Below are 57,671 nucleotides of genomic sequence, written 5' to 3' on the forward strand. Positions count from 1 at the left end.
CTCAGAAGCTGATGTACTTGCACTTGTGCTAGCTGACTCTGATGCACTCTGGCTTGCACTAACAGATGTAGATTCACTAGCTGAGTTGCTCATGCTTGTTGATGCACTTTCTGATGCTGATGTGCTTGCGCTTGTTGAGGCAGACTCAGAAGCTGATGTACTTGCACTTGTGCTGGCTGATTCAGATGCACTATTGCTCATTGAAGTACTTGCTGACTCACTTGCACTTACACTATTTGAAGCTGACTCTGAAGCTGAAGTACTTGCGCTTGTGCTGGCTGATTCAGATGCACTATTGCTCATTGAAGTACTTGCTGACTCTGATTCACTTACACTATTTGATGCAGACTCTGATGCTGATGTGCTTGCACTTGTGCTAGCTGATTCAGACTCACTAGCTGAGTTGCTCATGCTTGTTGATGCACTTTCTGATGCTGATGTGCTTGCACTTGTTGAGGCACTCTCTGATGCAGATGTACTTGCGCTTGTTGATGCACTTTCTGAAGCTGATGTACTTGCACTTGTGCTGGCTGATTCAGATGCACTATTGCTCATTGATGTACTTGCTGACCCTGATTCACTTACACTATTTGAAGCAGACTCTGAAGCTGATGTACTTGCTGACTCTGATTCACTTACACTATTTGATGCAGACTCTGATGCTGATGTACTTGCAGATTCTGACATGCTCTGGCTCATTGAGGCGCTTGCTGACTCTGATGCAGATGCACTTGAGGAAGCACTCTCACTTGCACTAATAGAAGCTGATTCACTTGCTGAGTTGCTCATGCTTGTTGAAGCACTTTCTGATGCCGATGTGCTTGCACTTGTTGATGCACTTTCTGATGCTGATGTACTTGCACTTACAGATGCCGATGTACTAGCTGACTCACTTGTAGCTGCAGAAGCACTCTCACTCATAGATGCGCTTGTGCTTGCTGATGCACTTGCAGAAAGGCTTGCTGACTCTGATCTTGATGAGGATGCAGACTCTGATGCAGCTGCACTTTCAGAAAGTGACATACTTCTAGACTGAGATGCACTCTCAGACATTCTTGAGCTCTCTGAAAGAGACTCACTTCTCTGAGCTGATGCACTCTGTGATGCAGCCTGGCTTGCACTTACTGACTCTGACCAAGCAACTGACTGAGATGTAATTGCACTAACTGACTCAGATAAAGAAGTAACCTCACTTCTAGCCTCGTGATAATCATCCTTACCCTTGTTAAATGCATCTTCTCCGAAGTATGTATAACCCTTTACTCCGAAGTTTCCATCTCTGGCCTCATTGTTGTAGTTAAAGTATGTATCAGTATCTTCATGCTCCTTAGCTACAAAGCTTATCTTGTAATTTACTGTAGTTGTAGAAGAAACAGTGGCAGCCTTTAATGTAATGTGCTGTGCCTCATATGTCTCTCCAACTCCATCTAAATATGCAACAAGATGGTATGTTCCATCTGGATTTTTAGAAATGTTAGAAGACTCGTAGTAATAAGTCTTTCCTCCAATAGAGATGGCTGTATACTTATCCATCTCCCAGCACCACTTGTTCTGGCCGTAAACAGCCTTTTCCTTAGATACAAGACTAACTACATTGCCCGCTGTATCTGTTAATTCACTGTATGTTCCAGTTCCGTTCCAGTTATTAACAACAACACCAAGATTGTCATTGTAAAGGTTTCTATAGATACCATCAAAGGTGTTGTTCCAATCATTATCCTTTGTTGAGAAGTATGCTAAATTCTTATATACATTGCCATCGCAGGTATAATAATCATTGTAGCAACCAACATTTACTGTAATAGATTTAGCCGTTTCATCAACCCATGAAAGTGAAAATGTGTTGTCATCATTTAATTGAACATTAACAACATCCTGAAGCTGATATCCGTTTACATAATACTTACAAACAGTCTGAGCTGTTCCATCTGCAGCATAATTTGTCTCATACTTCCATGTAAGAACATTTCCAGCACCATCTGTGTACTGTGCAGTCTTCTTAACAACCATGATTCCAGAAACAACATTAGCGTTGTCGTTCTGTCCCCAACCTGTTGTAAGCCCCGGAATCAAAGCATCACCATTCTGATCAACTGTTACATAATCAAAATAAGCGTACTTTGTCTCACCTGCCGCATCAATATAAGTAACCTTTACGCTGTTAGTATTGTAATTAGAACTATCCCAATCACTGTAAAGGATTTCTCCAACGTAACCTTCCTGATAAAATGAATACTGGATGAGAAGGTTTGCAAGCTTATCGCCGTATCCATAATAGTTATTAGATGCAGAAGTATGGTTAAGTCTCTCGCCATGAGCGATTGCATCAGCCTGTGCGGCCTTAAGCTCTGCCTGCGCCTCCTCGATTTCCTTTATAAGATTCTCAAGATACTCATCCTGAAGGCCTGCCTCAGAAAATGAAGTTGACGCTGAATCGAAATCTGCCTCAGCCTCAGACATAGCTGTAGAAAGACTTGTGCTCTCTGATACAAGTCTCTCTGAATCTGACACTGATGTACTAGCTAAACTTTCATTTTCCGATGTTAATGACTCTAATGCCGATGTTGAAGTTGATGAAATTGTTGAATCCTCTTCTGATAAAGAATTGCTTGCCACCTCTGACTGTGACTCAAGCTCAGATGACTCTGTTGCTGCTGAATCACTTGCTGACTGGCTTTCTGCAGTTATTGTTGAATCAATCTCCTCTGTCTGCTTCTCTGTTTCTTCCTTAGCCTGTTCGTTTGCAGATTCCTGTGCTGTTTCTTCCTGAACACTCTGAACTGTTGATTCAATAACCTGCTGCTGTTGCTGCTGAGTTACTTCTATAGTGATAACACCCTGGGCACTTGCAGCAGCCTGCTCTTCACCTAATTCAGCCGCATATGCTAAATTTGCATCGCCAAGTACAGAAGCTCCACCAACTGTCGCTCCCGTTATGGCCACACCTTTCAATAAACTTTCAACTTTCTTTCTCGACATTACTTTTACCTCATTATTTTCAAGAATATATATCTTTTATAACCCAAAATTCGCAATGTTATTGTACCATGATTTTTTTATTTGAAAAGTCCTTTTATAACATTTTATTGCCAAATTTAAGAATTTCTTGCCAAATAATGCGTAATTTCCTATAAAGTAAAAAAATCTCCAGAACAATAACGTTCTGGAGATATGATATCAAGAATATGTGATTAATATGCGATACCCTGAGCAATCATTGCATCTGCAACCTTCTCGAAGCCTGCGATGTTAGCGCCTGCAACATAATTGCCTTCCATACCATACTTCTTAGCAGCATCATCACATGCGTGGAAGATACCTTCCATGATGCCCTTAAGCTTAGAATCAACTTCCTCGAATGACCAGTGAAGTCTCTCAGAGTTCTGTGACATCTCGAGAGCTGATGTTGCAACACCACCTGCGTTTGCAGCCTTAGCTGGTCCAAAGAGAACACCAGCCTTCTGGAATGCAGCAACAGCCTCTGGAGTAGAAGGCATGTTAGCACCCTCAGATACAGCAAGAACGCCGTTATCGATAAGCATCTTAGCATCATTCTCGTCAAGCTCGTTCTGTGTAGCACATGGAAGAGCGATGTCTACCTTGTACTGCCATACACCGTGCTCACCATTCTTCTTCTCGTGGTACTCAGCTGATGGTCTAGCTGCAGCATACTCAGAAAGACGAGCTCTCTTAACTTCCTTAACTTCCTTAAGAAGATCAACATCGATTCCCTCTGGATCATAAATCCAACCTGTAGAATCAGAACATGTAACTGGCTTAGCGCCAAGCTGATATGCCTTCTGGATAGCATAGATAGCTACGTTACCAGCACCTGAAACAGCTACTGTCTTGCCCTCGAATGATGTGTTCTTTGCAGACTTAAGCATCTCCTGTGTGAAGTAGCATACGCCGTATCCTGTAGCCTCTGTACGAGCAAGTGATCCGCCGTAAGAAAGTCCCTTACCTGTAAGAACACCTGTGAACTCGTTGCGAAGTCTCTTGTACTGGCCATACATATAACCAATCTCACGTCCGCCTACACCGATATCACCAGCTGGAACGTCTGTATCAGCACCAATGTGCTTTGAAAGCTCTGTCATGAATGCCTGACAGAATCTCATGATTTCCATATCTGACTTACCCTTAGGATCGAAATCAGAACCACCCTTACCACCACCGATAGGAAGTGTTGTAAGTGAGTTCTTGAAGATCTGCTCGAAACCTAAGAACTTGATAACTGAAAGATTTACTGAAGGATGAAGTCTAAGACCTCCCTTGTATGGTCCAATTGCTGAATTGAACTGTACTCTGTATCCACGGTTTACCTGAACCTTGCCCTTATCGTCAACCCAAGATACTCTAAACTGGATAATACGCTCTGGCTCAACGATACGCTCGATAACACCAAGCTCCTCAAGCTTTGGATTAGCAGCAACAACTGGCTCTAAAGACTCAAGAACCTCTCCTACTGCCTGTAAGAATTCCTTCTGTTCTGCGTTTCTTGCCTCAAGTCCGTCGTAAACGCCCTGTAAATAACTACTCTTAAAATTCATTTGTTATTCTCTCCTTCCAAAATTAAGTTCAGGTGCGCCGGAGACCTCTACCGACACAATCTAGCTTTAAGCTATATTTTGATGAAGTCATCCTATGCTTCATCAAAACCTAGAAAAGATTGTACATCTTTTAGTACTTTAAAGCAATAAATTTTTAAGTGTAATATACATTTTTTTCCTCTAATAATATACAATTTTCTTGTTTGGTCAGCAAGATGTCATAGGTTATTGATTTTCTTCAGAAAATCAATAACCGGGACACTATTAAGTTAATTACAGGGTCAGGGCTACTGGTCCTTGCCCTTATTTAATATCGCGCTGGTAATCTCCTCTCTGAGGTTTGACATTGAAGATCTGTTACAAAGTCCAACAATATTTCCATCCACTGATACAACACATGAATCTCCATCATACTGGTACATAACTACATTTACTACTGTGGCATCATTATCATCCAATGTGATTGCAAATGCTAATTCCTCTGTTCCCTTCTTATAATCTTCTCCTACTTCTGAAAGAGTCAATCCGTCAATCTTACTTGTAGCTGTGACAAATTCTATCTTGTCATCTCCAACAGAATATTTATTTCCATCGCCACTATGGTCTACCTCAATAATATGGGTCTCACCATCTATCTTTGCAGATACCTGAGCCACCTTAGTCCAGTCTATAGAAACAATCTCATCAGGTCTTAAGTCTTCATAGTTGGCTTTTAGAACATTCTCATATTCCTCTGCTGTTATTGCATATACAATAGTAGAACCATCGAAGCAAAGATATGCTTTATCCTTGCCATCTTTATAACTAAAATACAAAGTCTGATTTACTGACTTAACGGAATCATCCTCATCTGAATCATCTGCAGGCACTTCTCCAGTAAGTGTTACTGTCAATGTTGGTTTATCCAGACCATACTTTGACATGTCCTCTTCAGTAGCCTTATAAGTTTCATAATTACTTAAATCAAGAGAACTTAAAGTACTTAAGTATCCTAAAACCTTACTCTCTGAAAGTGGCTGATGTTCATTATCGCTTACATTATAAAAATTGTAAGCATCTGTATATGTATATTTTCCATCTGGATCGTAAACAACATTTGCCTTGCTGGCTCCTGTAATTCTCATAGCTGTTAGCTGCGAGTAACCTTCCACCTTATCTCTATCCAGATAATCTTCGATATCTCCTGAAAGCTTCTCTAGTAAGTCTGTATCAATTAGATAGACACTGCCGCCATCCACGCAGATATATCGTTTTTTATCAATTGTGGAAAATGAGCCAAAGGTAATCTCATTAGTACCATCAGCAGTTGTGAATGTAATCTTCCCCTCAGGATTTGAAATTCCATACTGACTGTAATCCTCCACGTCATCTATTATGAAGCTGGCATGTACAGATTCAAATGCCTCAAATATTTTTGCTACATAATCCTGATCCACAGGAAAATCTGTGTCGGAAGTATTCTTCCAGGTGTCGTCCTGCTTTTCTATCACTGCTGTTTTTCCATCCTTAGTTACAGTCAATTGGGTAGCATCCTCGGCAGAGATATTAAATACCTCTTCATCAATTGTGTTTATTTTATCTACATGCTGAGCTACAGCCTTTTCTGCCACGATAGCACCCACGGCTACCACAAGCACGAGGCTTAATATCAGCAATGTCTTTCTTCGCTTCATTATGTCCCTCCTACTCAAGACTTACTTTTCTTCTGCGAACCACCTCGTCAATACCATAGAGCAGATATCCAAGAGGAATCAGTCCAATCATAATTACCTTAATCATTCTTGCAGCTGATGCGCTGATAGTAAGATAGTTATAATCTAAAGACTTTGCTCTGATTTGAAGTGATTCATTATCTGTCATCTTCCAGCTAATAGCATTCATAAAGAAGTCTGTGTTTGCTCCTGAAGAATAAGAATTGTACTGGTCATCCAAAAGATAGTCAGAAGCAATCCACACTAACGAGCCTTCACTTGCATTCTCCGCAGATATGGCAAGTGAGAATGGGCCATCTACATCACCGTCCTCTTTATCATATGTGTTAAGAGAATATCCTGCTGTTTTCGCATAGGATTCTGATGAGCTGTCAAGAAGTGATGTTACTGTATAAGCCCCAGCTGTATTGTTGATTTTAAGTCCAGCTGAAATTGGCATAATTACCTTGCTGTTTCCCTCAACCAAAGAGTTCGTAATATCAGATTCCCCTATAGTTGGTAGAAGGAAATATGGATATTCAAAGGCGTAATTATCTCTATTGGTATCTATTACTATTCCATTTGTCATAGATACGCCAACGTACTCAAGCAGGCTTTTGAAATTAGTCAGATCAACATCCTGTTCTGGTCCAGAAAGAACAACAATGTGACCGCCATTATCCATATAGGATTCCAGAATTGTAACCTCTTTATCAGATAAATCACTTACAGGTGAGTTTATCAGAATGATTGACGCATCCTCAGGTACGCTGTCCTCATTTAAAAGTGAAAACTCCTTTGTCTCCACATTGGACTTTTCAAGTGCAGATTTCATTGTTGTACCCATTTCACCTTCTCCATGACCTGTAAGGACGTATGCCTGTGGAAGCTCGTCTGATACCACATAATCTATAGCTGTTGTGATTAAACTCTCTCCATCAAAAGATTGAGATGCAGAGCCTGTTGTGTAGTATTTACTATTGTCCATCTTATACATTGACTCATAGCCTATGTAACGGCTCTTATCCCCTGAAACTACAATCAATGAATTGTTCGTAACAGTATCGTCTGTGTATTCCTTTGCAAAGGTTGGATAAGTATCTGGGTCTTTCTTTACAACCTTCAGATTGTCTGATAATGAATCATAAACATTTAACAGTTTCTCAATAACTGTAGATTCCTGTCCTGCCTGACATATCCAGTAAATAGTCACATCATCCTCTATATTGCTTACAACTGCCTTACTTGAAGATGTTAGTGAATATAGTCTGGCTGCTGATATATCAAACTGTGTAAACTTTTCAGGCAAAGATGCTACAAACACATTTATCGCTATTACGATACCAAGGACAAGGATAGTTAAGACCTTACTATAGCTGCCTATCTTAAATCTCTTTGTATTTAACGATTCCTTTGTTCTCTTCTGAAAATCTTTTATGTCAAAATTTGGTTTCTGAAGCTTCATTATCCGTTGTACCTCCTCTTCTCAAGTGACTGCACACATAAGAACAGGAAGAAGGCAATGATACTTATGTAATACACAATCGCTGTCAAATCGAAAATTCCATTGTAAAACAAGGAAAATCTCTGGAATAAAGATATCTTTGCAATAATATTTTGAATTGTTTCGTTTGGAATAGCATTGGCAATCTGAACACAAAAATAATTAAGTAGCATAACTACAACACAGATTCCTGCCGCCATTCCCTGGGACTCAGTAAGTGATGAAATGTACATTCCAATGCTTATGAGAGCTAGTCCCAAAAATACAAATGCGAATATTGAACCATAGCTTGTTGGAAGATAAACATCTCCATACATTGAGAAAATCAATGGGTAAAGGCATATAACAATCATTGGAATGATAAATACCACAAGTAATGCAAAAAACTTTCCAACAACAATCTCACTTGTTCTTATTGGTAATGAATAAAGTAGCTGATCTGTTCTCTGTCGCTTTTCATCTGCGATTATCCTCATTGTAAGAATTGGAACAATGATAATAAACACCATCTGAATAAAGCTCAGAACATATTCAAAATTAGCTACTGATGCGTTGATGTTATAAATCAGTGCGCCTATACCTGTAAAAGCCAAAAGAAAGGCTCCGAATACATAGCCTGACAAGCTATGATAATAAAGTGATAACTCATGTTTTAAAACCGCTAACATTATCTCGCCTCCTGTTCTGGAATTGCTTTTTCTTCAGCAGGCTCGATTGCTTCTGGGCCTCCATATAGCGCATCCTCATCTTCTTCTGATGTAAGCTCAATAAAGATATCCTCTAATGTGGTCTTAATAGGATTTAGTTTAACCAAAGGAATACCCTTACCTGCAAAAGCTACAAACAGCTCCTCACAAATCTCATAAGGATTACTATTGCTTGTGGTTAGCTTGAAGCTGTTATAACCATCTATCATTTCTTTTTGCTCAAAACAAGTTATAGCTGTGTTTCTTTCAAGTAATTCGATTGTCTCAAGAGGATCTCCTCCGGATAATATCTCTATCTGGTTACCTTCAGACATAGTTTTTCCAAGATTTTCGATATTATCAAAAGCTACCAGCTTTCCTTTATATATGATAAGAACCTTCTCACAAATAGCCTGAATCTCAGAAAGAATATGTGAACTCAAAATTACAGTATGCTTCTTTCCAAGCTCAGCTATTAAATCTCGTATTTCAATAATCTGCATAGGGTCTAAGCCAACAGTAGGCTCATCTAAGATAATTACAGAAGGATTTCCGATGAGAGCCTGAGATATTCCCACTCTCTGTCTGTACCCCTTTGACAGATGCTTAATCAATCTATTCTGCATCTCTGTGATATGAGTCTCATCTATTACCCTGTCTATTTCAGCTTCTATGTCGGCCTTCTTAACACCTTTGGCTTCTGCCACAAACTTTAAGTATTCCCTTGGTGTCTGATCAACATAAAGAGGTGGAATTTCAGGAAGGTATCCGATAAGCTTCTTAGCCTCCCTTTCCTCTTCATATATATCGTGACCATCGATTTTAATATCGCCGCTTGTCGCTGCAAGACAGCCTGTAATAATATTTAAAGTTGTAGATTTTCCTGCTCCGTTAGGACCAAGAAAACCATAAATATGACCATCTTCAATGGTAAAAGACAAATCATCCACTGCAAGAACATCGCCATATCTTTTAGATAAATGCTCTACGGTTATCATAGCCATTACTCTCCTTTGTGTTTTTGTCTTGCGAAAGTATAAAACACTAATATTATCGTTAGCTGACTTCTATGTGACGGCTATGTGAAAAAACAAAAAAACTCCCTCGCTTTTCAGCAAGGGAGTTAATTTTATTTAGCTGTCGCTAATCTTTTGTTCCTTCTAAATTTCCGAATCTTCCTTATGGCTATATAAACCACATCCAGCCCTACTAATCCCCAGAAAAGAATCGGCCACTGATGAGTAACAAAGAATTTTATAGGATTATTTCCTTTTTCATCAGCTTCATCATCACCAGCTTCTTCGGTGGCTAATTGCACCTCTGGCGTGCGTACCAAAAGGTAGTTAGAAAACTGGGTTGAGCATATAGTGACTGTATTAACATCTTCATCCAAGTCACTTAGTAAAGCTCCTTGTCCATCATGAACTCTTATCATGTAAAAGCTTTCTGATGTATTTTTAAGATCATCCGGTAATTCAAAAACAAACTCTATAGGCTCTAGCGTCTCCGTGACTTCCTTCCATTCATGGGTGTAGAACTTATAAGATATATTAATTTCCATATATCCTGCTTTTGTAAGATTAGGATAATCTCCACTGTATTCTGTAAAGCTATTCTCGAAAACAGCTTTTTCCTCTGCCGGGATTCGATCTTCGATAACAGAATCAGTTGCAATCTTTAGCTCAACAATACCACCTCTTGATATCAAATCAATCTGCTCTTCTGTAAGTATTCCTCTTGCCACTGCATAAGCATCTGGTAAGATTACACCTGAAGCTATTTTATCCAGTTCAATAACAATAACACCTTTTCCAATTACAAGAGCTATAGGCATATCATTTACAGCAATCTTACTCCCCGGTATGGCTGTTGGATCTAATAAATCATTTGCATCAACCAACTCACCCTTTGACTCTTCTAGTAATTCTCTTAGGCCATCTTTTATATCCTGAGAAAGAGTTTTCCACAATTCAGACTTGTCTATGAGATCAAAATCCAAATCCTCATCATCTTCCTCCTCTGTTTCTTTCTTGGTTGAAGATGATTTTTTACTGCTCTTCTTTGTGGTTGTCTTAGTCTTCAAGGTGGTGTCTGTTTTCTTTGTTTTAGATTCCACCTTTACAGTTACATACTTGCTGGCGAAATTTGAGCCTGTAGCTGCAACTCTTACGAAATAAGTACCAGCTTTAACAAGCGTAGTTCCAGGTGAAGCCTGAGTATAAGAAGAAGCTCCACTCATTTTATATTCCATTGCCTGACTGGTTCCAATAATCTTACCATCAACAGCGGTTTCACTTGATGCACTTTCTGTAGTTAGATTTCCTGGGCTGGCAGGTCTCTCTGGAATACTAACCTTTACCCATGAGCTTGCCTCCTGCCAATCAGAAGCTTTCTTTCTTCCATAAATATATTTAGCGCTGTTTCTATCCAAAACACTTGTCAACTTAAGACTTGAAGCGCCTGAAGAACCAGAACCTGTTGATATCTCGTAACCTGCACTGACCGCCACTACTTCCATAGGATAATTGTAACTAAGGCGACCTTTGATTTCTGATTCACTAATGGAATCTCCAGGAACCTTCTTTACAGGACCAACAAAATCTGAAGATGCTGTTATCGCACTGGCTGGATGGCCTTCTCCATCAACATTGGCAGCCTGTGTTACCCTTACAGAAATCCTCTTGTTGTATGTACTTGCTGGCAAATTATATCTTACGTCTGTTGCACCACTAATAGGTGAGCTGTTTAAATACCACTGATATGATAATCCAGGTCCAGCATTCACCTGCACCTCAAGGGTATCACCTATGACTGGCTGACTTCTTGAAGCTGTGATATTAACAATCACTGGCTTATTTTGAGACGTCAGCTCAATACATTGTCTTCTTACGGTAAACTCTGCTGTCTTTCCTGCAAAGGCTGTGGTGCTTGCAGCATATCTTACTATATACTTTCCAACCTTAACCCTGGTATATGAATCACTTGCTCTTGTAAAGCCTGGGTCTGATGTTAGCTTATACTCCATGGCAGCAGTTGTTCCAACTAATTTTCCATAGTCCCAATCAGACAAAACAGCATTTTCCACACTTACTGTCGGTGCAGCCGGTCTCTCTGAAAGAAATACAGGCAACCACTCACTTGCTGGAGCAATGTCTGTAGCTTTTCTCCTAACGTAAACAACTCTGTTTACCTCTCTATCCAATATTTCTGTAATCGCAAGAGATGCCTGTCCTTCTAATACCGAATCAGATAATGAAAGTTCATAGGCTTCTGTCACATTAATAGTCTCATTTACATAATCATAAACAGTGACAGCAGTTACTTCTTCTGGCGTAATAGTGCCAATCACCTTGGCAATAACAGCTGGTGTAGCATCAGACATAATGTAAATATCTGTACCTGGTCTTCCCTCTCCTGCTGCGTTACGAGGCTGTATAGCCTGTACCCTTATGGTCTTACCAAGCTCCTTTTCTGTTAATACAAGTATCTGCTCGGTAGCTCCTTCTATAAATACATCATCTGCATACCATTTCCACTGAATATTTGGTAATGCATGTGTACATGCTGTAAGTCTGTCTCCCACCTGAGGGATAGCGTTTCCGTTGGCATTTACAATAAATGGCTTTGTGGCCTCTTCCAGAATGATAAAATCTGTAAACACTGCAACAATAGAATCGATATTTGCCGCTGGCATTATAAATTCATAATTATTATCAAAATTCTTTACAGCATCAATAGTATTTCCTGTGCTGGCAGTAACCGTAATAGATGAAAGAACACACCCCACCTTTGATGTGACAGCCAAAACTACCTTATCTCCCACGCAAGCATTTGTGCTGCCATCAGAAATAGACTCTGGCTGCTTTAAAATACTTTGTATCTGGATACTGCATTCAGTCTGGGCTGTTGTAGGTGTTGCTATGGTATAGCTAACTATTTCTGCCGAAGCATCTATTATTACATTAGCTTCAGGCTGAGTAAATTCGTAGTTATTGCCATCTGTATGAGTCAATGCAACATCAGCAGGACTTTCTGTATCCGTTGTCTTTACTGTAAGACTCTTTAAACTGTATCCTTCATCTGGAGTGGCAGATATAGATACAGTGTCATCTTTTACAGGATTATAATTCGATATTTGAATCGCAACATTTTCTATACCTTCTTTTACAGTTACTGTAAATTTATCATCTTCATTATCTCCAGTAGGCTCCCCATTTTGGGTCTGACCATTTTGGCCCTCCTGTCCTTCTTGGCCCTGACCGTTCTGACCTTCTTGACCATCCTGGCCTTCCTGGCCACCTTGACCATTCTGTCCGTCCTGACCCTGACCCTCCTGACCATTCTGGTCTTGACCTTCCTGATTATCTCCGTCTCCAGTGCCGTCTCCATTACCATCTTCTCCACCTTCGCCGGTGGTTCCATCACTGCTTTTTAGTAATATCACAGGCTTCTCCTCTGAATTTAATTCGTTTTCAGATTCTGTTTCTCCTTCCGCCTTAGGTTCTTCCGTGCTCCTATGTTCCTCCTCACCTTTAGGTTCTTCCGCCTTAGTCTCTTCAGTATCTCCTGAGCTGTCTGAATTTAATTCCAAAATGGTATTTATATTTAAGTCCAATTCATCTGCTTCAGAAAAAAGGAACTCTCTATTTAAATATGTATGTACCAGCACTACAACCATGGTCAATGCCAGTATTCGTACAAGAAATTTTTTATCCATTATTTTCACCGCCCCATACTAGTGTAGAATATATTCCATTACTATATATCGGCAAAAAAAATCCCAATGTGAAGCACTAAGCCCCACATTGGGATAGGAAAAATTCAATAAAATTTAGATATCAAGTTTGGTGTCTCCGCCTAAAAATGTAGGAAGTGATTTTCCCTGCTTCTTCCACTGAGCATACTCTGCTGTTGCAGCAAACATAACATCACCAGATGAATTAAGTGCTGTCTCTACAGAATCCTGAACTACACCAATGATGAATCCAACTGCTACTACCTGCATGGCTACATCTGCATTAACACCGAATAATGAGCAAGCCATAGGGATAAGAAGAAGTGAACCACCAGCAACACCTGAAGCTCCGCATGCAGCAAGAGTTGCAATGAACGCAAGGATAAGTGCTGTAGCAAATGAAACCTGAATTCCGACTGTGTTTGCAGCTGCAAGTGACATAACTGCTATTGTAATAGCAGCACCGTCCATGTTGATTGTAGCACCAAGAGGAATAGAAACTGCATACATCTCTGGATCCATGCCAAGCTTCTCGCAAAGCTCCATGTTTACAGGGATGTTAGCAGCTGAGCTTCTTGTGAAGAATGCTGTCACACCAGACTCTCTAATGCATCTGAAAACAAGTGGATATGGATTTCTTCTAAGAACGATTGCTGCAAGAAGTGGATCTACAATAAGTGCAACCGCAAGCATACATCCTACAAGAAGAATTAAAAGCTTTCCGTAGTCTGTGAAGATTGACATACCATTTGTAGATACGTTCTCGTAAACAAGACCCAAAATACCAAATGGAGCAAGATTGATAATCCATCTAACTGCCTGTGAAACAATATCAGCAATATCAGCCATCATCTGCTTTGTGCTGTCACTTGCTATCCTCTTTGATGCGATACCAAGAACAACTGCCCAGAAAAGAATACCGATGTATCTGCCCTCAGCAAGTGAGCTGACTGGGTTTGATACCATTGTCTTAAGAAGATTAGCAAGAACCTCGCCTACGCTTGTAGGAATAGTATCTGCGCTGGCTGCCTCTGTAAGTGTAAGTGTCTGTGGGAACATAAAGCTTCCGATAACAGCAACTACAGACGCAAGAAGTGTACTTGCCATGTAAAGGGCAAGAACAAGACCGAATCTTCTATCAAGCTTATCATTGCCCTGTGCAAGAGCTGAAATTACAAGGACGAATACAAGCACTGGCGCTACAGCCTTCAAAGCACCTACGAAAATGCTTCCAATCAAAGCAATAAATGACAGGTTATCAAATAGTAATCCAAGGATTACACCTATCACAAGTCCGATTATAATTCTTACAATCAAACTCACACTATTGTACTTCTTAATTAGTTCCATAAAATTTTCTCCCTTTTTATAAAATATTGGTTTAATTCTACCGCTTTAAACCGATAAAGTAAAGAAGTAAATAAAAAAGTGGCTCCGTAACTACGAAGTCACTTTTAAATCTTAATTGAACTATTAAACGTTGATTTCTGCCTTTACACCAAGGATATCCTTATTAGCATCAAGGATAGGTGTAATAACATCACGAAGGTAAACCTCTACCTGACGTGGGCTACGTCCAACATAGCGGGCTGGCTCCATTGTAGCCTCAAGCTCCTCAAGTCCCATTGGGAACTCATCATCTGCTGCGATAAGCTCAAGAAGGTTGTTCTCCTTACCTTCTACCTTTACGTTCTTTCCTGCTTCCATAGAAAGTGTTCTGATTTTCTCGTGAAGCTCCTGTCTGTTGCCACCAAGCTTAACTGCATCCATCATGATATTCTCAGTAGCCATGAATGGAAGCTCAGACATAAGACGCTTTGTAATAACCTTATCGTAAACAACAAGGCCATCTACTACGTTAAGGCAAAGATCAAGTACTCCATCTGTAGCAAGAAAACCCTCAGCGATAGAAAGACGCTTGTTAGCAGAATCATCAAGTGTACGCTCAAACCACTGTGTAGCTGATGTGATGGCAGGGTTAAGTGCATCAATCATTACGTATCTTGAAAGAGATGCGATTCTCTCACTTCTCATTGGATTTCTCTTGTAGGCCATAGCTGATGAACCAATCTGGCTCTTCTCGAATGGCTCTTCTACTTCCTTAAGGTGCTGAAGAAGACGGATGTCGTTTGACATCTTATGAGCAGATGCTGCAATACCTGCAAGGATATTACAAACTCTTGTATCTACCTTACGAGAATATGTCTGGCCTGATACTGGATAGCAAGACTCGAATCCCATCTTCTTTGCGATTGTTGGATCAATCTTATCGATTGTCTCGTTGTCTCCGTTGAAAAGTTCAAGGAAGCTTGCCTGTGTACCTGTAGTACCCTTTGAACCAAGAAGCTTAAGAGTAGAAAGAACATAATCTAAATCCTCAAGGTCCATAACGAACTCATTAAGCCAGAGTGTTGCACGCTTTCCTACTGTTGTAGGCTGTGCTGGCTGGAAATGAGTAAATGCAAGTGTAGGCTGAGCCTTATATTTATCTGCAAATGCCGCAAGCTCTGCGATAACATTTACAAGCTTCTTTCTGATAAGAAGAAGTGCATCACGCATGATGATAATATCTGTGTTATCACCAACGTAGCAGCTTGTTGCACCAAGGTGGATGATACCAGCTGCCTTTGGACACTGTTTGCCATAAGCATATACATGGCTCATTACATCGTGTCTTACTTCTTTCTCACGAGCAACAGCAACATCATAGTTAATATCCTCGATGTGCTGCTTCATCTCATCAATCATATCCTGAGTGATAACTGGCTTTCCATCCTGAGAAAGACCAAGCTCCATCTCTGTCTCAGCAAGAGCTATCCAAAGACGACGCCATGTTGAAAACTTCTTATCCTGAGAGAAAATATACTGCATCTCCTTGCTGGCATATCTCTCACTTAAAGGGCTACTGTATCTATCTGTATTACTCATCATAATCTCCTCTTATATCTTTAGTAGGTGGGTCCATAGGATAATTTCCATCGAAACATCCATGGCAAATCTCTAAACCATCAACCGTCTGTGGCAAACGTTCAAAATTCAGGTATGCCAATGAATCAGCTCCAATAATCTTGCATATTTCATCTACTGAATGCTTGTATGCAATTAGCTGCTCTCGACATGGTACATCTGTACCGAAATAACAAGGCCATAAGAATGGTGGTGATGAAATACGAACATGCACCTCTGTTGCACCAGCATCTCTAAGCATCTTAACAATGCGGTCAGATGTAGTACCACGGACAATTGAATCATCAATCATAATGATTCTCTTTCCTCTTACAACCTCTCTTAAGGCATTAAGTTTTACCTGAACAGATGACTGTCTGCTGGCCTGCTTTGGCTTTATGAAGGTTCTGCCCACATAACTATTCTTTACGAAGGCTGTTCCATAAGGAATGCCAGACTCAAGAGAAAATCCCTGAGCAGCAGCATTTCCTGATTCAGGAACACCAACAACTAAGTCCGCCTCAACTGGAGAATCCTGAGCAAGGAATCGACCAGCCTTAATTCTTGATTCATAAACAGAAATTCCATCTATATCAGAATCAGGTCTTGCAAAGTAAATGTATTCAAAAATACAACGACCGTGCCTTGATTTATCTACACATCTGCTCTTGTCAGATTTGATTCCAAAGTCTGGTGAAATGGTAACAATCTCGCCTGGCTCTACATCACGAATATACTCTGCTCCGATTGTATCAAGAGCACATGTCTCAGATGCGATAACATAAGCATTATCTCTTTTTCCAATACAAAGAGGTCTAAATCCCTGTGGATCACGTGCAGCAATAAGCTTTCGTGGTGACATTACCACAAGTGAGTAAGCTCCCTTGATTCTGTCACAGGCTTTTGCAACAGCTTCCTCAACTGAAGCACTCTTAAGTCGTTCTCTTGCTATGAGATAAGCGATTGTTTCTGAGTCGATAGTAGTCTGGAAAATAGCACCTGTCATAGAAAGCTCATCTCGAAGCTCTTCAGCATTGATAAGATTTCCATTGTGTGCCATTCCAAGAAGTCCCTTCCAATAAGAAAGCACAAGTGGCTGAGCATTCTCTCGGCAAGAAGAACCTGCAGTGGAATATCTGGTGTGACCTACACCGATATCACCGTGCATGCCCTCAAGAATTTCCTGATTGAAAACTTCATTAACAAGGCCCATGTCTTTATGCAAAGCATAGTTACGCTTTGGACCATTTGTGTCTGATACGGCGATACCGCAGCTCTCCTGTCCTCTGTGCTGCAAAGCAAAAAGGCCATAATAAATAGAGGAGGCAACATCCCCACCGTCGAAATCATACATAGCAAAGACGCCGCACTCCTCATGCAGTCCGTCCCATGGCATGTCCTTTAAGTTAAAATCTCCCATTAATTACTCCTATTACTTTAATCCGAAATATGTCTAGATACTGAGTTCCTTACCTGTAAGTAATTTGTAAGCCTCAAGGTACTTATCGATTGTCTTATCAATTACATCCTGTGGAAGAAGGTAATCAGACTCAGGATTTGCCTTGAGCCAGTCGCGTACAAACTGCTTATCGAAAGAAGGCTGTCCATGGCCTGCCTCATAACCCTCGAGTGGCCAGAAACGTGAGCTGTCTGGTGTAAGCATTTCGTCGGCAAGAACAATATTGCCATCCTCATCAAGACCAAACTCAAACTTTGTATCTGCAATGATGATGCCCTTTGTGAGAGCATAATCAGCGCACTTCTTATAAAGAGCAATTGTATTATCACGAAGAGCAGTTGCGTACTCTAAACCGTGACCTGGGAATTCCTTTTCAAGAACTTCAATGGAACGCTCGAAAGAGATATTTTCATCATGATCACCAATTTCTGCCTTAGTAGAAGGAGTGTAGATAGGCTCAGGAAGCTTATCTGATTCCTTAAGACCTTCTGGGAGCTTAATGCCACAAACAGTACCGTTTTCCTTGTAGCTAGCCCATCCAGAGCCTGTGATGTAACCGCGAACGATGCACTCAATTGGAAGCATTGTAAGCTTCTTGCACATCATTGACTTGCCTTTGTACTCGTCGTTCTGGAAGAACTCAGGCATATCTTTTACATCAGTTGAAAGCATGTGATTTGGAACGATGTCCTTTGTAAGGTCGAACCAGAACTTAGACATCTGTGTAAGAACAGCACCCTTATTAACAATCTTGTTCTTTAAAATTACGTCGAATGCAGATATACGATCTGTGGCCACCATGATAATGCTGTCTCCGTTATCGTATACTTCTCTTACTTTTCCCTCTTTAATTGGTTTCATAATCAAATCCTCTCTCTTTTTATTTAGTTTATTTTAATCATCCAGCCCCCTTAAAGGGGGCGAATAATTATTTCTTAATTAAAAGTGACTTACCAGTCATCTCCTTTGGCTGCTCAAGACCCATGATCTCGATAAGTGTAGGAGCGATATCGCAAAGAGCACCGCCCTCGCGAAGTGTATAAGCCTCATCATAGTTAACTAAGATAAATGGAACAGGATTTGTTGTGTGAGCTGTGTGTGGCTCTCCTGTCTCATAATCAATCATCTTCTCAGCATTTCCGTGGTCAGCGCAGATGAATAATGCTCCATCCATCTCCTTAACTGCCTCTACTGCCTCTCCTACAAGTGAGTCAACACGCTCTACAGCTGCAACAGCTGCTTCTATGACGCCAGTATGACCTACCATATCTGGGTTAGCAAAGTTGATAACGATAACATCGTACTTGTTAGACTTGATAGCGTCTACAAGCTTTGCTCCAACCTCTGGTGCCGACATTTCAGGCTTAAGGTCATATGTAGCTACATCCTTAGGTGAGTTAACAAGGATTCTCTCCTCATCCTTATTAGGCTCCTCAACACCACCGTTGAAGAAGAATGTAACGTGTGCGTATTTTTCTGTTTCAGCAAGTCTAAGCTGCTTTAAACCATTGTTTGCAAGGAACTCGCCGAAAGTATTTGTAATGCTCTCCTTCTCGAAAGCAATGTGCTTGTTAGGGATTGTCTCATCGTAATCCTTGAAGCAAGCATAATATAAATCAAGGAATTCTCTATCGAATCCTGTAAACTTGTCATCGCAGAATGCTCTTGTAATCTCACGAGCACGGTCTGGACGGAAGTTGAAGAATACAACTGAATCGCCGTTCTTAACAACTGAAAGTGGGTTGCCAGCTGGATCTGTGATAACTGTAGGAAGAACGAACTCGTCTGTAATTCCCTCATCATAAGAAGCCTGCATAGCATCTGGAACTGAAGTAGCCTTTACGCCCTCACCCTTAGTCAGCGAATCGTAAGCCTTCTGAACACGATCCCAGTTGTTATCTCTATCCATAGCATAGTAACGACCAGAAAGAGAAGCGATTGTACCAACGCCAATCTCATCCATCTTTGCCTGAAGCTGTGCTAAGAAATCCTTACCAGAAGCTGGTGGAGTATCTCTACCATCAAGGAATGCATGAACGAATACCTTTGTAAGACCGTTCTTCTTGCACATCTCAAGCATACCGTAAAGGTGCTCGATGTGGCTGTGAACGCCACCGTCTGAAAGAAGACCCCAAAGGTGTAAATCAGAATCGTTCTTTTTGCAGTTTTCAATTGCCTGAAGAAGAACCTTGTTCTCGAAGAACTCGCCATCATTGATAGCCTTAGTGATTCTTGTGAGATCCTGGTAGATGATGCGGCCTGCGCCGATATTCATGTGACCTACCTCAGAATTTCCCATCTGGCCATCTGGAAGACCAACGAACATGCCTGATGCCTGACCCGGAACAAATGGGCACTCAGCCATAAGCTTATCCATAACAGGTGTCTTTGCCATTGCAATAGCATTTCCCTTAGGATTGTCATTAAGACCATATCCATCGAGAACCATAAGTACTACAGGTTTCTTACTCATAGTAATTCCTCCTTAAATGCCTAGTGTAATACTAGTTCATTATTCTATTGTTTTTTTGTTATATGTCCCTCTTTATCAATCAGAGCTGTGCTCGAAAGACTATTGAGACTGTCTATGATATCGCTATATGCTTTATCTTTATTATTTAAAAGGCTCGTAACACCTGATGAAAACTCACATGGAATGAAGTTTGCATCAATGTGTCCGTCCTTAGAAATCCTAATCTGAGCTAATCCAGTGTGATAATCTGCTGGCATCTCTCCTGTAATGGAGAACCAATAATTACCAAGGCTATAGAAAATAGGAACATTATCCATATATTCTACAGTCTGCAGGCAATGTGTGTGACCGCCAATAATAACATCTGCTCCCGCTTCAACAAAGCTTCTTGCAAGAGCTACCTGGTCTTCACCATAATTGGCATTGCCCTCAGTGCCCCAATGTGGAATAACTATAACATAGTCCGCATTGGCCTTTGCCTCTCTGATAACATCACAGAAAATCTCTGGATGAAGACATTTTAGAACGCCTGGCAATATACCAGTAGCCTCCTGTGTAAAATTAAGAGTACGTTCTATTTGTGTGGCAGAACAAATAGCTATCTTCCTGCCTCCTGCTATAAAATAGACTGGTTTTCTAGCTTCTTCTAAATTAACACCTGCTCCTACAAAAGGCATATTAGCACCTCTAAGTGTATCAAGTGTGTCCAGAAGTCCAGTCTCGCCGTAATCAAAAACATGGTTGTTAGCAACGCTAACAATATCAACTCCAAGTTCCTCTAAAAGAGAAACTCTGCTAGGAGCGCTTCTGAAGGTATATGCTTTTCCTTCAAGAGCAGCACCTCTTGTAGTGTAGGCAAACTCATTGTTAATCATCATAACATCGGCGGAACGCATCTCAGCCAATAAATCCTCGGAAAAACATTCCGTAATTCCGCCTATCTGATGATCCATATAATCGGTGGTTGCCACACCGTCTGAAAAGGATACATCTCCTGTGAAATCAAGAACAATATCCTCTCCATCTATATCAATTTCATGGATTCTGTCAAAAGAGTAATTTTTTATACCGGTACTTTTACAATAATCGTACCAAAGAACGTGAATGCTTTTGCCTGTAAGCTCATACCATATTTCTGGTGTTTCAAAATTAGCATAGCTGGCAATCTCCTGGACAGTCTTCTCTCCATATTCATGTGTGACCATGGATAAAAATGTCTCATCAATTGGGTGACCGCCAATGAACGCCTTTGTACTGTTATTCAGAATGGTATCCCAAGCATCACTTAAATCTGCTATTTGTATTTTTTGTGGCTGGCTCTCTTTTAATTTTGCATATGTCTCCACATTTGTCTCTTTTATGCCGCATCCAACTAGTAATAATGAAGTGAAAACAATAATTATAGCTAAGCCATAACTACATTTCCTCATTTATCTGTGCCTTTACTCGGACAACAGCCTCCGTCGCTCCTTCATAACCTGAATTTGCAGCCATTTCGTAATAGGATAAAGCTGTTTCCAAATTCCTCTCAACCCCGTATCCGTTTTCGTAAAGAAAACCTAAATTAACCTGTGCAATTGCATATCCCTGCAATGCTGCAAGTTTTTGATAATAAACTGCTGACGCGAAATCCACATCAACCCCGTAACCATTGTAGTAAAGATATCCGATTTGATTAAGTGCTGGAGCAAAATCAAAATCCGCTGCTTTAAGGTAATACTCCATAGCCTTTTCGTAATCTTTATCGACACCAATGCCTTTTTCATACATCTGACCGATATAATAGCTGGCCTTTGGGGAAGAATTATCTGACGCGACTGTGAAATGCTCTAAGGCCGCATCGGTGTCAACTCCCACACCGTAGCCTTTGATGTACATAATACCAATGGCAATATTAGAAAGATTAATTGAATCTCTGTCATTTAAAGCCGTACTAGAACTTCTGACTACTCTATTGTAGTAGTCGTAAGCCTTTTTGTAATCCTGAGTGACTCCGATACCTTTTTCATAGATGTATCCAAGATAATAGCCACCATCTAAGTCGCCTGCCTGCTGTGCAACTGTAAGCAGTTCGACTATTTGAGCAAGCTCATTTTCTTCGGTCTCATCAGATTCATCCTTCTTTTTGGAAGTCTTCTCTTCTGACTTTGCCTCGGATTTTTCTTCTGTCATTTCATCAGCTTCATCGATAACTGCTTCGTAGTCGCCCTTTTCCAAAAGAACTCTGGCAAGCCCAACCTTAGCATTTACCGAGCCTGCATCTATTGCTGATTTAAAAAGCTCTTCTGCTTTATCAAGATTCTGATCAACACCGGCACCGGTCAGATAGAAATAACCAAGTGCATCGGTACCATCAACACTGCCTGAATCAGATGCCATCTGATACCAGGAAATGGCCTCTGTAAAATTCTGCTTAACATCTTCTGTGCCGTATTCCAGCATTCTGCCAAGCATTATCTGAGCTTCGGTATCACCCTGATAAGCAAGTACCTCCAGCTCACTATACGAAAGAACTGTATAGTCCTCAACCTCTACATCATCAAATGCTACCTGCTCAGTGGTGTCCACTGTTTCTTCGGTCTCATTTTCTGTGTCTTTGGAACAACCAATTAAGACTGTAGCGGAAATCATTGCCAATAAAAACAAATGAAAATTTCGCTTCATAATACCTCCATACTTCGATGAAGACAAAATTTGTCCATCAGCGCAAATTATATCATAAAACTCAAGGCTTTTGAACAAAAAAAATGCACCAACAATGTGGTGCATTTATAAAAACTTTAGGAGTTTTTTATTACTAATTAAGCATTAACAATCTTACCAAAGTCTGGCTTAAGAGAAGCGCCACCGATAAGACCACCATCGATGTTTGGCTTACTGAGAAGCTCAGCTGCATTTGAAGCGTTCATAGAACCGCCGTACTGGATACGAACAGCCTCTGCTGTAGCACCATCATAAAGCTTAGCAATAAGCTCACGGATGAATGCACAAACTTCTTCAGCCTGATCAGCTGTAGCTGTCTCGCCTGTACCGATAGCCCAGATTGGCTCGTAAGCGATAACAAGATTCTTAACCTGGTCAGCTGTAACACCTGAAAGATCCCAAGTGATCTGACGCTCGATCCACTCCTTGTATGTGCCAGCCTTGCGAAGTGCAAGAGACTCGCCACAGCAAAGGATTGGTGTAAGACCAGCTGCAAATGCCTTCTTAACCTTTGCGTTGATAAGGATATCATCCTCACCAAAGATATCTCTTCTCTCAGAGTGTCCCATGATAACGTACTTAACACCAGCGTCTACAAGCATAGGAGCTGAAATCTCGCCTGTGAAAGCGCCCTTATCCTCGATGTAGAAGTTCTCAGCACCAACGTTTACGTTTGTACCCTTTACAGCCTCTACTACAGGAACGATGTCGATTGCAGGAACGCAATATACAACATCAACATCATCATTCTTTACTAAATCCTTAAGCTCAGCAACAAGCTTTACAGCCTCAGAAGGTGTCATGTTCATCTTCCAGTTGCCGGCAATAATTCTTCTTCTTGCCATTTTAGTTCTCCTCTTATTAAATTGGCTTCAATTTTTTCATACACTTTTACAGACACGCTTTCGCTCTGCTTTTTCTCATTGCCCTACATAAGATGCCACTTCGTGCCATCTAAGTAGGGATGGAAAAAGAAGGTCTTGTAAAAGTATATGTAAAAATTCTCAGCCATTAAATAACTTAAATTATTATATAAAATTCTAGTATTTTTCTAAAATTATAAGGCAATTAGTATGTAGCTGTACAAAGACGTACAGCAAATACTAATTAACGCAGTAATTTTTGAAAAAGACGAATTTTACTTATCATCTGCTGCGTAAACGCCTGGTAACTCCTTACCCTCAAGGAACTCAAGTGAAGCTCCACCACCTGTAGAGATGTGGCTCATCTTGTCAGCAAATCCCATCTGGTTAACAGCTGCTGCTGAATCACCACCACCGATGATTGTTGTAGCGTCTGTCTCAGCAAGAGCCTTAGCAACTGACTCTGTACCTACAGCAAGTGCTGGGTTCTCGAAAAGACCCATTGGTCCGTTCCAAAGAACTGTCTTAGCTGTCTTAACCTTGTTAGAGAAAAGCTCTACTGTCTTAGGTCCGATATCGCAACCCATTCTGTCAGCAGGCATCTTGTCTGAATCATATACTTCAGTCTCAACTGGAGCATCGATTGGATCTGGGAACTCTGCAATTGTAACAGCATCTGTAGGAAGAAGAATCTCCTTACCCATGCTCTTAGCCTTCTCAAGCATCTCCTTGCAGTAATCAAGCTTTGTATCATCGCAAAGTGATGTTCCGATTTCATATCCCATAGCCTTCTGGAATGTGTAAGACATACCACCACCGATGATAAGTGTGTCGCACTTCTCAAGAAGGTTGTTGATAACGTTAAGCTTATCAGCTACCTTTGCACCACCAAGAATTCCTACGAATGGACGTACTGGATTCTCAACAGCGTTGCCAAGGAAGTCGATTTCCTTCTGCATAAGGTATCCAACTACGTTAGAACCACCCTTAGCTGTGATGAACTTTGTAACACCAGCTACAGAAGCGTGAGCTCTGTGTGATGAACCGAAAGCATCGCATACATAATCATCAGCAAGATCAGCGAGCTCCTTAGAGAATGCCTCACCGTTCTTTGTCTCTTCCTCGCCACGGAAACGAGTATTCTGAAGAAGAACTACATCTCCTTCCTTCATAGCCTCAACTGCCTTTGTAGCAGCCTCGCCTGTTACGTTGTAATCAGAAACGAATGTAACTTCCTTACCAAGCTTCTCTGAAAGACGCTTAGCTACAGGAGCAAGTGACTCGCCCTCGTTAGGACCATTCTTTACCTTACCAAGGTGTGAGCAAAGGATAACCTTTCCACCATCAGCAATAAGCTTGTTAATTGTTGGAAGAGCTGCCTTGATACGTGTATCATCTGTGATCTCGCCAGCCTTAAGTGGTACATTGAAATCACAACGAACGAGAACGCGACGGCCCTTTACGTTGATATCATCAACTGTCTTTTTGTTTAATGCCATTTTTCTTAATCCTCCTTAAATAAAAAGGGGTCCGGTCCATGTGGACCGGACCCCTAATAAAGTCGTTAATTTCGATAAACGAATTAAGCTAACTCTGAGAAGTACTTAATTGTACGAACCATCTGTGATGTGTAGCTGTTCTCGTTATCATACCAAGAAACAACCTGTACCTCGTACTGATCATCAGAAACCTTAGAAACCATTGTCTGTGTAGCATCGAAGAGAGAACCAAATCTCATACCTACGATATCTGAAGAAACGATCTCATCCTCGTTGTAACCGAATGACTCGTTAGCTGCTGCCTTCATAGCTGCGTTGATACCCTCAACAGTAACGTCCTTCTTGTTTACTACTGCTGTAAGGATTGTTGTAGAACCTGTTGGTGTAGGAACACGCTGAGCAGATCCGATGAGCTTTCCGTTAAGCTCTGGGATAACAAGGCCGATAGCCTTTGCAGCACCTGTTGAGTTAGGAACGATGTTAACTGCTGCTGCACGTGAACGACGAAGATCACCCTTTCTCTGTGGGCCATCAAGTGTCATCTGATCACCTGTGTAAGCATGGATTGTTACCATGATACCAGACTGGATTGGAGCGTACTTGTTAAGTGCGTCAGCCATAGGTGCTAAGCAGTTTGTTGTACAAGAAGCTGCTGAAATGATTGTATCAGAAGCCTTAAGTGTCTCATGGTTTGTATTGTAAACGATTGTAGGAAGATCGTTTCCTGCTGGAGCAGAGATAACAACCTTTCTAGCACCTGCATTGATGTGAGCCTGTGCCTTTTCCTTTGATGTGTAGAATCCTGAACACTCAAGAACTACGTCTACCTTAAGCTCACCCCATGGGCAATTGTTTGCATCTGGGAATGCATAGATCTTGATTTCCTTACCGCAAACGATGATTGAATCGTCTGTAGATGAAACCTCATCTGCGTGCTCGTACTTTCCCTGTGATGAATCATACTTTAAAAGATGTGCTAACATCTTTGGGCTAGTTAAGTCGTTGATTGCTACTACTTCGTAACCTTCTGCACCGAACATCTGACGGAATGCAAGACGTCCGATACGGCCAAAACCGTTAATTGCTACTCTTACTGCCATTTTTAAATCCTCCTAAAGATTCTTTTAAAATATTAATTTTTGAAGTGCCTCAAAAAAGCACCCCGTATGTACTACATTTTAAACAAAACCAATTTCAAATTCAAGCCCAAAATGAAAATATTGTTAAAATTTTCTCAATCTGCTAGAATTAGCCTCAAAAGGAGGCAGAATTATGTTTTGGGACAATCATATGCACAGTAATTTTTCAGGGGATTCCAAAGCCGAACCCATTGATATGATAAATGCAGCTCGAGCAAAAAAACTTAGAGGTATCACCTTCACCGACCATATGGATTTGGATTATCCACCTAAGTATGGATTCTTCGAACTGGACCCTTACAGCTACTATGAAGCTCAGCACAAGCTTGCCCTTGAGCAGTCCGATGATAACTTCACTGTCTTAACTGGAATTGAACTTGGTATCCAGCCTCACATAGCTGATGATATATACAAAGTAGCTAAAGAAATCCCTTTTGACTTTATAATAGGAAGTACTCATCTCATTGATAAGCAGGATCCTTATTTTGATACATTCTGGGAATCAAGAGATGCCAGACAACTTCTCACCCGTTATTACGAATGTGTTTTAGAGAATATTACAGCCTTTACAGACTTCGATACTGTTGCCCATCTGGATTACGCGTTCAGATATGCAAAAGACCCTACAGTAAAAGAAGATACTCACCAGCCTTACTTTGAAATTGTTGATGAGATTCTTAATAAGATAATAAAGATGGATAAATCACTGGAAATAAATACTGGCGGTCTCAGAAAAGGCCTGGCAAATCCTAATCCTGCCCTATCCATTGTAAAACGATATCATGAGCTTGGCGGAAAAATGATAACACTTGGTGCAGATGCCCACGAACCTGCTCATGTAGCTGCAGATTTTGAAAAGCTCCCTGACATGTTAAATACCTGCGGATTCAAAGAATTTATGGTTTATAAAAACAGAAAGCCTGAAGCTTATCCTTTATAGGAAAAGCTCAGGCTTTTTCTCATATCTAAAACTATTTGTTATCTGCATCAAACTTCAAAAGTGAATTTACAAGCTCCTCGCAGATTTCCAGCTCAGTCTTATTATCTGTCTCAATAATAATGTCAGCTGCAGCCATGTATTTTTCACGACGCTTCAGCATAAGTTCCTCGATGAATTCCACATTTTTATTATTTTCAATAAGTGGTCTGTCATGGCTATCCTTAACACGCTCAAGGATTGTCTCTGGTTTTGCGGTAAGAAGAACCACACGGCCATTCTTCTTCATTTCTACAACGTTGCACTCTCGCATTGGAGTACCGCCACCGCAGGAAATAACTACGTTATGCTTTGTCTGCATCTCCTTCAAAAGATTAGTTTCAGCATTTCTAAAATGCTCCTCACCATAAACCTCAAAAATATCAGAGATGCTCATACCCTCTCTCTCTGAGATAACCTGGTCCATCTCCACCACATCCATAGCAAAGCATGTGCTAAGATAATCAGATATTGTAGTCTTTCCAGCCCCCATGAAACCAATTAGTACAATATTGTAATTAAAAAGATGTCTCGCCTGAATACGCTTAGAATTTTCAACAATGCTCTTAAATACATTCTGAACTTCCTTACCGTGACGTTTCCCCTCAAGACTGGCCTTTAACCAGTTCTCACGCTTTTCATCCTGCTCAGGCTGTAAAATCTGAAGACCATTAGCCTCCTTATAAGCCATGATTTCCTCAACAATGCTGTTTCTCATTAAAAGCGCATTTAAAATAATCTCATCATTCTGTCCTAAATGTTCACGTAACATCTTTAACTGATCCATAACAGCTTCTCCTTCACTTTAGTGCTTTAAATTGTAACACTAATATTAGCAAAAAAACAGACAGATTGAAACCCATAATTTCAATCTGTCTGTAATTATATCAGATTATATCTTAAAGAAACTCATGTCTCTCAAGAACCTTAATAATATCACGGCCCTCTTCCGTTCCCTCAATGATACGGCGAGCACGCTTAGAATCACCAATGTTGTAAATCTCAACATCAGTATCAGCGAATGCATCCTGAAGCTCATTGATGATAGGTGTGTTAGATCTCATACCAAGACATACGAAGCCATAGTCGAAGTCGATGTTCTCGATATTGCCCTCTGGAGTCTTAACGATAAACTTATCGTTGCAAACTTCCTGAAGAGCTGTATTTGTCATCTGACGAACATTGTACTTCTTCATCTTAGCTGCTGTATCACACTTAGTAATAGGATCAAGACCATTACCAATCATTGGAAGCATCTCGATGATAGTAACCTCGCAACCTCTCTCTGTAAAGAATTCCATTACATCAAGACCTACGGCACCACCACCAACTACAGCAACCTTCTTACCCTTCATATCCTCTGGGTAATCATTGATTCTCTCAATCATCTTGATAACTGTAGCTACATTAGAGTCATCCTTATCTACAAGATCCATAAGACCTGTGATTGGAGGAAGTGTAGGATTTGAACCTGTAGCATTGACGATAATATCAGGCTTTAATCCCTTAACCTGCTCTACTGTAGTGTCATTATCTGTAAAGATAAACAGATTCTTAAGCTTGCTAGCACGATTAATCATATATGTAGGGAAGTCAGCAAGTCTCTTCTTATCAGGAATCTTAGAAATCTGAACAGAAAGACCACCGAGCTCGTGCTTCTTCTCAAGAAGGAATGTAGTACATCCAACCTCAGCAGCTGTACAAGCAGCCTCAAGACCAGCAGTACCACCACCTACTACAACTACGTTGCAAGGCTTATTGATTTTTCTCTTATAATATTCGTCATTTGCATTAACTGCAGGGTTAACTGTACATCTGATTGGAATATTAAGACCAATTCTGTGGCCAGCGCAACCAACGTTACAAGAGATACACTTTCTAAGCTCGTCTTCTCTATTAAACTCTACCTTATTTACCCATGCTGGATCTGCGATAAGTCCACGACCCATACCGATGATATCTGCGTCGCCCTTCTCAAGGATTTCCTCAGCGACCTTTGGATCACGAATATTCCCCATTGTTACACATGGCTTACCATATTTTTCCTTAACAGCCTTTGCCATGTATGAACGCCATCCATCTGGAAGATAGTTAGCATCAATCTGGTACTGGATAGAACCATTAAGACCAGCTGAAACATCAAATACATCAACCTCTTCCTGGAAGTACTGGAGATAATCTAATGTATCCTCAAGAGTGTTACCACCTTCCATAAACTCCTCTGCAGAAATACGAACGAAGATTGGGAAGAATGGTCCTACCTGCTTTCTAACCTCTTCAATAACAAGCTTAGCAAAACGAGCTCTGTTCTCTGCAGAACCACCAAACTCATCAGTACGCTTATTAGTTGTAGGTGAAAGGAACTGGCTAAGAAGATATGAGTGACCTGCATGAATCTCAACGCAATCGAAGCCTGCTGTCTGAGCACGCTTTGCAGCCTCACCATACTTCTTTACGATTTCATAAATCTCTTCTTTCTCAAGTGGACGTGGAATCTCTCCGCCTGCCTTTGATGGAATGTCAGATGCAGAAACTGGCTGCATACCTGTACGAGCAGAAACAGCTGATGCACCTGCATGGTTAATCTGGATACCTACACAAGCACCGTGCTTATGCATTCTCTCAGTAAAGTACCATAAACGTGGAATGTAATTGTCGTGATCAATTCTAAGCTGGGTTGTACCATTTGAACCCTGTGGAGAAAATACGCTGGCATTCTCTACCATTAAAAGACCAGTGCCACCCTTGGCACGCTGCTCATAATAATCGATGTGCACAAAAGTCATCTCGCCATTCTGATCACCATAGTTTGTTCCCATTGGTGTCATCATAACGCGGTTCTTAAGTGTCATACGACGAATTGTAAGTGGTTCAAAAATGTGTGGATATTTGCTTTTCATAATTTAGACGCTCCTATTAAATAAACAATTATTTACGAGAGCTATTTAGAATTTAAAAAACAAAAGCGGGCATGCTTTCTTAATGAAAGTATAATCCCGCTTTAACTAATAAATCCAATACAATTTTTGCAAATCATTAATGCATTGAGTGTACTAATATAAAATCTATCATACGCTGAACCGCTGGCATTTGGTATCTGCCTTTTATATAAGCCATATAAACAGTGTGCGAAATGTACTGTTCTGCTGAAAGCTTCCTTATAATAACATCATCTCTATGAATAGAAGTAACATCTGCCACCAAAGCAATACCAAAGTTCGCTGCAACAAGGGAAGCAATACCATTTTCGTCAGGCGATTCGCAAATAAAATTAGGTTCCACATCATTATGAGTAAAGAAATCTCTTGTAAGACGACCTAAGCCTGAGTTTCTTGTGTACCCTAAAACCGGGTAATTTGCAAAGGCGCTGGCATCAATAAGTTCATACTGTTCCAGTGGATGTCCCTTTGGCATAATAACCACAAGCTCCTGTTGCATAACAGGAATAAACTTGATATTAGGCTCGTCTTTAACAAAGGAACCAAATATAATATCGTAATTTCCCGCCTTTAAACCTTCTATATTTCTAGAAGTAATGTCCTGATGGAATGTAAAGGTAACTGCCTGGTTCTTCTCTTCTAATAAGAAGGCTCTGCACATATTAGGAATAAAAGAACCTGCAAGAGGAGCCACATAAGCAAGATCAATGTGTCCTCCAGACCCAGATAACTGATGCATCTTTCTATCGCACTGATTCACTTCTCTAAGAATCTTATCTACATGCTCAAAAAAGATATCTCCTGTTTTGGTAAGAACAACATTTCTTCCAGTCTTTTCAAATAAAACAACTCCAAGTTCACTCTCCAACGAACTAATAGAACGGCTCAAAGATGGCTCAGATATATGAAGCTTCTCTGCCGCCTGATTGAAATGTTGTAGCTTAGCTGCCTCATAAAAATAGGTGAGTTGATTTAATGTCATTTTGGACTCCTTTTCATAATTCATTCATAGAAATGCACAATTTATTCACAATCAATTCGTTCTATATAGCTAATAATACCATAATCAGTACAATTATGCTATTAATTCTACGCAATATAAGTATTGGAAGTTTTTAATTAATACATTTAAAATAATATACATAGAGACTGTTAAGAATTTAACAATTTAACTAGCGGGCACTGTTAAAAAGCAAAAATTCTTAATAAACACTTTTGGAGGAAATGAAAAATGGCAGAAAGAATTACTGGCCACACCGAGCTCATCGGTCTTATGGCCTATCCAATCAGACACTCTAGCTCACCAGCTATGCACAACGAGGCTTTTGCTTATCTTGGTCTTGATTATGCATATCTCGCATTTGAGGTAGACAACAGCACACTTGAGGATGCAGTTAAGGGTATTAGAGCTCTTAAGCTTGTTGGTTCGAACGTATCAATGCCAAACAAGACTGTTGTTGGCAAGTATCTCGACAAGCTCTCTCCTGCAGCTGAGCTTTGCGGTGCTGTAAACACTATCACAAACGAGAATGGTGTTCTTACAGGTCACATCACAGATGGTATTGGTTACATGCAGTCACTTAAGGATTACGATATCGACGTAATCGGAAAGAAAATGACTATCGTTGGTTGCGGTGGTGCTGGTACAGCAATCCAGATTCAGGCAGCTCTTGATGGCGTTAAGGAATTATCTATCTTCAACATCAAGGATGCATTCTGGGATAAGGCTCAGGAAACAGTTGATAAGATCAACGACAGAACAGACTGTAAGGCAACTCTTTACGATCTTGCTGATAAGGATGCTCTTAGACGCGAAATCGCAGACAGCTACCTTCTTGCAAATGCAACTGGTATGGGTATGAAGCCTCTCGAGGGTCAGACATGGCTTCCAGATACTTCTTATCTTCGTCCAGACCTCATCGTTACAGACACTGTTTACGCTCCAGCTAAGACAAAGTTCTTAGAGATGGCTGAAGAAGTTGGATGTAAGAAGATGAACGGTCTTGGCATGATGCTCTTCCAGGGTGCTGCTGGCTTCAAGCTTTGGACAGGCCAGGATATGCCAATCGAACATATGAAGGAAGTACTTGGTATTAAGTACGAGTAAGCAAATTATTTTCATATTTAAATAATGAAAGGAAATCTCATGGGAAATAATTCAAAAGCAAAATATTATCCTGCAGCTTTAATTCTCTATTTGAACTATTTTATTCACGGAGTAGGCTGCTCAATTCTTGGACAATCAGTTATCAAAGAGGCTCTTGCTACTAGCTGGGGCGTTGAGGTAATGTCAATCACAGCTATTTCAGCTGCACTTGGTCTTGGAAGACTTATCGCTCTTCCATTCGCTGGACCTCTTTCAGACAAACTTGGTCGTCGTATTTCTGTAGTTATCGGTGGTTGCTCTTATGCAATCTACGTTATCGGTCTTGCACTTGCATTTAATGCAGGTACAAACGGTGGTTACCAGATTGCTTACATCTGCGCTATCATCGGTGGTATTGCTAACTCATTCCTTGATACTGGTATTTACCCAGCTGTTGCTGAGATCATCAGCGATGCTCCTGGTATTGCTACAATGGGTATCAAGTTCTTTATCGCAATCTCACAGATGCTTCTTCCATTCTTCCTTGGAATGACAGTTGCAACAAATGCTGCTGGCTTAGTAAGCTACAACAGACTTTTCTACATCTGTGGTATTGGATATATCATTTTAGTAGTACTTATTTTCATCCTTCCGCTTCCAGATTCAGATGCAGCTGCAGCTGAGAAGAAAGAGGGACTTATCGCAAGCTTAAAGAAGACTCACTTCTCTATCGAGTCTATTGCAATGATTCTTATCGGCTTCACATGTACAGGTACATTCCAGTTATGGCTTAACTGTGCACAGAACTACGCTAAGACAAACGTTGGTTGGGAAGATCCTTCAATCATGCAGACATTCTACTCAACAGGTACAATCCTTGCTCTTATCGTTACATCTATTCTTACACGTAAGATTAAGGACGTTCGTTTCATCGTAGTTTACCCTATCATTTGTCTTTGCACATTAATCCTTGTCCTTATGGCACCATCACAGGGCATGATGAAGTTTGCAGCATTCGCTATTGGTTGGGCTGGAGCAGGTGGACTTCTTCAGATTGCAACATCTGTATGTAACATGCTCTTCCCTAAGATTAAGGGTACTGTAACAGCACTTGTTATGATTGCTTCATCACTTTGCAACTACACAATCCTTACAGCAGCTGCTGCTATGACACCATCAGGCGTTATGGTTATGAACATTGTTCTTACAGCTATCGGTGTAGTTCTTGGTATCTTCGTAAACTTAAGATATACTAAGATGGTAGAAGCTAATTCATAAACACACTTAATAGAGGGAAATATTATGAATACTGTTAAAATTAGAAATGTAGTACTTGGCGAAGGTGTTCCAAAGATTTGTGTACCTATCGTTGGTAAGACAAAGGAAGATATCCTTGCTGCAGCTAATTCCTTCAAGGGAGTTGCTCACGATGTTGTAGAATGGCGTGTTGACTGGTTCGATGGCGTTTTCGAATTCGATAAGGTTGAGGATGTCCTTAAGGACCTTAGAGTTGCTTTAGGCGACACACCTCTTCTCTTCACTTTCAGAACTTCAAATGAAGGTGGCGAAAAGTCAATCGAGAAGGATGCATACGCTACACTTAATAAGAAGGCTGCTGCTACTGGTCTTGTTGATTTAGTAGACGTTGAGGTCTTCACAGGTGATGATATCGTTAAGGATATCGTTGCTGAGGCTCACAAGAATAACGTTAAGGTTGTTGCTTCAAATCACGATTTTGATAAGACACCTGACAAGGATGATATCGTTTCAAGACTTCGCAAGATGCAGGAGCTTGGAGCTGATGTTCCAAAGATTGCAGTTATGCCTACATGCCGTAAGGATGTTGTTACACTCCTTAGCGCAACACAGGAAATGGCTGACAATTACGCAGACCGTCCAATCATTACAATGTCAATGGCTGGCACAGGCCTTGTAAGCCGTCTTTGTGGCGAAGCTTTCGGTTCAGCACTTACTTTCGGTGCTGTTGGAAAGGCTTCTGCTCCTGGTCAGATGAATGCTTCTGATCTTTCAACAATACTTAATCTTATACATGGTTCAATGTAATCATTAAGCATTTATAGGGCAATTTGTGTAAATGCACAAATTGCCCTATTGAATTATAAGGGGACATAAATCACATGAAACGTATCTTTTTCTTTATAGATGAATATCTCGAAGAGTTTATCATGGTTGTTCTTCTCATCGGTATGAGTGTCATTATGGGCATCCAGATTTTCTGTCGCTATATCTTAGGAGCCTCGCTCTCATGGTCTGAAGAAATCACCCGTTACTTATTCATTTGGTCTGCATTTTTGAGCGTGAGTCTTTGCACAAAGAAATGCATTTCCATCAAAATTGATCAGTTTATCCGCGCTTTTAAGCCTAGAGGAAAAGCATTGTTTAAGGTATTAAACCTTACAATCGAATTTATATTTTTCGTTTATCTCATTCCATTCGCATATCGTTACCTTATTTCAACAATTGAAAGCGGTCAGGTATCTCCTGCCTGCGGAATCCCTATGTACTTTGTACAGTCTGCACCGCTAGTGTGCTTTACACTTTGCGCCATCCGAATTTTAGAAAGATGGTTCCTTGAATGGCACAATGTTATCCATCGCGAAGAATTAAAAACATGGCCTTCTCATCTCAAACAGATAGAAGAACGTGAAAAACATAAAATTGAAATGAACTCTCTCCTTGCTAAGGGGAATTTTAATAAAGAAGTACTTGAAAATACAAAATCTAAAGAAGGGAGAAAGAAGAAATGAGTGCATTAACCGTACTTATCTTATTTGCTATATGCTTAATTATCGCCATTCCTGTATCTATCTCCCTCGGAATAGTTGCAGTATTGCCTGGAGCATTTGATCCATCATTTACAGCCAGTGCAAGCTATGTTATTCGCTCAATGGTTGGTGGAATTGACAGTTTTCCACTTTTAGCTGTTCCAATGTTTGTTCTTTCCGGAATCATCATGGCTCACGGACAGATTTCAAAGAAGCTCTTTGATGTATTCTCATATTTCATCGGAAAGAAGACAGCCGGCGTACCTTGCGCAGTTATTATCACCTGCCTGTTCTACGGTGCTATTTCAGGTTCCGCTCCTGCTACTGTTGCAGCTGTTGGTTCTATGACTATCCCTCTTCTTTTAGAGATGGGCTATGATAAGAAATTTTCTACAGCAATCGTCGCTGTTGCTGGAGGACTTGGAGTTATTATCCCTCCAAGTATTCCTTTCATCATGTACGCCATGGCATCTGGCCAGTCAGTAAGTGATTTGTTTATTGCCGGAATAGTTCCAGGTCTTCTAATAAGTGCTTTGCTTATGGCCTATGCATATTTCCATTGCAAGCTTGTAGGCGAGGATAAGGAAAAGATTAACGCCGAAATCAATGCACTTCACGCTAAGGGCTTCGGCACGATCTTCAAGGAAAGCTTCTTTGCAATCCTCAGCCCTATTATTGTTTTAGGTTGTATCTATGCAGGAATCGCTTCACCAACTGAAGCAGCGGTTATTTCAGTATTCTACGCACTTATAGTCAGCCTCTTCATCTACAAGACCATCCATATCAGAGACATTTGGAATATCTTTGTAGAGGCTATGAAGACCTACGCTCCAATCCTTTTCATATTGGCAGCATCAACAGCCTTCTCAAGAGTGCTTACCCTTATGCAGGTGCCACAGACAGTCAGCGCCTACATCCTTGATAACTTTACAAACAAGATTATCTTATTGCTTGTTATCAATGTATTCCTGCTTCTGGTAGGAATGGTTATGGATACAACACCAGCAATCCTCATCCTATCTCCTATCCTTCTGCCAATCGTAACAGCAGTTGGAATGAACCCAGTTCATTTTGGTATAATGATGGTTGTTAACCTTGCTATAGGCTTCGTTACACCTCCAATCGGTGTTAACCTTTTCGTTGCAAGCTCACTTACAGATGTGCCTGTTGTTGACATAGCAGTAAAAGCAATGCCTATGATTTTTATGTTTATTATCGCTTTATTGCTGATTACTTTTATTCCTGGAATCAGCTTGGTTTTCGTTTAGGAGGATGATATGAAATTCAAACGAATTATTGCTCTATCTACTATTTTTATATCAGCCCTTTGTCTTTGCTCATGTGGCAAATCGTCGGATGTCCAGACTTACGCCTGGCCTCTTGGCACCTCCAGTCCGGAGGATACTGTCACACAGATCTACGCCGAGAAATTCGCTGAAGAAGTCTACCGACTCAGTGATGGTCAGATGGTTATTCAGGTTTACCCTAACAGCGTTTTAGGCGGCGATAGAGAGCTTTTGGAATCCTGCAAGGATGGTGATATTCCATTTGTTGTACAGAACACCGCTCCACAGGTTACATTCCTTCCTGACGTTGCAATCTTCGATATGCCATGTATGTTTGGAAATATTGATGAAGTAAGAGAAAAGGTAGATGATCCTGAGTTTATGACAGCTATATCTGCCGTTTACGAAAAGGGTGGCTATCAACTTCTTGGCTATGCCGATCAGGGCTTCAGAGTTATGACTACCAACAAGCCAGTCAAAACTATTAACGATTTCAAGGGTCAGAAAATCCGTACAATGGAAAATTCTTATCACCTAGATTTCTGGAAAGCCCTTTCAGCATCCCCTACTCCAATGACCTTCTCAGAGGTTTATATTGGATTACAGCAGGGAACAATTGATGCACAGGAAAATCCTTATGAAGTTATCGTATCCAACAGGCTTTACGAGCAACAGGATTACGTTGTGGAGACAAATCATTTGCCACATCTCATTTCCTTAATCGTAAGTGAGGAATTCATGAAGGATAAGACACCTGAGGAACAGGCAATCCTTAGAGAAGCAGCTACTACTGCTACCAAATATGCAAGAGAACAAAGCGATGCCAGAATCGCATCGAGAATTGCCACCATAGAGGAATCTGGAACTGAGGTAATTCCACTAAGTGATGAGCTTAGGAAGCAGATTCAGGAAGCTGCTGTTCCAATTTATACAAACATAAAGGAACATGTAGATTCAAATCTTTACGACATATATACAAAAGGTATTCTTAAATAACAAAAAGCAGCCACATGGCTGCTTTTTGTTTATATTGTTTTAGCTTTTGCTTTGATTCTTGTAAGAGAATTATCTATGTTCTTAGGTGTTTTCCCAAGCTTATTGGCTATCTCCTTGTAATCAAAGTCCTTCATATATAGTTCAAAAACCTGAAGCTCCATTGGCGACAGAACTGCTTTTAAACGATCAATAAGACTAAGATTCTCCTCGGCTTCGATGATGATTTCAGCAGGATCATCTGCAACGGATGAAGGCTCTTCATACTCTCCACCATCCTCATCATACAAAGAGACATAGGCATTCAACGGAGAATGCTTTTTTCGATTGCTGGCCTCGATGGCTTTAATCATCTGTCTATCGATACAAATCTGGGCAAAATGGAAAAATGTAACATCGGAACCAGTATCATAATCTCCAATTGCGCCAAAAAGACCAATCATACCTTCCTGAATGAGATCCTCATTCTCTCCACCAATCAAAAAATATTTCTTGGAAAGCTTCAAAACAAGAGGCTTATACTTTTCACAAATATAATTAACAACAGCTACATTTCCCGACTGGTAGCTCTTTACAAGTTCCTCATCAGAAAACTTAGCGTACTCTTCTCTCAGGTCCATCTTTAACCCCCGTAGGAATTATTTTGCTTTGTTGATTCTCTGTCTAACAACCTCGTATGCCAATACACCGCATGCAACTGATGCATTAAGTGAATCGATATCACCATACATTGGAATGCTGGCAACCATATCACAGTTCTTCTTAACAAGTTCAGAAACGCCATGACCCTCGTTACCAATAACAAGACCAATTGAGCCTGTAAGGTTAAGGTCATACATAGTAGTGCCGCCCATATCAGCACAGACAAACCACATGCCCTGTTCCTTAAGCTCTTCCATAGTCTTAGAAATGTTTGTTACCTTTGCTACTGGAGTATAGTTGATTGCTCCAGCAGAAGCCTTTGCAACAGTAGCTGTAAGACCTACCGCACGATGCTTTGGAATAACTACCCCATGAGCACCAGCCTGATTTGCTGTACGAATGATAGCTCCAAGATTATGTGGATCCTCAATATTATCAAGAATGATAAGGAATGGATCCTCACCCTTTTCACGAGCTGAAGCTAAAATGTCATCAAGCTCAGCATAGTCATAGCTGGCAGCATAGGCAATAACGCCCTGATGCTTGCCTGTCTCTGAAAGCTGATCCAAACGCTCCTTCTTAACAAAGCTCACAACTGTGTCCTTGCTCTTCTTAGCCTCTCTAAGGATAGTCTGAACAGGGCCATCCTTGCAGCCTTCAAGTACAAACAATCTGTCTATAGTTTTTCCAGAACGAAAAGCTTCTAATACTGCATTACGTCCTTCTACAATTCTACTTTCTTCCATATTTACTCCAATATATCTAATTCCAAACGTTCAATACCGCGATTAACCAATTCGCATATACGGTCCATATCTCCTGTAAGATACAGATATCCCATGACCGCCTCAAAGCCTGTAGCCTCAAGATAGTCCATGGTGGTGGCATTCTTAGCCTTTGTGTGTGGCTTTGAATTGCGACCTCTCCGATACCAGCCTGCCTCTTCTTCAGTAAAATCATCCATTAGAGCTGCTGCCATCTTCGCCTGTGTAGGCGCCTTAACAACGGAGCTGGTTCTCTGGTGAAGCTTATTCACCGCGGTATTACCCTTATTAACAAGGATAGAACGAATCACCACATCAAAAATAGCATCGCCTATATAGGCAAGTGTCAGTGGTGAATAGGTTCTTATATCCTTTGGTTCAATGTTAAATTTGCCGTTCAAATAGTCATTTAAACTAGATGCCATACTACTCCTTCACGAGTATCCTTAATCTCTACACCCTTTGCTAAAAGCTCATCACGGATTGCATCTGCTGTAGCAAAATCCTTTGCCTTCTTAGCTTCTGCACGACGAGCGATTGCATCGTTAATAAATGCTTCAAGCTCAGCATCAACTTTGCTGCCAGCCTCGCTAAGAGCCTTTGCGTGACCAATCAAATCAAGTGAAAGTACTCTGTCAAAGCTCTCTACAAGAGCAAGCTTTGTAGCATCATTTGTATCTGCCTTTAATGCATCATAAAGGATTGTGATAGCCATTGATGTGTTAAGGTCGTTTGAAACAGCCTCGCAGAACTTATCCTCGAACTCCTTCTTAACAACCTCATCTACTACCCCCTCAGCCTTAAGCTCTGAAACACGCTTAACCAGCTTATTGTAAGCTGTAACTGTGTTATCAAGATTCTCCCAAGAGAATACAAGTGGCTTACGATAGTGTGATTGTAAGCAGAAGAATCTGTAAACAAGTGGATCATATCCTTTTTCCTGAAGAACTGAAACTGTAAGGATAGCCCCCTTTGACTTTGACATCTTTCCTGACTGGTCATTAAGGTGATTGCTGTGGAACCAGTAATTGCACCACTTATGTCCAAGGTAAGCCTCTGACTGAGCCACCTCGTTAGTATGATGTGGGAAGATGTTATCAACACCGCCACAGTGAATATCCATATACTCACCAAGGTGCTTCATTGAAATGCAAGAGCACTCAATGTGCCATCCTGGATAACCAACACCCCAAGGGCTTTCCCACTTAAGAGCCTGATCCTCGAACTTTGACTTTGTAAACCAAAGAACAAAGTCTGTCTTGTTCTTTTTATTTGTATCCTCTTCTACATCATCACGAACTCCAACCTCGAGAGCTTCCTTTTCAACTGATGATGAGAATACATAGTAATCCTTAAGCTTGCTAGTATCAAAATAAACATTTCCACCTGCAACATATGCGTAGCCCTTTTCAAGAAGAACCTCTACCATGTGAATGAATTCTGGGATGCAGTTTGTAGCAGGCTCTACCACGTCTGGACGCTTGTTTCCTACTGCATCGAAATCCTTGAAGAATGCATCTGTGTAGAACTTTGCAATCTCCATAACTGTCTTGTGCTCACGCTTTGCACCAGCAACCATCTTATCTTCGCCAGTATCAGCATCGCTTGAAAGGTGACCTACATCTGTGATGTTCATAACACGCTTTACGTCGTAACCAGCGTACTCAAGTGACTTGATAAGTGCGTCCTGCATGATATATGTACGGATATTTCCGATGTGTGCAAAATGATAAACTGTAGGGCCGCAAGTGTACATTGCAACCTTACCTTCTTCATTAGGCTTAAAAACTTCTACATTTCTAGATGCTGTATTATAAAATTTAAAATCCATTTTCATTACTCTCCTTTATTTCTAGCGCAACCACCGCAAGTCTCGCAGCTGCGTCCGCTGTCAAATACTACATTGCTTCCATCGTAAAACTCGTAAAGCAAACAGACAGCCTGTGCGCTAATTCCCTCTTCTCTACCTGTGAAGCCAAGATGCTCCTCTGTAGTAGCTTTTATATTGACCTGATCAACATCGATGCCCAAACATCGTGCAACGTTTTCTTCCATCTGCTCAATGAATGGTCGAAGCTTAGGTCTTTGAGCGATAACAGTAGCGTCCACATTTCCTACCACGTAACCCTTGTCCATAACAAGCTCACGAACCTGTTCCAAAAGCTTCATGGAGTCAGCCCCCTTGTATTTAGGGTCTGTATCTGGAAAATGAGCGCCTATATCCTTTAATCCTGCTGCTCCGAGAACAGCATCAGCTATAGCATGTAAAAGTACATCAGCATCTGAGTGGCCTAAAAGACCGAGTGTATGGTCAATTTTCACGCCGCCTATAATGAGGTCTCTGCCCTCTACAAGCTTATGTACATCATAACCTGTACCTATCCTCATATTGCCTCCTAAAAATCATATAATAATCCTAATTTAAGAATTATAACAAAAAAGGGGCCCGTTTAACAGACCCCTTCCTTTAATTACTACTATTTTTCGGTATTTGTAACCTCTTGTTCCTTTTTCTTTTTCTTATATTTGAACAGTGGCCCTTTACCTTTTTTCCTGCGAATGAATGCAATGATAAAGATTATCACTACAATAATTAACGCATATGGGAATATATAAATCAGTGCGATTACAAAATCCTGTAGGAATGTGATAAAGCCTGAGCATGAATCCTTGGCTGCATCTACAAATCTGTTCCAGGCTGTGTCCGCTTTTACCTCTGTGAAGGTAGCCACCTCTTCTATGGTGATATCCACAGTGCTGTAGTCTACCTGATCATCGTATACACGTTTTTGAGCTGTATAGCTTTCGATTTGGTACTGAACGTCGTTGATTCTGTCTTCTATCTGAAGTAGTTCCTCAACAGTTTCAGCTTTAGCCTCCAGCTCACGAAGCCTTTCCATTTTTGTGTCTAGGCTTTTTAGTCTGGCCTGAACATCTACATACTCAGATGTGATATCCTGCACGTCCTCGTATTTTGATGTCATGGAGCCTACCGAGCCTACCGCCGTCATAAAAGCATCGTAGCTTTTAGCCGGAATACGAGCTGTGAAATGGCAGTCTCTGTTGCCATACTCCGCACTACCATACTGAGATGAGCTTTGAATATAGCCACCGTTTGATGAAATCAAGCCCTTAACAGTAGCCACGTCCTCATCAAACTTTTTGGATTCGATACCAATGTTTGAAGTGTAGACAATTTTACGACTAAGGTCGTAGCCCTCCAAATCTTCTTGACCTGATTCTGCTGGCGCTTCGACAGATTTTTCTTCAGCAATGCCGGTGTCCGCTGTAGCTGTATCAGCCCAGCCTTCTTCCGCAACATCCTTAGTATAAAAAGCGTTGCTTCCAGAACTATCATAGTCTGCCGAGCTGCCGCACCCCATAGTAGAAAGAATTAATATTGCAATCAACGCCAAAAGAATCAATCTCTTTTTCATAACCCCCTCCTATATCAATTATTTAAAGTCAAATCCTATCTGCTGTTCGTTACTCCATTCAATGTTATTATCATTGTATGTGTATTCACCAAGAATAATGCCTGTTTCAGTTACTTCCTTTACGGAAAGTGTTGTATCCATATGGCCCTTAGCCTTGATGCCATTTGAAACATCATAAAGGTCCATACTGATGCCATCATTTGCAAGGAGAACAAAGTTACCTTCATCGTTATGGATGAAATAACCTGTGTACCAGCTACCATTGCCAGACTCGTTTTTCAGCTCCTCGCCATTTACTCTTAATACAACGTAGTTTTTATCAGAGTCCTCATCCCAAGTGTTGACTGCACTGATAGTATCAAGGGTACCGTCGCCATTAAAATCTATTCTGCTATCGATACCAGCATTAGAAAGCTTGAGTACGTATGGTGCATCTGAAAGTGGTGTGTAACGATCGTTAAGTCCTTCATACTGGCTGTAAGGTACAGTAACAGAAATAGTACCTGCAGCATATGGTGCAATATCATACTGCTGGAAGATAAATGTAATACCTACATTGTCTAAATAGAACTCAGGCTGATTACCATTTGAGAAATACTCCTCAATCACTTGCTTATAGTCTATTATATCATCACTGTATAGGTTTCCTCTAGCTTCATCTGCGGAATTTGCTATTGTATCTAAAATATACTGCTTTGATGTCTGTCTGATTGTTTCTGCATCACCTAAGTCATCAAGTGTAATCTGCTTTCCAGTGGCTACATCAAAATTTACACCTGTGTAGGTTCCACCACCATGAGCTCCGCCCATAAATGTATAAGTGTTAAGAACAAAGCTTAGCACTTTGTTATCACGGCGTATAAGCTCATTTTTAATATCCTGGGAATACTTCATTGTGTCCTCTGAATCTCCCATTTCCTCATTCTGCTGTTTAGCTTGAGCATTCATATCCTCGATACCAGAGTTAAATGTCTTAACTATACCGTCAAAATACTCATCCATAGCCGCCTTAAGCTCTGGGTGTTTGTCATCCGTAACCTGAATGCACTGAACACTTCCTATGAAATAGTCATAGTCCTCTGCCTTTACAGAAGTAAATGTAATATCTGGTGCCGATGTGCTAACTGGCTCCTTATCTGATTCACTATTAGTATCTTCTGCAGGCTGTACTTGTTCTGTAGCCTGAGTGTTATCAGTCTTTATAGGCTCTGTCTTCTTTCCGCAGGCTATCATAGATGTACCTGCTACTGCACAGATTAAAAGCATAGCTATTCTTTTTTTCATTAAACGTTCCCTCCGTATTACCTAAAACTCTAAAACTATGTTTGTACCTCAGTATACACATCCTCTGTATTATATCAAGTAGTACAGTGAATTTTTAAGAATTCTTAATAATTTCCAAAAACAGGCCCCGAGCTTTTCCCGGGGCCATAAAAAGGAGGATTATAACAACAATTCGAAAATTGGAAGATTACTTGATTACTAAACGTTTTGCGCCTTCTGCGGCTAGTGCACTTCTAACTGTCTCACTTTCATCAAAGGTAATCTGTGCACAAAGCTTTGAGCCCTTCATTCTTTCAGCTGCAAATGAAAGACCATTGTTCTTTCTGTCCAGCTTTGGAGAATCAATCTGGTCTGGATCACCAAGAAGAACTACCTTTGAACCCTTGCCGGCTCTTGTGATGATTTCAAGAATCTGACCAATTGTACAGTTCTGAGCTTCATCAACGATGATAAATGAATTTACAAGAGAACGACCACGCATGTAAGCAAGTGAACAAATCTCGATAATACCTGTCTCGAACATGTCCTCTATCTGAAGCTTGACCTGTTCCTTTTCCTCATTCTGTCCCTTTAAAAGTACCTGCAAATTATCCATAAATGGAGCAATAAGAGGAGTCATTTTTTCTTCCAAATCACCTGGCAAAAATCCTAAGTCGTTATCTGAAAGTGTGTTGCTTCGGGTAATCATAATTCTGTCGTAGCCATTGTGATAATAACCCTGAAGTCCTGCCGCAAGTGAAAGAAAAGTTTTTGCTGTACCTGCGCTACCCTTTAAGATAACAAGTGGTAAATCCTCTGGATGAGCCAGCAACGCATATAAAGCAAATCTCTGTCCTACGTTTCTAGGCTGACAATATGGAGTGTAATAATCTCTGTCCTTCAATAAATGCCATCCATCCTCTTTGAAAGTGTAAAGGGCAGAATTGCTGCCATCTCTACAAATACCAAATTCATTTTCTAAGAATCCCTTGTTAAACGGGCTTTCTATATCTTCCGGTGTGATATCCCTTCGTCCTGAATAGTTTTCGTTATCAAGAATCATCTCATTGTGATAACCTTGTACCACGCAGCCACACATAGTAGCATTGATTCTCATCGAAATATCATTAGTAACTAATATCGTTTCTAAGTCTGATTGCTTAGCAATACCAAGTACACCATTTATTATTCTATTATCCGGTTTGTCTAGCGAATACTCTGCTGGAACCAGCTTCTCAAATTCAGATTCTTTGGCGATTTTAAAGGTACCACCATTCGGCATTGTAACCCCGCTCGCATAATCTCCCTCAATAGATTCGATGTTTCGAATTGACTCTCTCGCGCCATAGCCCACTTGTGCAAAGGCTGTCTTCTTGGAATCAAGTTCCTGAAGAGTTGTGGTTGTGATGATTACATTATTATCATCAAAACCAAATAATGCAGTAGGACAATGGATCAGAATGTTGGTATCAAGGACGTAATTTTTCTTCATATGGGGTCACACTCCTTACCTATTAAATTTTAAAAAACAAGAGCTTCTGTACTTAATTTATCGACTGCATAGAAGGTAGTTTTTATAATTTAATTCTATCTTATTTGCATGATAAGTTCTACAACATTTTGTTGTTTTTTATGACAATTGTGTGAAAATAGCCCTGTATATTGTTATTTTGAATAACAATATACAGGGCTATTTAAAATCTGTTTATTATTACAATCTTCCAACCAAAAGAAGACCTGCCAAACCATAGTAAGTAACTACTGCAACCAAGTCATTTACTGTAGTAATAAGTGGGCCAGAAGCTACCGCTGGGTCTACTTTAATCTTGTGGAAAAAGATAGGAATGATTGTACCAATAAAGCTTGAAACAATCATCGCTACAAAAAGTGAGAATCCAACAATGCCGGATACACTGAATGCAGCATACCATACGTAAGCTTTGAAGCCGTGAAGATAAACTGCAACAAACACAAATGCAAGCAATCCCAAAATCAATCCGTTGGTGCCACCTACTCGCATTTCCTTAAGCACGAACTTTGCTTTTTCTACTCCGGAAATCTCCTCATCCATAAGAACACGGATGGTAACAGCCAGGGACTGTGTACCAACATTTCCAGCCATGTCCAAAATAAGAGACTGGAATACCACAACTACTGCTACTGATGCTACAACACCTTCGAAAATTCCGATAACAGAGCTGGTCAAAAGTCCTAAACCTAAAAGCAATAAAAGCCAAGGAATACGCTTCTTAATACTCTCTAGAAGTGATTCATTTAAATCTTCCTCTGCTGTCAAACCAGCCAACTTAGCGTAGTCTTCACCCATCTCATCATCAACGGCCTCGATGATATCCTGAGCTGTGATTACACCGATGATTTCGTCATTAGGATTAAGTACAGGAATTGAATCCTCCGCGTAATCCTTTAACATCTCGATACTGTCTGAAATAGACGCATCAGCCTGAACACTAGGGTAGCTGTGACTGATAATGTCTGCAAGAGGTGTATCGGCGCGCGCAAGAATCAAATCTCTGAGCTCAATAGCACCACAGTATTTCTGTTCCTTATCAACTACGTAGATAGTGTTGATATTGTCATTGTCCTGAGACTGAGAAATAAGGGAGCGCATCGCCTGCTTTACTGAAAAATCCTCTTCAATAACGATGAAATTCGTAGTCATCATGCTACCGATTTCATCTTCATCGTAAGAATTGATCAGGCGAACGTCTGCGGATGCATCTTCATCCATCAATTCGATGAGCTTTTCTCTCTGCTCCTCATCGTCGATATCTTCCAAAGCATCAACAGCATCATCGGCATCCATGTTTTCAAGGACGTCAGCCGCCTGCTCTGGTGTGATTTCAGTTAAGTACTCTCCTACATCCTCGATGTAAGGGAAAATTTCAGACAGAAGCTCCGCACCTAAGATGCCGAAAAGTCTTTGTCTGTCTTCTGTTTCAAGAGACTCGTATGCTTCGGCGATATCATTCTCATGATAATCATCCAATGCCTCAATCATCTGCTCCGCACTCATATCTGAGCGCAATAAGTCTATAATCTCCTGAATCTTGTTGTCCTCTAATAAGTCCTTTGTTTCCATAGTTTCGTTTGAACTATAGGCATAAAAAAGTCACTGATTATGTAGTTGCAAAACACAAAAAGGAAAACTGCCCGATTACTATAAGAAAAGAGCAGCTGCAAATAAGTTACATAATCGCCCGTGACTGTCGGATTTATCCATAGCTGCTCTCCTTTCGTTTTAATTGAATATATTGTAGATATTAACAAGAAAACTTTATCACAAAAATCAAGTTTTTGCTACCCTATAAACAAAGTTTTTCTACCATTTTTCTATCATAGACAACTGACGTCACTCCATCTACCTCAATTTGATACAGTGCGTTTGCTGCAAGATGTTCAGCTGCCTGCTCCACATTTCTGATACCTGTGGAAATAACAAATTTCTCCATCACCGCATCGAGGCCGTCCTCGGTAACCTGGCACTCTTCTGCCGCCATTCCCATTCTCTTTAATACCTTTGGAAGGGAGAATCTACGGAAGATTTCCTTCTTCTCCTGAACAGAATAATCCGGAATATCGATAACAGCAAAACGTGACATAAGTGGTGCTGAGATATCTGCCTTAACATTTGCTGTGGCAATTGGATAAACACCCATTGTAGGAATCATGCACTCCATGTAATTGTCGGTAAATCCCAGATTATCAAGTAGTGTCAAAAGGACATCAGCAGGGTTACCGTTGCCCTTTCCCGAGTTTGCCTTATCAAGCTCGTTGATGATGAATACTAAATTACTGGTACCAGAATTTGCAAAGGCCTCCATGATGATACCAGGCTTTGCATTTGAATAGATTCGTGAGCTTCCTGTAAGCTGCTCAGGGTCGTTGATAGAGCTCATATCAAGTGTAGTCCAAGGAAGCTTCAGGATTCTTGCTACCGCATATGCGATTTGAGATTTTCCTACTCCCGCAGGACCACATAAAAGCAAACCATAGCTAGGGAGGGTGTGGGTGCGGTTCACCTGAATTACAGTCTCCATGATTCTCTGCTTTACAGATTCAAGACCGTATAGTTCTTCATCGAGAATTCTTCTTGCTTCTACTGGATCGATAGCTTCAAAATAGTCACTCTTCCAGTGAATACCCGTCATGATAGAAAGGGCTCGCTGGGCGTGTCGACGTTCCTCGATAGTAACCTCTGCAGACTTTGCAACAGCAAGGTTACGACGAGCCCATAATCTGATATTGTCTGGGAAAGTTCTGCCTGCGCATGTTATGAAATCAGTGATGGACTGGATGCTTGTAAGCTTCATGTCATCGCCATCTTCTGCATCCTCATCATCCAGCTCCTCCTCTGAAGGGGCATTAGAAGCAAAAAGACGCTCCATCATAAACTGAAGGAAACCATCCTCAGAAGAGAGTTTGCCATTTCCAGTAGCTGTTTCTCTAATTTTGTACACTGCATAGCCCTCAGCTGTGTTAGCACCTGAAAGTCTCACTGGGATATGATTTTCTCCTAACCAGCCAATAAGGCTCACAAAACGAGAATCCACCCTTAATATGTCTGTAGAAACCACGCCATTATCTGATTCATATTCGAAGCTGCTTCTTGAAATCGGATTCGTAAATGTTCCATTTGTGTGATGCTTCATTTCCCCTACCTTATCTGTCAAAACCAATATAGGCTTTTCAGCAGATGCAACTGGCTCATCCGACTTGAAAGTGGTGTATGTCACCACAGCTTCTTTTTTCACATTCTCATCATTTGCAAAATCAAATACTGGCATAGTCCTTCTCCCTTCCAGTTCATACGCTTTTATTTGATTTTCATTCTAGCAGAACACTTTAGCACAGTAAAGTGAATCTGCAAAAAAAGAGTCTCCAGAAATCTTCTGGATGACTCTCATAAACTCTATAAATATTTCTTCTGCTCTGTAAAGCCTCGGCCCTTTACCTCAGACACGCGGCTAACAATAATGAAAGCCTCAGGGTCAATTTGGTGGACAAGCTTTTCTGCTTTTGCAAGCTCTCTTGTGGAAACAATTGAAAGGCAAATCTCTGTGTCCTTGCCAAGGTAGCCTGTGCGGCCGTACATAACTGTGACACCACGGTCCACATCCTGAAGGATGGCACGGCGAATCTCGTCGCTCTTCTTGCTGACAACCTTTACCTGGGTCTTGGCCTTGCCAAGGATTAATGTCTTATCAAGTGTCATGGTGTAGATAACCACCAGGATAATTCCGTAAAGCACCAGGCTTTGGTCTGTAAACACAGCCTGAACACCCAGGATAATAATATCGCAAATCCACATTACACCTGAAATGGATGTGCCAAAAAATTTATTCATAACGATTGGTGGAATATCCATACCACCGGTGGATGCCCCTGTTCTGATTACAATTCCAAGGCTGGCGCCTATAAGTAATCCACCGAAAACAGTGCATAAAACTATATCATCAACAGGCTCATAGTGAGATGCAATAATCTCTGCAATGTGAATCTCAACTGGTAAACAAAATGTGGAAAGTAAAGTGTTGGCTGCGAAACGGCGTCCCATAACGCGCCAGCCGACAAGAAATAGAACTGTGTTAATTACAAACACAGCATATGAAGTCTTGATGCCCCACATGTGATGAACAAAAAGCGCAAGACCTGTACCGCCTCCTGTGATAAGCCCTGATGGCTCCACAAAGAATGCCACCCCTAGGGCATACAAGAAAAGTCCCGCAATAACGATTAAGCCTGTCTTAATTATCTGTTTCATTAGTGTCTCCAAACATTATTCTCAATAACACAACAAAACAGATTGTACACCTTTCGCGGACATTTGTCAGTACACCACGGTAATGCGTTAGCACACTAAAGTATTTTCCACCATACTAAAAAAAGCTGGTTACTGTCACAAGCCTTAGTGTTTCCTCATTCAGCTTAGAATGCTTCATTCAGAAACCTAAGAGCTTGTGACATACCAGCTACCTTAATTATTTATCAAACCCTAAGAAGTGCATACGGCCATCCTGAGTCTTTACTTCATGTTGCGGTTTCTCGCCTACATCCGGATTAAAGAAAACCCCTTTTAGGCTGTTGGTGCGATTGCGGATGCAATCCGGACAGTAGCGTCCGTAACGAATACTGCAGCCGCAGGTTTCACATTTGATGTAAACGCTGCTCCCTTCAGGTATCTCCAGGCGCCCCTCTCTGAGCATTCCATTTACCAGCTCAATTGGAACCCCAGTGTTGTCTGAAATTACAACAGCAGGCGCAGCCCCATACTCATCTATGTAGTCCTTGATTCGCCCGAAATCATCTATTTCCTGATGGCCACAATCGTAGCACTCATAATAACCCCCGCCGATATATTTTAAGCGCCCTTTGCACTTAGAGCAGCGATTAGGCTTGCGCTCAAGAAACTCCTTCTCAAATTTCTCGATATCTTCTTTTTTCCCCATAAAAACACCTGCTAAGAAAAAACGCTTTATAGGTCGAAATCTACAACACTATCGTCAAGCTCAACTATGTCCTCAGGTGGACCGCCTTCCAGGCCCTCTCTAATAAGCTTCCAGTTTTTCAAAAACCATACTGTCTGAGCTGGATGCTTGTACAGAGAAAGCATCTGTGCGCCCTCATACTTGTACGGGTATGCAATTGGAAGATTAGTAGGTCTTGATGTAGTGAAAAAGATGACATGTCTGTATTGCTGTTTAATAACGGCCTCAGGAGTCACGCAATAATAAATACAATCATCATGCTCCCTGGCATATATAAAGTTCATCTTTGTCTGCTCAACCTCTAACGGCTCCATCCCCTCTACAAAGAACTCCCTTTGGCGAGCTTCTTTTATACTTTCGTCAGTAGCTGCCTCGTCTCTTGCAGCCTTGACAGCTTCCTTCCATTTCTTCGCTTCAAGCGGGTTCATAAGTCCGGCAAAGAATCTGTCTTCCTGATCAACTTTTTCCTGATCCTCCTCAGATTCAGAAGGATCAATTGTCGTCTTCAGCCAATAGTTAATTGTATTGAGGTGCTTGTTGAGCTCATTGATATGAGGCGTGTAAATCTTATCCAAATTTACCATCCCCTGCCAATATTCCTGAAACTGCTGCTGAGCATCCCTTCTGGCATTCTTTCTGGCGAAATGAATAGGTAACCCTATAAGTAGATTTAAAGCTGCCAGCAAAACTACCACATTAACTGTAAACCAATTCATAGTAGCCCCCGATGTTAACCAATTACGAATTTATAAATCACCACGCATAATAACAGTATTAAAATCACTGTATTAAATTGCAAAACACGTATAAGCGTATCCAAACTTTCCTTGTTAGCCGCCTTTAGCTTTGCGCCAATGTCCTTTGAGGCGATATCCAGTTGATTCTTAATGGGCGCGTCATAGTCCAGCGAGCTTTGAAGCTTGGTAATCTTCTTATCTATCTCTTTAATCAGTCTTTCCATCTTAGCCTGATTGTCTGATATGGCATCAATAAAATTCTTGTCATCTTCCTTCAGCAAATCCAGCGCCTTTTCCAATGCATATACCTGCCCCTGTAGACGGTCTATTTCTTCTCTGATAGCCTCTTCATTCATGCCAACATATCTTCGGCTGAAGATAGATTTTCCCTTGTATTCTTCCTGCATACACTTTTCTCCCTTTAATGATGCGTAGAATTCAACCACTATATTATATACTTGTCTAAATTCTAACACTTTCGCCCCACAATTGTATAGTCAAGTCACAAAAAAGTCACCCTTTGCAGGGTGACTTTTAAAATACTTTTTAAAGGGAGAATCGTGCTACGAAGTCCTGAAGCTCCTGAGCATTTCCAGCAAGCTTGTCGGATGCCTGTGCAACCTCGTAAGAAGATGCTGTCTGCTCCTGAGATGCTGCCGAAACATTCGATGTCTCATCAGCCACCTCAATACTCATCTGCTCGATATCCTTGATGTTCTTGGCAATTGTCTCAGTTCCGCTAGAAAGCTGAGCAACAATGCTACTCATTGTATTTGATTCCTCTGAGATTGAGTTAACCATGTTTACAATGTTATTGAAGGTGCTACCTGCCTCATTAACAAGCTCTGCTCCGTTTACTACGTTTTGTGCGCCATCATGCATAGCTTCCACAGCTTCCTCAGAATTCTTTGTGATACCAGCAATCAACTCTGTAATCTTCTGCGCTGCCTGATTAGAATCATCAGCAAGCTTTGAAATCTCGCTGGCAACAACTGCGAAGCCCTTACCCATTTCACCGGCACGGGCAGCCTCGATACTTGCATTCAGTGAAAGCAGGTTTGTCTGGCTGGCAATCTCTGAAATAGTAACTACGAAATCATTGATACTCTTAAGTCGCTCACCAAGTCCCTCTACAACCTGAGCTGTGTTCTCAACAGATTCTCTGATGCTATCCATCATATCTGTAGCGTTTGTCATGTCGGCTGCGCCATTAACAGCTGCCTCGTTTGTAGATTTAATCATATCTGTAGTACGATTAATAGCTTCCTGGAAGTTCTCCATATTTGTAACGAAGGAATCGGTCTCGTTACTTGCACCTGTCACAGCATTGATCTGGCTTGAGCAAGAGTTTGCAACGTTTGTACATGATGTTGCAACCATCTCTGATGCCTCGGCTGACTGTGATGCAGATGCTGAAAGCTCCTCTGATGCAGCTGCAACTGAAGCAGTTGTTCCTGAAATCTCCATCATAAGATTTCTAATGTTCCCGTGCATTAAATCAAGGGATTCTGCAATAAGACCAATCTCGTTGTTTCTATTAACAAGGGTTCTAACATTATCCATTTCTTCATTCTCGGTGAAGTCACTGTTAGACATGCGAACAATCTGGCTGGCAGCAAGAGAAATAGGCTGTGTAATCTTTGTGCCAAAGAATAGCGCAACTACAACACCGCAAACGATAAGAATAAGAAGAATAACAATTGTGGTGATGATGCTCTTTCTAAGGGCCTCATTGGCATGCTGGCTATATACAACAGTCATTTCTTCCAAATCATCTACCCATACACCAGTACCCATAACCCAATCGAATGGCTCATAGTAAGCTGTATAGTTAATCTTTGGAAGTTCCTCTGTCTCATTTGGTTTAGCAAACATAAGGCTTGTGTATCCGCCGCCTTCCTGCAAACCATTCTGAATCATCATCTGGATAAATTTATTTCCGCTTGAATCGGTTGAATCCCAACGAGACTGTCCCTCAGTATCTCTACCAAGAAGAACTACGTTAATACCCTGCGAAGTATCAACCCAGAAATATCCACTGCCGTCGTTGTATCTGAGCTCTCTGATAATATCTGCAGACTGTTTTTTAGCCTCCTCCAAAGTCATCTCTCCAGCCTGGTGCTTCGCATACATAAAGGCACAGATGCTCATGGCTTCTTCGGTTTCATACTTAAGCTGATTCTTAACATCAGCATAGAGTCTTTCCTTATAAGCCTCTGTCTGCTCGGAATTAGTATTCAGTGTGTTAATAACTGTGAATGTAGAAATAATACCTGCAGTAATTACTACTGCCGCCAAGATGACTGCGATAAGCACAGTCTTTAAAGAACCCCTCTTTTTATCCATAGTTGTACTCCTTTTCCCCAAAAAGTAATACTCGACTGATACCGCTATAATACCATCATAAAAGTCGTCATTTTTAGATTTCACAATTATTTCGTTAATTTTTCGCAAAGTAATTGCATACTATTTAAATGCATGAAAAAAGCAGCTATCTTTCGATAACTGCCAGTTTTATAGGTATAAATTTAAGACTCATAGTGGTAATCGTAAACAATTACCTTAACTACTGGAGAACCCCAGGTATAACTTTTAAGTGATGCATTTCCTCTTTCATAAATATCTGAGCGAATAGAATTTTGATCAATAATAAATTCGCTGCAACAACATGATCTGTATGTGAAAATGTTTGTAGAATCTGTATCTACATCGGCTTTTTCATCACCCATTATGCATTTGATAACAACGCCATTTCCTAAAACCAGGTCAATGTACTGTCCTGGCACTGTGCCAAAACCACTTCCGACAGCTATCAAAAATCTGTCGTCCAGTTTCATGAATCCATCACTATCTGGTGACGCCATAGCGTTAATGTATCCCGCTCTGCCGTATGTAATCTTGGCTGAACGTTCGATTGTCTTTCCACCTTTGTAGCTAACTGTTTTTCCTGAAACTGGATGAACAAAGCTACTTGGTATGTGGTATACCGTCTTCTCTGCTTCCTGTAATGTCTTTTTTGGTCCTGCTAATACTGCGCACTCTTCTTGAATAGTAACTGTGGTGCACTCAGCAAGATTGTTTAGTATTACTGTCTCTTCAAATGTATAGGTCTCTTCAATAGTCTCCGTTTCTTCAATAATTTCTGTCTCTTCGAAAGATGCTGTCTCTTGAATAGTTTCTGCTTCTGCCGCCTGAATTGGCATGGCATAACTTCTTTTGTAGCAATGGTTAAATAAGATTAGTAAAAGTGATGTGATTAAAAGTAAACTACAGGCCAGGCGGCCCGATCGAACGCCTTTTGAACTCATTTCTTTCATATAACTTTATTTCCTCTCTTTCATAAGTTCAGTACTGTAACAAAAAAAATGACAACTAGCAACGGCTAATTGTCATTTTTGTGGTATTTTTTTCGATATGAAAAATTTAGTGTAATAATTCTCTTTTTAATTACTACAACGTTTTAAAAGTCATTTTTGTTATTATTCTTCCTCTTTCCCAAAATCGATCCAAATATCATTCCCCAAATCATTCCCATGCACATAAATGTTCCAATCCTGTCAGTAGCGATGCCAATAGCAGCTCCAATAAACATTCCTGTAGACATACCCACACTCATGCCGCGAACCATACTATTGCTCACATTCTCCTGCTCATTAACGTATTTACGAACTATCTCCAATCCCCCCATAGGAGCACAAAACTTCTCATTCCTTGGTGGCTGGCAAGCCTGATACACTTCCTCTAAATCAAACCACTCCACACTGTCCAGCTCTTCCTTCTGAATGGTAAGATTATCGATGTCTGCCTCGTCATCATAGACATATACAAATGCAATCTCATTATCTTTAAACATCTTGCCGTGGAATTCCTTCTCATATTGAATAGGAAATGTTCCTGCAAAATGTAAATCATCCTCATCCACATGAATTCCAAGCTCTTCTGAGAGCTCCCTTACAGCTGATTCCAATGGCTCATCCCCTGCCTGAATATGGCCAGCAGATGATGTATCATATCTGCCAGGAAAAGAATCCTTGTTAAGAGCTCTCTTCTGTAAAAGCACTTCTGTCTTATCTCCATTTTCACGGGTCACCCAAATGTGAGCTGTTCTGTGTCGAATGCCTTCTGCATGGGCCTGTGATCTGGTCACTGTTTCGCCGGTAGGCTGTCCTTTTTCATCCACGATGTCAAAAATCTCTTCAGTCATAATACATTCTCCGCTTTTTCGAATAAAATTTCTAATATTATATCGTTCTTTAAAGAAAAAAGCACCTAATTCAGCGAAGAATTAGATGCCTATACACTTAAATTATTTAACCTCTACTAGCTCAATAGTGAAATTGAGTTCCTTGCCTGCCATCTCATGGTTTGCATCAAGAGTGATATTTGTCTCATCCTTTGCAACAACCTTTACTGGGAATGGTCTTCCATAAGGATCCTGTAAGTATACCTGCTGGTCTACTACTAAATCCTCTGAACCTGGAAGCTGTGCAATCTCCAATGTAATGACAGCATCTTCATCACGCTGACCATAAGCTTCCTCTGGCATAAGGTGAATATCAACCTTCTCGCCGACTTCCATATTGGCAACTGCAGCATCAAAGCCCTTAATCATCATGCCTGCGCCACAAACAAACTCAAGTGGCTCGCCTCTGTCATAAGATGAATCGAACTGTGTGCCATCGTTAAATGTACCTCTGTAATGTGTACGGCATGTCTTTCCTACGTTCTTGCCCTCAAATGCAGGCTCTGAATGACATCCGCCACAACCAGAGTGACCGCCACAGCTGTGTCCTTCCTCGTGGTCGCCACATGTATGTCCCTCGCCATGATGGTTGCAATTAACACCAGTGTTAATAAGCTCGCCCTTAAGATAAGCCTCTACTGCTGCATCAACATCACCTGTTGCACCAGCGCAGAGCTCAATACCGTGCTCAGTAAGAGCAGCCTGTGCACCACCGCCGATACCACCGCAGATAAGTACATCAATTGAATTATTGCTAAGTAGACCTGCTAAAGCACCGTGTCCCTGACCATCTGAGCCAATAACCTCAGAAGAAACAACTTTGCCATCCTCTACCTCAAAAATCTTAAACTCTTCTGTATGTCCAAAGTGCTGGAACACCTGACCGTTATCATATGTGACTGCTATTCTCATTTTTATACTCCTTCTAAAATCAAAATCCTACGTATTATACATACTAATGAGAATTTTGGCAATTCTTATTGCATATCATTCTTAATCTTAGCAATCAATGTAATATCAGCTGGAAGCCAAGCCACAGCATCAATGGTTTCTCTAGTAAGCCACTTTGCAGCTTCTGCTTCCTTTAGCTCCAAATGCCCTTTCTTCACTTCACAGTAAAAACAATCCATTGAAAGATGGAATGTAGGATAATCATATTCAATAGTATCGATAAATGGTCCTACCTCGATAAGAGTATCAAGCTCTTCCATTATTTCCCTGACGAGAGCCTGCTCGGAAGTCTCTCCCGCTTCTACCTTGCCTCCTGGGAATTCCCATCCACCTTTATAATCTCCATAACCTCTTGCGGTTGCAAAAATCTTATTCTTCTCCTGAATAGAATCACAGATTACCGCTGCAACAACTTTTATCGTCTTCATGGTCATATTCTCCACACTGATTTTCTTGCTTAAGAATGACTTCTTGTGGGCTACTTAAGGAAAAAGCCCACAAGAACTTGGCTTTGCCAAGCAATATTTTCTTTCAGAAAATATTTGTCCATGTCCGGTTCTTGATTTTCTGAGGAAAATCAAAAACCTATAGATTCTTGAAAAACATCAGTTTTTCAGGAATCGTAAATACCATGAAAATAGATTTATCTATTTTCATGTCCTGCAAAGCAGGATTCTTGCTGACAATTTCCTTGTTTGGTCAGCAAGAAGTCATATAATTTTGTCATTTTTCTTGATTTTATATGCTCAGTGAAGCTCTTTTTCATAGCTTTTTTGCCAAGCAAACATATAATTTTTTAAAAAATGGCATAATTATATGCTTAGAGCAGGATTTCTCTTTAAAGATTCCACCGAGTAAGCATATAATTTTAAAAAAAATGGCATAATTATATGCTTAGGCCAAGATTTTCCTCATAGAAATCCACCAAGTAAGCATATAATTTTAAAAATAATGGCATAATTATATGCTTAGACCAAGATTTTCCTCATAGAAATCCACCAAGTAAGCATATAATTTTTAAAAAAATTACTATATTATATGCTTTACTAATTCAGGCACCTCCCGCAGGCACCCCTTACAGCTCAAAATATTTACAGTTATTCCCTTTGGCTTTCTCCACCGGATACTTGGCCTCATTCTGATCCATCTTCATATTTATAATTTCATCAGGATCAAAGCCAAGCTTGTCAGCTAAATTCTGGCAGTACACCATCACATCCGCAAGCTCTTCCTTTACATGCTGCTCATCAAATCTCTCATTGTCCCACTGGAAGCACTCAAGCAATTCAGCAGCTTCTATGACTATAGACTTTGCGAGATTTGATGGCGAATGAAACTGATCCCAGTCACGGTCTTCCGTAAATTTTCTTATTCTGTCTATTGTTTCCTGTGTCATGATAATCCCCCTTCGTCGGCCTTTGGCCTCCTGATGCCAACAAGTCTTCGCAATGCTCGACTTTTGACATCACTGTTAAGAACAGTTAATGCTCATTGTGTGTCCATCAACAGCTTCATGCTGATTTGCCTTGTAGTTATTATATATTTCTGCAATCTCTTCCTTAGAAAAATCTGGGAAGCAGCTGTAAAGAGTCTCAAGCTCCATACCAGTGCTTACAAAGTTTTCTACCGTCATTTGATCCTTTTTATTCATAACCCACTCCTATACTTTATAAATCTAGATGCTTATTCCTGGTATTCCTCCGACTCCAATCCGTAGTAAAGCATCTCATTGTACTCCGCATTGGCAGCCTCACTGGCCTTCTTCTCCCGCCATCTATCTATATCGCTGCAAATAGCAAGTGCCTCATCCA

General features: G+C 40.8%; 48 protein-coding genes and 1 pseudogene (1 of these 49 cut by a window edge). 7 read left to right on the forward strand and 42 right to left on the reverse strand.

Going from position 1 to position 57,671, the window contains the following annotated elements; translation table 11 throughout:
* From BUA88_RS16315 to gap, 17 genes and pseudogenes are all read right to left on the reverse strand, one after another.
* Positions 1 to 2,979 (reverse strand): annotated as a pseudogene (locus tag BUA88_RS16315) (hypothetical protein); the annotation flags it as partial.
* A gap of 212 nt (positions 2,980 to 3,191) precedes the next feature.
* A complete protein-coding gene (gdhA, locus tag BUA88_RS03835; protein WP_072912940.1) occupies positions 3,192 to 4,553 on the reverse strand; it encodes an NADP-specific glutamate dehydrogenase in 1,362 nt (453 codons plus the stop codon).
* 287 nt (positions 4,554 to 4,840) lie between these two features.
* The gene (locus BUA88_RS03840; RefSeq protein WP_072912943.1) at positions 4,841 to 6,226 is read right to left on the reverse strand and encodes a DUF4340 domain-containing protein; all 1,386 of its coding nucleotides are present in this window, start codon (positions 6,224 to 6,226) and stop codon (positions 4,841 to 4,843) included.
* 10 nt (positions 6,227 to 6,236) lie between these two features.
* Positions 6,237 to 7,709, reverse strand: a complete 1,473-nt coding sequence (locus BUA88_RS03845; protein WP_083572376.1) for a GldG family protein — start codon at positions 7,707 to 7,709, stop codon at positions 6,237 to 6,239.
* Positions 7,709 to 8,416, reverse strand: a complete 708-nt coding sequence (locus BUA88_RS03850; RefSeq protein WP_072912945.1) for an ABC transporter permease — start codon at positions 8,414 to 8,416, stop codon at positions 7,709 to 7,711. The genes BUA88_RS03845 and BUA88_RS03850 overlap by 1 nt, the downstream gene beginning before the upstream one ends.
* A complete protein-coding gene (locus tag BUA88_RS03855; RefSeq protein WP_072912948.1) occupies positions 8,416 to 9,438 on the reverse strand; it encodes an ABC transporter ATP-binding protein in 1,023 nt (340 codons plus the stop codon). Before BUA88_RS03855 ends, BUA88_RS03850 begins: the two co-directional genes overlap by 1 nt.
* Before the next feature lie 125 nt (positions 9,439 to 9,563).
* Positions 9,564 to 13,151: an InlB B-repeat-containing protein gene (locus BUA88_RS03860; RefSeq protein ID WP_072912951.1), complete on the reverse strand. Its 3,588-nt coding sequence runs from the start codon at positions 13,149 to 13,151 to the stop codon at positions 9,564 to 9,566.
* A 114-nt stretch (positions 13,152 to 13,265) separates the two neighbouring features.
* Entirely contained in the window at positions 13,266 to 14,519 is a 1,254-nt protein-coding gene (gene sstT / locus BUA88_RS03865) for a serine/threonine transporter SstT (RefSeq protein ID WP_072912963.1), read from the reverse strand.
* Positions 14,520 to 14,642: 123 nt separating this feature from the next.
* Positions 14,643 to 16,097: an adenylosuccinate lyase gene (gene purB, locus BUA88_RS03870; RefSeq protein ID WP_143151396.1), complete on the reverse strand. Its 1,455-nt coding sequence runs from the start codon at positions 16,095 to 16,097 to the stop codon at positions 14,643 to 14,645.
* Positions 16,090 to 17,535: an amidophosphoribosyltransferase gene (purF, locus tag BUA88_RS03875; protein ID WP_072912969.1), complete on the reverse strand. Its 1,446-nt coding sequence runs from the start codon at positions 17,533 to 17,535 to the stop codon at positions 16,090 to 16,092. Before purF ends, purB begins: the two co-directional genes overlap by 8 nt.
* A gap of 33 nt (positions 17,536 to 17,568) precedes the next feature.
* The gene (locus tag BUA88_RS03880) at positions 17,569 to 18,435 is read right to left on the reverse strand and encodes a phosphoribosylaminoimidazolesuccinocarboxamide synthase (protein ID WP_072912972.1); all 867 of its coding nucleotides are present in this window, start codon (positions 18,433 to 18,435) and stop codon (positions 17,569 to 17,571) included.
* A gap of 67 nt (positions 18,436 to 18,502) precedes the next feature.
* Positions 18,503 to 20,047, reverse strand: a complete 1,545-nt coding sequence (gene gpmI, locus BUA88_RS03885) for a 2,3-bisphosphoglycerate-independent phosphoglycerate mutase (RefSeq protein WP_072912975.1) — start codon at positions 20,045 to 20,047, stop codon at positions 18,503 to 18,505.
* Positions 20,048 to 20,091: 44 nt separating this feature from the next.
* Positions 20,092 to 21,477 (reverse strand): CapA family protein, encoded by a 1,386-nt coding sequence (locus BUA88_RS03890; protein WP_072912978.1) that lies wholly within the window; start codon positions 21,475 to 21,477, stop codon positions 20,092 to 20,094.
* Positions 21,464 to 22,711 (reverse strand): tetratricopeptide repeat protein, encoded by a 1,248-nt coding sequence (locus BUA88_RS03895; protein ID WP_072912981.1) that lies wholly within the window; start codon positions 22,709 to 22,711, stop codon positions 21,464 to 21,466. Before BUA88_RS03895 ends, BUA88_RS03890 begins: the two co-directional genes overlap by 14 nt.
* Before the next feature lie 137 nt (positions 22,712 to 22,848).
* Positions 22,849 to 23,595 carry a triose-phosphate isomerase gene (gene tpiA, locus BUA88_RS03900; protein ID WP_072912984.1) on the reverse strand — a complete coding sequence of 249 codons (747 nt, stop codon included), beginning with the start codon at positions 23,593 to 23,595 and terminating at the stop codon, positions 22,849 to 22,851.
* 293 nt (positions 23,596 to 23,888) lie between these two features.
* A complete protein-coding gene (locus BUA88_RS03905) occupies positions 23,889 to 25,112 on the reverse strand; it encodes a phosphoglycerate kinase (protein WP_072912987.1) in 1,224 nt (407 codons plus the stop codon).
* 83 nt (positions 25,113 to 25,195) lie between these two features.
* A complete protein-coding gene (gene gap / locus BUA88_RS03910) occupies positions 25,196 to 26,212 on the reverse strand; it encodes a type I glyceraldehyde-3-phosphate dehydrogenase (RefSeq protein WP_072912990.1) in 1,017 nt (338 codons plus the stop codon).
* A gap of 172 nt (positions 26,213 to 26,384) precedes the next feature.
* Here gap and BUA88_RS03915 point away from each other — a divergent pair, with 172 nt between their 5' ends.
* Positions 26,385 to 27,191: a histidinol-phosphatase HisJ family protein gene (locus BUA88_RS03915; RefSeq protein WP_072912993.1), complete on the forward strand. Its 807-nt coding sequence runs from the start codon at positions 26,385 to 26,387 to the stop codon at positions 27,189 to 27,191.
* A gap of 31 nt (positions 27,192 to 27,222) precedes the next feature.
* On the opposite strand, the gene BUA88_RS03920 is transcribed toward BUA88_RS03915, so the two are convergent.
* From BUA88_RS03920 to BUA88_RS03930, 3 genes are all read right to left on the reverse strand, one after another.
* Positions 27,223 to 28,014 carry a shikimate kinase gene (locus BUA88_RS03920; RefSeq protein ID WP_072912997.1) on the reverse strand — a complete coding sequence of 264 codons (792 nt, stop codon included), beginning with the start codon at positions 28,012 to 28,014 and terminating at the stop codon, positions 27,223 to 27,225.
* 112 nt (positions 28,015 to 28,126) lie between these two features.
* Complete coding sequence (locus BUA88_RS03925) at positions 28,127 to 30,127, reverse strand: oxidoreductase (RefSeq protein WP_072913000.1); 2,001 nt, start codon at positions 30,125 to 30,127, stop codon at positions 28,127 to 28,129.
* Positions 30,128 to 30,263: 136 nt separating this feature from the next.
* Positions 30,264 to 31,148: a LysR family transcriptional regulator gene (locus BUA88_RS03930; protein WP_072913003.1), complete on the reverse strand. Its 885-nt coding sequence runs from the start codon at positions 31,146 to 31,148 to the stop codon at positions 30,264 to 30,266.
* 249 nt (positions 31,149 to 31,397) lie between these two features.
* Between BUA88_RS03930 and BUA88_RS03935 the strand changes: the two genes are divergently transcribed.
* The 6 genes from BUA88_RS03935 (at position 31,398) to BUA88_RS03960 (ending at position 37,320) form a co-directional block, all read left to right on the forward strand.
* Positions 31,398 to 32,273 (forward strand): shikimate dehydrogenase, encoded by an 876-nt coding sequence (locus tag BUA88_RS03935; RefSeq protein ID WP_072913006.1) that lies wholly within the window; start codon positions 31,398 to 31,400, stop codon positions 32,271 to 32,273.
* Positions 32,274 to 32,312: 39 nt separating this feature from the next.
* Complete coding sequence (locus BUA88_RS03940) at positions 32,313 to 33,530, forward strand: MFS transporter (protein ID WP_072913009.1); 1,218 nt, start codon at positions 32,313 to 32,315, stop codon at positions 33,528 to 33,530.
* A 24-nt stretch (positions 33,531 to 33,554) separates the two neighbouring features.
* Positions 33,555 to 34,316: a type I 3-dehydroquinate dehydratase gene (gene aroD / locus BUA88_RS03945; protein ID WP_072913012.1), complete on the forward strand. Its 762-nt coding sequence runs from the start codon at positions 33,555 to 33,557 to the stop codon at positions 34,314 to 34,316.
* Positions 34,317 to 34,390: 74 nt separating this feature from the next.
* Positions 34,391 to 35,020 carry a TRAP transporter small permease gene (locus BUA88_RS03950; RefSeq protein ID WP_072913014.1) on the forward strand — a complete coding sequence of 210 codons (630 nt, stop codon included), beginning with the start codon at positions 34,391 to 34,393 and terminating at the stop codon, positions 35,018 to 35,020.
* Positions 35,017 to 36,306 (forward strand): TRAP transporter large permease, encoded by a 1,290-nt coding sequence (locus BUA88_RS03955; protein WP_072913017.1) that lies wholly within the window; start codon positions 35,017 to 35,019, stop codon positions 36,304 to 36,306. The genes BUA88_RS03950 and BUA88_RS03955 overlap by 4 nt, the downstream gene beginning before the upstream one ends.
* Before the next feature lie 9 nt (positions 36,307 to 36,315).
* Complete coding sequence (locus BUA88_RS03960) at positions 36,316 to 37,320, forward strand: TRAP transporter substrate-binding protein (RefSeq protein ID WP_072913019.1); 1,005 nt, start codon at positions 36,316 to 36,318, stop codon at positions 37,318 to 37,320.
* A 29-nt stretch (positions 37,321 to 37,349) separates the two neighbouring features.
* On the opposite strand, the gene BUA88_RS03965 is transcribed toward BUA88_RS03960, so the two are convergent.
* The 22 genes from BUA88_RS03965 to BUA88_RS04070 all read right to left on the reverse strand — a co-directional run.
* Positions 37,350 to 37,937: a sigma-70 family RNA polymerase sigma factor gene (locus BUA88_RS03965; protein WP_072913021.1), complete on the reverse strand. Its 588-nt coding sequence runs from the start codon at positions 37,935 to 37,937 to the stop codon at positions 37,350 to 37,352.
* An 18-nt stretch (positions 37,938 to 37,955) separates the two neighbouring features.
* Entirely contained in the window at positions 37,956 to 38,705 is a 750-nt protein-coding gene (gene rlmB, locus BUA88_RS03970) for a 23S rRNA (guanosine(2251)-2'-O)-methyltransferase RlmB (RefSeq protein ID WP_072913023.1), read from the reverse strand.
* A 2-nt stretch (positions 38,706 to 38,707) separates the two neighbouring features.
* Complete coding sequence (locus tag BUA88_RS03975; RefSeq protein ID WP_072913025.1) at positions 38,708 to 39,148, reverse strand: Mini-ribonuclease 3; 441 nt, start codon at positions 39,146 to 39,148, stop codon at positions 38,708 to 38,710.
* Positions 39,133 to 40,560 carry a cysteine--tRNA ligase gene (gene cysS, locus BUA88_RS03980; RefSeq protein WP_072913027.1) on the reverse strand — a complete coding sequence of 476 codons (1,428 nt, stop codon included), beginning with the start codon at positions 40,558 to 40,560 and terminating at the stop codon, positions 39,133 to 39,135. The genes BUA88_RS03975 and cysS overlap by 16 nt, the downstream gene beginning before the upstream one ends.
* On the reverse strand, positions 40,560 to 41,111 hold the full coding sequence (gene ispF / locus BUA88_RS03985) for a 2-C-methyl-D-erythritol 2,4-cyclodiphosphate synthase (RefSeq protein ID WP_028246618.1): 552 nt from the start codon (positions 41,109 to 41,111) through the stop codon (positions 40,560 to 40,562). The genes cysS and ispF overlap by 1 nt, the downstream gene beginning before the upstream one ends.
* A gap of 89 nt (positions 41,112 to 41,200) precedes the next feature.
* Positions 41,201 to 42,160, reverse strand: a complete 960-nt coding sequence (locus tag BUA88_RS03990) for a DUF4349 domain-containing protein (RefSeq protein ID WP_072913029.1) — start codon at positions 42,158 to 42,160, stop codon at positions 41,201 to 41,203.
* Between the two features lie 18 nt (positions 42,161 to 42,178).
* On the reverse strand, positions 42,179 to 43,444 hold the full coding sequence (locus tag BUA88_RS03995) for a DUF3298 and DUF4163 domain-containing protein (protein ID WP_072913031.1): 1,266 nt from the start codon (positions 43,442 to 43,444) through the stop codon (positions 42,179 to 42,181).
* 187 nt (positions 43,445 to 43,631) lie between these two features.
* On the reverse strand, positions 43,632 to 44,915 hold the full coding sequence (locus tag BUA88_RS04000; RefSeq protein ID WP_072913033.1) for a PhoH family protein: 1,284 nt from the start codon (positions 44,913 to 44,915) through the stop codon (positions 43,632 to 43,634).
* Positions 44,916 to 45,134: 219 nt separating this feature from the next.
* The gene (mgtE, locus tag BUA88_RS04005; protein ID WP_072913035.1) at positions 45,135 to 46,523 is read right to left on the reverse strand and encodes a magnesium transporter; all 1,389 of its coding nucleotides are present in this window, start codon (positions 46,521 to 46,523) and stop codon (positions 45,135 to 45,137) included.
* A gap of 223 nt (positions 46,524 to 46,746) precedes the next feature.
* Positions 46,747 to 48,228, reverse strand: a complete 1,482-nt coding sequence (locus tag BUA88_RS04010; protein ID WP_072913037.1) for an AAA family ATPase — start codon at positions 48,226 to 48,228, stop codon at positions 46,747 to 46,749.
* A 125-nt stretch (positions 48,229 to 48,353) separates the two neighbouring features.
* Positions 48,354 to 49,205, reverse strand: coding sequence for a YitT family protein (locus BUA88_RS04015; RefSeq protein WP_083572379.1), 852 nt, complete (start codon positions 49,203 to 49,205; stop codon positions 48,354 to 48,356).
* Between the two features lie 217 nt (positions 49,206 to 49,422).
* Positions 49,423 to 49,890: a hypothetical protein gene (locus BUA88_RS04020; protein WP_051194742.1), complete on the reverse strand. Its 468-nt coding sequence runs from the start codon at positions 49,888 to 49,890 to the stop codon at positions 49,423 to 49,425.
* Between the two features lie 26 nt (positions 49,891 to 49,916).
* Entirely contained in the window at positions 49,917 to 50,645 is a 729-nt protein-coding gene (locus tag BUA88_RS04025) for a hypothetical protein (protein ID WP_072913043.1), read from the reverse strand.
* A gap of 14 nt (positions 50,646 to 50,659) precedes the next feature.
* Positions 50,660 to 51,073 (reverse strand): hypothetical protein, encoded by a 414-nt coding sequence (locus BUA88_RS04030; RefSeq protein ID WP_072913047.1) that lies wholly within the window; start codon positions 51,071 to 51,073, stop codon positions 50,660 to 50,662.
* A 139-nt stretch (positions 51,074 to 51,212) separates the two neighbouring features.
* Positions 51,213 to 53,012, reverse strand: coding sequence for a methyl-accepting chemotaxis protein (locus tag BUA88_RS04035; RefSeq protein ID WP_072913050.1), 1,800 nt, complete (start codon positions 53,010 to 53,012; stop codon positions 51,213 to 51,215).
* 182 nt (positions 53,013 to 53,194) lie between these two features.
* Complete coding sequence (locus BUA88_RS04040) at positions 53,195 to 53,983, reverse strand: hypothetical protein (protein WP_143151395.1); 789 nt, start codon at positions 53,981 to 53,983, stop codon at positions 53,195 to 53,197.
* A 143-nt stretch (positions 53,984 to 54,126) separates the two neighbouring features.
* A complete protein-coding gene (locus tag BUA88_RS04045) occupies positions 54,127 to 54,870 on the reverse strand; it encodes an NUDIX hydrolase (RefSeq protein WP_072913056.1) in 744 nt (247 codons plus the stop codon).
* Positions 54,871 to 54,972: 102 nt separating this feature from the next.
* The gene (locus tag BUA88_RS04050) at positions 54,973 to 55,821 is read right to left on the reverse strand and encodes an FKBP-type peptidyl-prolyl cis-trans isomerase (RefSeq protein WP_072913060.1); all 849 of its coding nucleotides are present in this window, start codon (positions 55,819 to 55,821) and stop codon (positions 54,973 to 54,975) included.
* A gap of 65 nt (positions 55,822 to 55,886) precedes the next feature.
* A complete protein-coding gene (locus BUA88_RS04055; RefSeq protein WP_072913063.1) occupies positions 55,887 to 56,288 on the reverse strand; it encodes a (deoxy)nucleoside triphosphate pyrophosphohydrolase in 402 nt (133 codons plus the stop codon).
* Between the two features lie 647 nt (positions 56,289 to 56,935).
* Positions 56,936 to 57,256 carry a nucleotide pyrophosphohydrolase gene (locus BUA88_RS04060; RefSeq protein ID WP_072913066.1) on the reverse strand — a complete coding sequence of 107 codons (321 nt, stop codon included), beginning with the start codon at positions 57,254 to 57,256 and terminating at the stop codon, positions 56,936 to 56,938.
* Positions 57,257 to 57,331: 75 nt separating this feature from the next.
* Positions 57,332 to 57,511: a hypothetical protein gene (locus BUA88_RS04065; protein WP_072913069.1), complete on the reverse strand. Its 180-nt coding sequence runs from the start codon at positions 57,509 to 57,511 to the stop codon at positions 57,332 to 57,334.
* A gap of 32 nt (positions 57,512 to 57,543) precedes the next feature.
* Positions 57,544 to 57,671 carry the 3' portion of a hypothetical protein gene (locus BUA88_RS04070; protein ID WP_072913072.1) on the reverse strand. 178 nt of this gene lie beyond the right edge of the window, so 128 of the gene's 306 nt are visible here — the last part of the coding sequence; the start codon falls outside the window, past its right edge — the gene reads right to left on this strand; the stop codon is at positions 57,544 to 57,546.

It is taken from the genome of Pseudobutyrivibrio xylanivorans DSM 14809 (genome assembly GCF_900141825.1).
GTDB classification, from domain to species: domain Bacteria; phylum Bacillota; class Clostridia; order Lachnospirales; family Lachnospiraceae; genus Pseudobutyrivibrio; species Pseudobutyrivibrio xylanivorans.

Coding starts and splice junctions, on each gene's coding strand:
- gdhA (WP_072912940.1), bottom strand. CDS start 4,553: ATGAATTTTAAGAGTAGTTATTTACAGGGCGTTTACGACGGACTTGAG.
- BUA88_RS03840 (WP_072912943.1), bottom strand. CDS start 6,226: ATGAAGCGAAGAAAGACATTGCTGATATTAAGCCTCGTGCTTGTGGTA.
- BUA88_RS03845 (WP_083572376.1), bottom strand. CDS start 7,709: ATGAAGCTTCAGAAACCAAATTTTGACATAAAAGATTTTCAGAAGAGA.
- BUA88_RS03850 (WP_072912945.1), bottom strand. CDS start 8,416: ATGTTAGCGGTTTTAAAACATGAGTTATCACTTTATTATCATAGCTTG.
- BUA88_RS03855 (WP_072912948.1), bottom strand. CDS start 9,438: ATGGCTATGATAACCGTAGAGCATTTATCTAAAAGATATGGCGATGTT.
- BUA88_RS03860 (WP_072912951.1), bottom strand. CDS start 13,151: ATGGATAAAAAATTTCTTGTACGAATACTGGCATTGACCATGGTTGTA.
- sstT (WP_072912963.1), bottom strand. CDS start 14,519: ATGGAACTAATTAAGAAGTACAATAGTGTGAGTTTGATTGTAAGAATT.
- purB (WP_143151396.1), bottom strand. CDS start 16,097: ATGAGTAATACAGATAGATACAGTAGCCCTTTAAGTGAGAGATATGCC.
- purF (WP_072912969.1), bottom strand. CDS start 17,535: ATGGGAGATTTTAACTTAAAGGACATGCCATGGGACGGACTGCATGAG.
- BUA88_RS03880 (WP_072912972.1), bottom strand. CDS start 18,435: ATGAAACCAATTAAAGAGGGAAAAGTAAGAGAAGTATACGATAACGGA.
- gpmI (WP_072912975.1), bottom strand. CDS start 20,047: ATGAGTAAGAAACCTGTAGTACTTATGGTTCTCGATGGATATGGTCTT.
- BUA88_RS03890 (WP_072912978.1), bottom strand. CDS start 21,477: ATGAGGAAATGTAGTTATGGCTTAGCTATAATTATTGTTTTCACTTCA.
- BUA88_RS03895 (WP_072912981.1), bottom strand. CDS start 22,711: ATGAAGCGAAATTTTCATTTGTTTTTATTGGCAATGATTTCCGCTACA.
- tpiA (WP_072912984.1), bottom strand. CDS start 23,595: ATGGCAAGAAGAAGAATTATTGCCGGCAACTGGAAGATGAACATGACA.
- BUA88_RS03905 (WP_072912987.1), bottom strand. CDS start 25,112: ATGGCATTAAACAAAAAGACAGTTGATGATATCAACGTAAAGGGCCGT.
- gap (WP_072912990.1), bottom strand. CDS start 26,212: ATGGCAGTAAGAGTAGCAATTAACGGTTTTGGCCGTATCGGACGTCTT.
- BUA88_RS03915 (WP_072912993.1), top strand. CDS start 26,385: ATGTTTTGGGACAATCATATGCACAGTAATTTTTCAGGGGATTCCAAA.
- BUA88_RS03920 (WP_072912997.1), bottom strand. CDS start 28,014: ATGGATCAGTTAAAGATGTTACGTGAACATTTAGGACAGAATGATGAG.
- BUA88_RS03925 (WP_072913000.1), bottom strand. CDS start 30,127: ATGAAAAGCAAATATCCACACATTTTTGAACCACTTACAATTCGTCGT.
- BUA88_RS03930 (WP_072913003.1), bottom strand. CDS start 31,148: ATGACATTAAATCAACTCACCTATTTTTATGAGGCAGCTAAGCTACAA.
- BUA88_RS03935 (WP_072913006.1), top strand. CDS start 31,398: ATGGCAGAAAGAATTACTGGCCACACCGAGCTCATCGGTCTTATGGCC.
- BUA88_RS03940 (WP_072913009.1), top strand. CDS start 32,313: ATGGGAAATAATTCAAAAGCAAAATATTATCCTGCAGCTTTAATTCTC.
- aroD (WP_072913012.1), top strand. CDS start 33,555: ATGAATACTGTTAAAATTAGAAATGTAGTACTTGGCGAAGGTGTTCCA.
- BUA88_RS03950 (WP_072913014.1), top strand. CDS start 34,391: ATGAAACGTATCTTTTTCTTTATAGATGAATATCTCGAAGAGTTTATC.
- BUA88_RS03955 (WP_072913017.1), top strand. CDS start 35,017: ATGAGTGCATTAACCGTACTTATCTTATTTGCTATATGCTTAATTATC.
- BUA88_RS03960 (WP_072913019.1), top strand. CDS start 36,316: ATGAAATTCAAACGAATTATTGCTCTATCTACTATTTTTATATCAGCC.
- BUA88_RS03965 (WP_072913021.1), bottom strand. CDS start 37,937: ATGGACCTGAGAGAAGAGTACGCTAAGTTTTCTGATGAGGAACTTGTA.
- rlmB (WP_072913023.1), bottom strand. CDS start 38,705: ATGGAAGAAAGTAGAATTGTAGAAGGACGTAATGCAGTATTAGAAGCT.
- BUA88_RS03975 (WP_072913025.1), bottom strand. CDS start 39,148: ATGGCATCTAGTTTAAATGACTATTTGAACGGCAAATTTAACATTGAA.
- cysS (WP_072913027.1), bottom strand. CDS start 40,560: ATGAAAATGGATTTTAAATTTTATAATACAGCATCTAGAAATGTAGAA.
- ispF (WP_028246618.1), bottom strand. CDS start 41,111: ATGAGGATAGGTACAGGTTATGATGTACATAAGCTTGTAGAGGGCAGA.
- BUA88_RS03990 (WP_072913029.1), bottom strand. CDS start 42,160: ATGAAAAAGAGATTGATTCTTTTGGCGTTGATTGCAATATTAATTCTT.
- BUA88_RS03995 (WP_072913031.1), bottom strand. CDS start 43,444: ATGAAAAAAAGAATAGCTATGCTTTTAATCTGTGCAGTAGCAGGTACA.
- BUA88_RS04000 (WP_072913033.1), bottom strand. CDS start 44,915: ATGAAGAAAAATTACGTCCTTGATACCAACATTCTGATCCATTGTCCT.
- mgtE (WP_072913035.1), bottom strand. CDS start 46,523: ATGGAAACAAAGGACTTATTAGAGGACAACAAGATTCAGGAGATTATA.
- BUA88_RS04010 (WP_072913037.1), bottom strand. CDS start 48,228: ATGCCAGTATTTGATTTTGCAAATGATGAGAATGTGAAAAAAGAAGCT.
- BUA88_RS04015 (WP_083572379.1), bottom strand. CDS start 49,205: ATGAAACAGATAATTAAGACAGGCTTAATCGTTATTGCGGGACTTTTC.
- BUA88_RS04020 (WP_051194742.1), bottom strand. CDS start 49,890: ATGGGGAAAAAAGAAGATATCGAGAAATTTGAGAAGGAGTTTCTTGAG.
- BUA88_RS04025 (WP_072913043.1), bottom strand. CDS start 50,645: ATGAATTGGTTTACAGTTAATGTGGTAGTTTTGCTGGCAGCTTTAAAT.
- BUA88_RS04030 (WP_072913047.1), bottom strand. CDS start 51,073: ATGCAGGAAGAATACAAGGGAAAATCTATCTTCAGCCGAAGATATGTT.
- BUA88_RS04035 (WP_072913050.1), bottom strand. CDS start 53,012: ATGGATAAAAAGAGGGGTTCTTTAAAGACTGTGCTTATCGCAGTCATC.
- BUA88_RS04040 (WP_143151395.1), bottom strand. CDS start 53,983: ATGAAAGAAATGAGTTCAAAAGGCGTTCGATCGGGCCGCCTGGCCTGT.
- BUA88_RS04045 (WP_072913056.1), bottom strand. CDS start 54,870: ATGACTGAAGAGATTTTTGACATCGTGGATGAAAAAGGACAGCCTACC.
- BUA88_RS04050 (WP_072913060.1), bottom strand. CDS start 55,821: ATGAGAATAGCAGTCACATATGATAACGGTCAGGTGTTCCAGCACTTT.
- BUA88_RS04055 (WP_072913063.1), bottom strand. CDS start 56,288: ATGAAGACGATAAAAGTTGTTGCAGCGGTAATCTGTGATTCTATTCAG.
- BUA88_RS04060 (WP_072913066.1), bottom strand. CDS start 57,256: ATGACACAGGAAACAATAGACAGAATAAGAAAATTTACGGAAGACCGT.
- BUA88_RS04065 (WP_072913069.1), bottom strand. CDS start 57,511: ATGAATAAAAAGGATCAAATGACGGTAGAAAACTTTGTAAGCACTGGT.